This window comes from Desulfitobacterium dichloroeliminans LMG P-21439 (genome assembly GCF_000243135.2).
GTDB classification, from domain to species: domain Bacteria; phylum Bacillota; class Desulfitobacteriia; order Desulfitobacteriales; family Desulfitobacteriaceae; genus Desulfitobacterium; species Desulfitobacterium dichloroeliminans.
Genome location: NC_019903.1, coordinates 733,405 through 791,075, shown reverse-complemented (window position 1 = coordinate 791,075; position 57,671 = coordinate 733,405). Strand labels below are relative to the sequence as shown.

Below are 57,671 nucleotides of genomic sequence, written 5' to 3'. Positions count from 1 at the left end.
CGTTTCCTTCTCGTCAGCAGAGTTCGGATTTTCATTTACGTATAATCGCGCACTTCACTAAATGTACAGCTTGAGTTATTTACTATGCCTACCGGTATAGAGAACGCATTCTTTCACATGTGTTAACTTTTATACCTTACCCTTTCAGTTTTGATTCTCCCGATTTCCGCCAATTCCTGCTTATCTCAGAATAGGCAGGAATACTGGCGCCTAATCTACTTCCTTGCCAAGTAATTCACCACCCCACATACATAAATAAAATCTGACCCGCCCAAAGGCAAATCAGACCTTACTACATTTCTCACTGCCCGCTCGCTTACTAACTCATCTCCGGCACATATTCCCCAGGGGTAGACGAAGTCGGCTTATCCTTCGCCTTCCAATTCAACAGCAGGGCAGAATTGATTATAACCAGCACCGATCCCGCATTATGCACTAGGGCACCCATGACTGGGCCTAAGCTGCCATTGGCAGCGAGGATGATGGCGACAAAGTTCAGTATTAAGGAGAAAGCTAAGTTCAGCTTAATCGTGCTCATCATCTTTTGGGAAAGTCCCAGCAAATGAGGCAGCTGACTGATATCATCGCCCACGAGGGCAATATCCGCAGCCTCTACCGCAATATCGCTACCGATACCTCCCATGGCGATGCCCACATGGGCCTTTTTGAGAGCCGGGGCATCGTTAATGCCTTCCCCTACCATGCACACCAGCTCACCTTTTTCCTGATAACCTTCAATGGCCTTTAGCTTATCCTCCGGCAGACAATCTGCATGGACATTGTGGGCGGGGATCTGTACCTGGGCTGCGATATGATGAGCCGCTTCCTTGTGATCCCCGGTCAAGAGCACCGCGTGGATGCCCCTCGTTTTTAAGCGCGCAATCATGGTTGAGGAGGTTTCCCGCAGGCTGTCGGATAAAGCGGCCATGCCCACCACCTGGTTATCCATCCCTATATAAATGACGGTGCTGCCTTCTTTGGTGTAGGCTTTTGCCTCTGCATGAATCTCCGAAGACAGGTCAATGCTATGTTCTTGCAGGAGTTCGGCATTTCCCGCGTAGATTTGTTTTCCGTCAATCAGGGCAGAGACCCCGCGCCCGGGAATCATCTGAAAGCTCTGGGGCTCACGGACTTGCTGACTCGTGGCCTTATAGCTGCTGACGATGGCCTTGCCAAGGGGATGTTCTGAATTTAATTCGGCGGATGCTAAGTAACCAAAGAGCTGCTCTTGGGTCAGTCCCTCGGCAAAACTTTGCACTGCCATAACCTTGGGTTTGCCATACGTCAGAGTACCGGTCTTATCAAAGGTTATCCGCTTCACTTGGGCTAGGCGTTCCAGAGCATCCCCTTCGCGAACGAGTATCCCATATTTTGTGGCGTTACCGATGGCGGCCATAATAGCGGTGGGGGTGGCGAGTACTAAAGCGCAAGGGCAAAAGACAACTAAGATGGTGACGGCGCGGATGATTTCACCGGTGAAGTACCAGGTCAGGGAGGAAGAAAGCAGAGCTATGACGACGATCCAGGTCGCCCAGCGATCGGCAATGCCGACAATCTTGGCTTTATCCGCATCCGCTGATTGGACTAAACGAATCATCCGTTGGAGTGAGCTATTCTCCCCGACTACGGTGGCTTGCATATCAAAGGCTCCGAATTGATTCACTGTCCCGGTGGCGACGTCATCCCCTTCCTGCTTGTCGACCGGTAGGGATTCCCCTGTCATCACGGACTGATCCACCGAGGTCTTGCCTTTGATGATCAATCCGTCGGCGGGGACTGTCTCTCCGGGAAGAACCCGCAGCACATCACCGACTTGAACCTCTTCCGCAGGGATCAGCTCTTCCTGATCCTGATTTAGCCGGCGCGCGATGCGAGGAGTGATATGAATCAATCTCTCAATGCCTGCTTGTGCTTTCGCTACGGTCAAGGTTTCCAGCAAGGCCCCAATCTGCATAATGAAGGCCACTTCCCCTGCCGCAAAAATCTCCCCGATGGAAACTGCGGCGATTAAGGCCAAGGAAACCAAAACGTCCGCCTTGATATCAAAGCGAGTGAACAGTCCGATGGCCCCTTCTTTGATGATGGGAAGACCACAGAGGATAATGGCCACCCAAGCGGGATCAATCGGGAATCCGCTGGCATAAAAGAAGCTCAGAATCAATGACATCCCAGCCAGACTTATGAAAAGGATGTTTCGTTTGGTCTCATCCGTAAAAACTTCTGTCCAACCCTTAAAACTCATCTCTACTCTCCTTTAGCTATTGTCATTCCTATAGCTGTTTTTGCATGATTACAATATACCTATAGGGGTATAGGTTTGTCAAGAGGGCGGTACCGATCTTATGCCTTACTCAAGAAGATATGGAAGTCCTTCGCGATGAAATGGCACATCGCTCAGAAAACATGGAGAATCCTTTAAGACGGCCAAAAAAAGAGTATTGCCATACGCTTATGAAGCTACAGCAATACTCACCCTAAACAAAATATTAAGTTCATCATCGACCGCTCGTTAGGCTAACCTGCCCTAACTCATGCGCGAAAAATGCTCGATAGCTTTGGTGAAGTCCTTGATGGTCCTCTCAGCATCACCATGCTCGATGCCATCCTTGACGCAATGGTTGATATGCCCTTCAAGGACGATCTGTCCGACCTTATGCAGGGCACCCTTGGCTGCGTTAATTTGAATGAGGAGGTCCTCGCAGGGGACATCACTATCCACCATCTTATCGATCGCCTTGAGTTGTCCCATAATCTTATTGATTCGACGATGAATATTCTCCGAATCCATACATTGCTTCACTTAGACACCGCCTCTATTGCATCCTGATAATCAGATTAACACCCTGATATTCCTTATTGTATTGGCCTTTGATTTCATCGCCAATTTTCAGGAAGGGTAATTTCTCTGATACGGTAATATTGGCTCTAAAGACATCCTTTTGACCTTCGAGAAGTAGATAGAAATAGGTATTGCCACCAATAACGACACTTTGGATATCGGTGATTTTTCCTTGAATCTCAAATTCCTCTCGCGGTGCCTCAGGTTCTGTTTCCGTGATGGGAGTTGTGCGATTGGTGAATTTATTGACGGTCTCTTCTACGGTATTGCCGGTGACGACCTTTTGGTAGTCTTGGGCATCCACCAAGGCATACATCTTGATTAACCCGGCGGCATCCTTAAGGGACATGAAGTAGGTGGGTTTCCCGTCAACATTGAGCAAGATGGGGAAGGTCGAGAGATAGCGTTTTTCCTGCACCGCCCCTTGGGCACTTTCCATGGCTGAATACTCTTCAGCGGAGGAAATGCTATAGAAGGTTGTTTCCTTGGTCCGCATATTGACCAGGATAAAGCCGATGTTGGATTCGTCTCTAACCACGGAGGTGATCCCGGTATATAGGTAAACATCATCGTTGAGTGCAAGATAATTGTATCCTTCGGTGGTGGCAAGCACGCCCTGCTGGCCAAAGATGGAGTTAATAAAGCCATTGGTGAAACGACCATTATAGTTCACTTGATTGACGACCAGTCCGGCATCATAGACCCGGTCCACCCACTCGGGAACCTCGCCAATTTTGATTTTTTGATGTTCACCCGTGCTGGCATTGAGCATAATGACTTCTTTGATATCGGTACCACCGAAAAGCCCAATTCTATTCACACGTACGGAGACAATCCAATAAGGTACCCCTTGTTCATCGACTTCAAAACTAAAATCGCCAAAGATGGCGGTCGGATAGTTCATTCTCAGGTAACGGCGGACATTCTCGAAAAACAGCTCGCTCTCCGAGTATTTGATACTTTGTTCCGGGGTGACCAAATCGACTTCTCCATTGACCATGTCCACCATCATATAACTGGGAAGGCCTTCTTTGGTGTTGTTCAGCCATTTAAAGAAACCAGCATACTCTAAGGGTGAAACCCGGACGGGCTTCCCTTGGTAGTTGATTTGCGTATAGTCAGGAGCCACATTGAATTGGGAGACCAGCTCGATGATTTCTCCCATTTTCCGATCCCCTAAGCGCACAGCCGTATCACGGTCCACTGTAGGGATGCGATTGATGGGTAACTCAGCGACATCGGTGGCAAAATTACCTTCTTGCTTTTCCACAAGGCTAGCGTAGGACCGAGCATGGAAGACCGGCAGGGAGTACACCCATATGATTCCTCCCAGGATAGCCACTAGTAGGGTGGCTGCAATCAGGTAAGTGGGTAGGCTCTTGGTTATCGTGAGCTTTCTTTCCACGAACACTTGATGAAGTAGGAATAACCCTGCTCCCAAGGCCAAGCTATAAAATATTAAAGCCCAAAAGCTAGGGGACTGCAGATTGAGCGGGATGAGCAGAAAATAGTAAGAAATTATTATTAGCGCTACCCAGATTATTGAGAGCAATACTTTTCCGTTTTTCATGTATCTTTCCTTTCTTTTCAAAAAACTTTTTGTCCAAAAAATAGCAACCATGAGCGTAGCTTAACATACAGGAGAGAGCGATTTGCGTGGAAGGATTATTCATTCATCAGGGCTGTAGTCTAATCTACATGGGAGTCAAAAGTATAAAATAGCAATTCGCTTCTAATTAATAAGTTTACCATGATTTAAGACAAAACTCCAATAGCGTTCCCCTAGAAAACAGCGAGGCACTATCTCGATTGAGATAATGCCTCGCTTCCCTATCCCGGCTTTTCAGCTTCTCTAGGATTGCCTTGAGAATACTAGATTTGCGATTGGGATAATCAATCTATGCTTTCTTAGAACCAGGGATATTGACCCATGACCGAGGAATAGAAGAGAATTCTTCCGGCTACTTCGCCAAGGATTACCCCGACGAGGGTGACTCCGGCAATTGCAGGATAGGATTTTTTCTTGCTACCGGTGATAAATACGGCGGCGAAGGCGACCGGTAATAAGATACCCAGAACCATTCTGGCGATAAAGAAGCCTGATGAGAAGGTCGCTGCTACCGCTGCAGATTGTTCAACGGAGGTGCCGTAGGTTCCGGCGAAGAAGGCTAAGACGGCCACAATCAGCACAACTGATCCAATAATGGACCAACCCATGACCTTTTTGGCCTTTTGACTTGCTTCATCTTCCACTTTATTGAGCAAGAAGGCTACGGAAACAGCTCCTAGGAGAATGGCTGTTAGGATAAATGCTGCTGTAGTTTGCCAAGAATCCCAGGCCATTCTTGCAGGTAAGGTATAGACCTTGCTGGTGACGACGATGGCTGCGAGGCCTACGACACTAAGCACAGCTCCGACTGCTTTGCGCAAAGGATTCTCTGGGGTTTTCCACCACATAATGCTATAGATTAGAGCTAATACCCCGACGATGGAGAAGAAAAGGATCTCCATGCTTAGCATCGAAGTGCCGAGATTCATGAGGGCTTTGACGGCACTTAAGGGTTGACCTAAGTGGAATACGGAGAAGATTAATCCCAAGGCGACCAGAGGCAAGACTGCCATGCCACCTATTCTTAGTTGCTTTAAGCTTGCTTGATTGCCCTTAGCTGGGGAGATATATTCGATGAGGGTGATCATCAGGGCGAGTCCAATCGCCCACTGTCCCAATACTGTAAATAATACTAACGGAAATTCCCATGTGTCCATGCCAAATCCTCCTCTCTATTTCTTAAATGTTTTTGCTGGATTGATAATAATTGACGGATTGGTTATGCTGGCAACAGGCATGCCCGGAAGCTCCTGAACCCCTTTGTATTTTGCTTTTAATTCTTCCAAATCCCCGGCGATGATATTACCACCAGGACAGGACTCAGCACAGGCTGGCTGTAGACCTTGCTCGATGCGCTCTTTGCAATAACTGCATTTGCTGACTTTCCCTTCTTCGGGGTCATATTGGGGGACACCATAGGGGCAAGCCATGGTACACATTCTACAACCGATACATTGACTATGATCTTGATAGACGATGCCGTTTTCCAGCTTTGTATAAGCACCGGTTGGGCAGTTCTTCAAGCATTCAGGGTTTTCACAGTGGTTACAGCCCATGGATAATGTGGCATGAGTCGCCGGATGGTCTGTGTCAAAATCCCGTACCCGACGCCAGCTAACAGCCGGTGCGGTCTTTTGCTCTGATTTACAGGCTACCTGACAGGTTTTACAGCCGTAGCAGTTTTGCATATCATAATAAAATCCTACTTTTGCCATGGTTTACGCCTCCTTCCTGATTTGTACCAAGGTATTATTGTTACTATGACCGCCGCTCAAGGGCTCCACGAAATCATTGGTAACATAGCTACTGCTTCCGCCTTGTTGCTCCCACCAACCATTTTCCAGAGCGACGATACCTTTTTTAATATGAGCCTGGACATTAGCTATACAATGGTGCTCACCACGATCATTGTAAGCGACGACCTTATCTCCGCTCTTGATTCCGCGTGCTGAAGCATCATCGGGATGGATTAACACCTGAGCCTTTGACCTTGTGGATTCACTGATCCAAGGCAGATTGCCAAAGGTCGAATGGATGGTGCGGTTTGTCTTCCGCTGTACAGCCATCAAGGGATATTTTTCAGCTAGAGCCTGATCCCCGTTGATAAACTCATTAGGGCGAATATAGGTTACTACAGGATTAAAGCCTTTGGATTTCCATGCAGGCATAAATAATTCTGCCTTTTCCGTGGGAGTTCGGAACTTCCCGTCGGGATACGGAATATAGGGTTGGGGCATCGGAGATACAGGTCCCTGCTTTAATTGCTCGAGGGTAATTCCTGTTCCCTCTAGACATATTTCAATGAATTCTTCAGGACTCTTGTCAAAAGCTTCGCCGAAACCTAGCTTCTTGGCTAGCATTGTGAAAATCTCCAGGTCAGATTTGGCTTCACCGGGCGGCTCAACAGCCTTTTCCATCAACTGCACTAAGTGAGAACGGTTATGGGCTAGTAGATTGGTATCTTCAAAAATAGTCGTGCAGGGTAGTACGAGATCCGCATACAAGGCTGTGGAGGTCATCAAACTGTCAACGACCACTACGAAAGGTATCTTTTTCAGAGCTTCTTTAACTGCAGCTGTATTAGGGAATTGGGTCATCAGACTGGTGGTCAAAACCCACATAAAACCTATCTTGTTTGGTTTATCGGCCAAAATATACTCACCTAATTTTGGTGAAGGAATTTGCCCAAATTCACCTTGAGGTTTGGGTGAAGGAATCGCCGTCTTCACTTTAATCGTGGTTCCGACTCCACCCGCATCACATACTCCACCGCCGGCTTTACCAAAGTTACCAGTGAAAGCAGCCAGATAGAACTGAACACCCACGGCATAGGAACCATATTCAGTCCTTTGGAAACTACCCATATTCTGAACAATCATGGCTGGTTTGGCTGTCGCGTACTCATGGGCCAAGAGAACCACTTTCCCTGCGGGTACATCCGTTTCCTCTTGGACTTTTTCTGGTGTCCAAATCTTGGCTTCATTATAAATGAGCTCAAAAACTGTGTTGTATTGCTCGGCAATAGGGGTTCCGTCCAACCTTAAAGCGGGAGAAATACCCTCTTGATCATGGGGGACGATGCTTTTGCTAATCTGGTCATAGACCATGTAGCTAGTGTCGTTGTCCTCAGCTTTCACTTGGTCGCCGGTAGCCTTATCCACTAAGAAGGGCACTCCGGTATGCTTGAGTAAGAACCCTTGATCATACAATTTTTCTTCAATAATGATTTTGAGCATGCCTAGGCCAAGGGCTGTATCTGTACCAGGCAAAATGGTTATCCATTCATCGGACTTGGCGGCCGTCTCACTTAAGCGCGGATCTATGGTGATCAATCTGGCACCTTTACTCATGGCTTCTTGATATTTGGAGAAGTAGGATTGCATGGTGACAGCTGGGTTGGTTCCCCAAACGATAATATAGTTGCTATCTTGGATCGTATCTCGAGTATCCTCGTAACGTGTTCCCAGCATAGGCGTCATCGTCGATGTCACAGCTTGACAACATAAGGAACCGACAATGGGGGTATAGCCACCTAGATAATTAAAAAATGCACCAGCCACGCCACCAGTTAAGGCGCCGAAGTTACCGGAACCACCTTTATACGTGATCCCTTGATTGCCCAGCTCACTTTGGGTTTCTTTGATTTTAGTAACGATTAAATCGGTTGCTTCATCCCAGCTGATTTCTTTCCACTTGCCTTCACCTTTTTCCCCGGTTCTCAGCATGGGCATTTTAGGGCGATCGGGATTATTGACCCACTGGGTACGGCTGATCCCCCGTAAGCAAGCTTTGGTCGTATCATCACCGGTTTCCACTTTAACTAATTTGCCATCCACCACGTAGCCTTTTAAATTATGGTGCAGACATTCCATCGCACAGCTGGAGGTGAAGGTCTTGGCATTGGAGAGATCCACTGGGGCACCTTCAACAACATCCGGCATCCCTGCGGTAATCCCGATTCCGCCAACAGCAGCAGCCGCCGCTACGGCACCGGTACCTTTGATAAAGGTACGTCTTGACACACCTGATGGCTTTTTCTTTGTCATATTCTCATTTGTCATGATTTTTCCCCTTCCTACTTAGGATTCCTTAGAACTGTTCTTTTGTTTTTTGAAGCATGCTAGAATACCAAGTAAAATGGTCAGCACACCTCCACCGCGTATCCAGAAAGCAGTTTGGTGGCAAGCCATGGTTTCTTTCATGCAGATACCAATACCCAAAAACGACTGATAGGTAATAACGATGAGCAGGATACCGATGGCAATGATTATAGGGGCATGCGTCTGCTTGGTTATAAGGGCAGATATGGCTGCGACCAATACCAGTACAGCCAACACAGATGTTGCCTGACTGGTATAGAAGCATTTCATGTGTACTAGGTTGCCATTAGCCAGCTCCAGTAACCCATCGCAAACAGGTACCCAGATGTATAATGCACCTAAGACAAGCAACGCTACTGCCATCAAACCCCACATCAGGATGCTTTGGATATGGTCTTTCATCCTTTTCCACCTCTTCCTTGAAACACTGTATTATTCATCATTCAAAATATAGACAAGTGATTTTGGGGTTACGCCGGTCTCGATGCTTTTAATGACGGTGTAATTTGTTAAATCTATAATAAGAACATTGCCATCCAAAAGATTCGTAATATAAGCTCGCTGGCCATCTTCGGAAAGTGCGATATCCCCCGGCTCTCCTGCTAAAGAACACTGTCCAATGATCTCTCCATCAGCAGTGCGTAAGCTTATGAGCTTTGCCCCGTCGCTGGCTTGGGTTATCACATGGATGATTTGCCCATCTGGGGATAGTGCCATGCCCACCGGCTTCTTACCGATCTGCAACTTGCCTATTTTCTCACCCCCTTTCAAAGTCAGCTTGAGAATAAAATCATTGATTTCTTCTTCGTTACCTGCTGCCGAAATATATAAGCTACCTGCCGAGCTATCGAGAATTAGGTCATTGATGCCAAAGGTTGCATCAAAGGCTTGAACTTCTTTTTCTGCCTTGAGGTCGATGACAGCCACATCCCAAGTGCCCATATTCCCCACATAGATCTTGCCATTAGCCTCATCTAAGACAAGGGCTGAAGGCTTGCGACCTGCACCGAGGGGATCGCCAAAAATATCAGTGCAGCAATCGGGGGGCTCGATCCTCTCTTCAAAGCCGAAGGTATTTAGCGGTATGAAGCCGACCATGGAGCGTAACTTGATGTCAATAATGCTGACCCGATTTAAGTAGTAGTCCAGCACATACAAGGTATCCCCTGCTGCATTGATTGTCATGGCAACCGGCTGATTGCCCATGGAGATCTTTGCTTCGATCCCCCCGGTGGAGGAGTTGATTTGATACACGTCACCTGAACCACTATTGGCCACAAAAACCTTTGCTTGGTCGGGGGATTTGATGATGGCTAACGGCTTGGCACCTACCGGGATTTTCTCAACGATATCGCCGGTTGCCAAATCGATTACCGCGACTTGATTCGTCGTAAACTGGGCAACGAACAAGGCCTCCGGAGGCAGCCCGCTCTGCTGCAATGGTGTTTTTTGCACTATGCTCTGTTCTGGAGGAGCTTGTATTATGGTCTGATCTTTGGCTGAGTTAGCAGCTTGACCACAACCTGTTAAAAAAATCCCTAACATCACGATGATCGTGACGAGCACCAAACTTCTTACACGCATAGCGTCAGCCTTCCTTCTTGCAGACCATAGCGATGATGGGCTTGTCGGGCCCAATGGGAATTATGAGTAACCATAACGACTGCCCCACCTCCTTCGACAACTCCCGCGAGCAATTCCATCACTTTACCGGCCCATAGATCATCTAAATCATTAGTAGGTTCATCGGCTAAAATTAAAGGAGCATCGTTGATCAAAGCCCTCGCTACCACTAACCTCCGTCGTTGTCCTACGCTTAATTGATGAGGCAAGTGTAGCCGCCTTTCGCTTAAGCCCAATTCTTCGAGGTAGTGAGCGATCTTTTTTAGATTAGGCTTATTTTTCCCTAGGCTTTGCACAAAGCGCAGATTACCTTCTACGGTCAGGGCTTGAAAAAGATTTGTCTCTTGAAAGATGAATCCGACCATTTGCCTGCGCAGCTCTGTGGCAACCGGGTCGGGCAGTGTGCTCAAGTTCTGGTTTTGAATGAAGACATCCCCTTGGGTAGGACGCAAGAGACCGCTCATCAGATAAAGCAAGGTGCTTTTTCCTGTCCCCGATGGCCCCTCAATGGCCATAAATTCTCCTGCATTGACCGTCAGGGAAAGCTCATGGACGGGGCAAACCGCGTCACCTACTTCATAGGTTTTGCTTACTTTTTCTAAACGGCAAAGCTCCATATCAATCCAACTCCCCTCTAGTCATTGCCACTTGGGGATCCAGCCGCGAACTCTGCCAAGCTGGGTATACAGAGGCTATGAAACCCAGGACTAAGGCGACTGCAATTCCCAAGCCACCGCTGAGCACAGCCTGCCCCACTGCCCATTGTCCCATGGCCAAATCAAGTGAGCTTCGCAAGGAAGTCAAGACGGACTGAACACCCATCACCCCTAATACACTGCCAAGAACTCCTCCTGCCCCCGCCATGATCCAAGCTTCTAGAACAATCAGCTTAAATACATCGGCCCTCTGTACCCCGATGGCGCGCATGAGGCCGATTTCCTTCTTGCGTTCGCGGGCCAAGGCACTAAAGCGTCCGATTAGCGCGAGGCTGGCGACGAGAAATACTGCTAACCATAAACCCAGAACCAATTGGCCAATGATATTCATTTGGGTACGCATAGAAGAGACAAGCTCGCTGGTCGCAACCGCTTCCACCGTAAAATCTAGATCGTTGATCTGGGCAGCGACTTCCGTGGAGAGGTACCCTTCGTCCACCTTAATCAGGATTGCTGAAATCAAATGATCCGGGCTTTCCTTGCTCCAAAGGCTTTGCAAATAGGGGCTATCCTTGGCCAGCCTTCTCGCCACATCCAGATTCATAAAGATGGTCTCATCCATACCACTGCCGGTAGGGTATAGACTACCGACCACGGTAAAGACTTCTCCCAACACCGAGGCTTGGTTGCCCAGAAATGCCGGGACTTCGCCGCCGATGATGATCTGATCGTTTCGCAGCTGTTCGATGTTTTGCTCATCCAGCCAAGGTTGCAGAATAAAATCCGTGTCCTGATCATAGCCCACCAAACGAGAGGCGCCCCCGATGGAGCAGCAGCTCTCATCTAAGGATTGGGTAAAAAATTGAGGGGTCAATCTGCCCACCCCTTCGACCTGACTGATCTGATCTGTGAGCTGTTCTGACATATAGATATTGACCGGTTCAGCTGTAAAGATTGTCTGAAAGGCATCGGCATTACTCTTATTGGGGAGAACAATAATATCCGCACCCAAGCGAGCATCGCTCAATTCCAGCCCTTCCTGCAACGTCGTCAGTACGGAAAAAGCCAACACAAATGTGAAAACTGTTAATGCAGTTATCAACACTGTAAGTAGCGATTGCCCTTTGCGCCTTATTACATTTTCCAAGGCCATGAACCACATAGCACAACCTCCCTTACATCTTGTGATCTAAATAGCAATCCCCCTTGTGGAAATATACGCATTTTTAGTGCAAACACCCCAAACCCTTGGAATGTTTTATTTAAGAGCACTATATAATTGAGTGAAATAATTTAGTGCAAATATTAGAGTTCCTAAAAAGATACAGTTTAGTTCGAAAGCAGAATCAGTTTTGTTAAAGGCAATTTCGCTTCGTGAAAGTAAATCTTTTCCTTATCGTTGTGAGAATCCTTTGTTTTGTACCTTCACTAACTTAAACGTAGGTTTTCAAAATTCCATTCGCCGTTTTCTTCAAAAATACAAATAAATTATTATTTCTACTATTTTCAACATAAATATTGTTATTCACTTATAATAATCTGTACTTAGATAAACAATTTGGCATATAATATCCTATATGCCAAGCAACTCATTGCGGGAGAATTTGCTAATGGAGGTGTTACATAAATGACTGATATTTGTACGAAAGACGATTGTGAGTTGGTTTTATTTTGTGGGAAAACAAGTAGTAACGGTAATGCCCCTGATGATGATAGCATTTTCCAAGTTTTATATAAGCTTTATAAGCAGCCCATCTATGCCTTTTTTTATAAAAAACTTAATAATGATTACTCTGCCGCTGAAGATCTAACTCAAGAAACTTTCACTAAGGTTTATCAAAATGTGGCTAAGGTCAATGACTTTTGCGGGATAAAAAGTTGGATTTATGCCATCGCTAATAATACTTATATCGATTATTGGCGCAAGCATCAAAAAAACTTCAGCCGTGATGTTCCTTTAGAACTTGATTCGGCAGCCATGCCTACGGATAATAACTCCCCCCTACATGATTTGCTCGATAGCGAAATAAATCTTGATCTTAATGAAATCTACCAAGCTCTTCCCCCCAAATATCTTCAGGCTATTTTCCTCCATGAGCAAAATTACTCCTACGGTCAAGCTGCCAAAGTTATGGATATAAGCCTCTCTGCCTATACCTCCTTATTAAATAGGGCTCGCCTGAAGACAAAAGAAGTGATGATTTATAATCTATTTCGTGTTAGCAAGGATACCCTTACCAAAAAGGAGTATGACACTCTGAGTCAATGGCTTGGACCCATTCAACTATTTTATGGAGTGACGGGGCCGATCAAGCAAGGAATGCTGGAGCATTTTAACACTTCTGCAGATAGTTACAACGAGCTTAATTTTCATCATTATCATAGCCTTATCGATGACTTTATCATTCGGAAATATCCATTAAATAAAAAGCATGTAGTCGCTGACTTTGGTATGGGTACAGGCATCTTTGCGAGCAAGCTTTCCCGCTATGTGGCTAGGGTTGATGGTTATGATTTTTCTAAAGAAATGTGCGATCTCGCGGAAAAGACTTTCCGCGACAATCAAGTGGATAATGTGGTCTGCAAAAACGTTGATTTCTTAAAAAGAAATGCCTCTGCCGATAAATATGATTATGCCTATTGTATGACTGTACTCCACCACCTCACTTACCCCCATAATGCTGTTAAGAAAATGGTACGCATGCTGAAAGACGGTGGCGGGCTGATTATCTCGGATTTTGCGAAACATAATTGCGCCGAGCTTGTCGAAGTCAGAAGCGACTTGTGGTATGGTTTTACAAAAGAACAATTCACGAAGTATTTAACAGATGCCGGTCTCAAAAACGTTTGGGTTGAGATCCATAAGAAAGCCCCGATAACTTTTATATCTGAATCCGGCAAAACCATTAAAATTCCCACTATTATTGGTGGGGGCGAAAAGTAACGAGCTAAGGGTTCTGATCCCTTAGCTCGTTACTTTTACGGGGAAAGTTTATACCTGTCACCCTGAAATCTTGCCGACAATCTCCTCGATGGTTACCTTATACACCAAGACAGGTCGAATCTCTTCAGCCGTGAATGGATACTGCTCTCCACTGACTTGATAATGTTCAGCTATTTGCCCTAAGCCATATTTCTTGTCAACGAACTCTTCCACTAATTCCGCCCTTCCATGAACGACGACCGTCAAGTAGCGCGCACTCCAATCACACGGCTTCTCACCTTCGATGATGCTGATATCTTGCTCAAATTCAAGGCAGACATGATTATTCACCTTCAGTATTTCCACTTTTTCACCACTTCTAGCTGAATGGAAATAGATATTGCTGCCGTCGAAACCAAAACTTAGGGGAATGACATAAGGGCGATCCTCTTTAACTAAGCCAATTCTGCAAACGGTTGCTTGATTTATTACGCTATGGAGTACTTCACTGTCCAATATCTCTTTGTCTTTTCTTCTCATATCTTACCTTCCTCACCCTCAGTTATTACGATTATTTCTCCTCATTCTTAATAACTTTCCTATCCCTATTTCTCCATCTCTGTTTTCTGTAATTCTTTATAATCAAATAGTACTTCATTATCTTTATCACTGACAATAACATTGATCAATTCTTCCGGAAAGGGAATAATAAAGGCCTTATTATTGATCTTGTATGAAATCCTCAACACAAAAATATACCTGATCAGCCACCGGACTGAGAAGGATTAAATGACCGCCCTCATGAAAATATTTAATCCTTTTCTTTTCTGAAGACACGTGTTCATAGATATAATCCACGCTCTTTCTTCTTACGGTGTCATCATCTTCTGCCTGTATGATTAGGATAGGACAGCTTATCTTTTCTAATTTTGACTTTGTTTGGCGTAATAGTAGCAGGAACTGTATCATTGCAAGAAAAGGCGAGTTACTTTTGGCTTGTAAATATCTGCGGATATGGTTGCACTTCTTGCATTTTATGTCATCCACGAGATTAAGAAACACTCGCAATAAATTCCAATAGAAGATGGGCGTATTGATGGTTACGATGGCCTTGATGTTATATTTATAAGCGAGACTAAATGCAATCAGGCCTCCCATGGAGAACCCTATTAGCAAAATCTCATCCCCTGTTTCCTTCAATCTTAAAAATTCACGTTCTGCAGAATCTATCCAGTCCGAATACGTTGCTTTATTCATATCTTTTCTGGTCCCTGAATGACCTTGTAATGTAGGGCAAAACACCTCATAATTGAGACCAATCAGATATTCGGCCAAAGGCTTGACTTCGTGTACCCCACCACCAAACCCATGAATTATTAAACATTTTGTTTTCTTACTACCCATGGAGTTCACCTACTGACCCCTACTCTCATCTTGTGAATTAAATAGATGCTTAATCAAGCCTACCCTATTGAATATTTATCTCTAAGTTTGGAGTATTAAGAATAAAAAAGCAAGACGATACGATACTTATTGTGCTAATAAAGTCGAGTATCAGACAAGTAGCTTTGGTATTATGTAGCTATGAAAGGAGGGGAAAACAATGTTAAACGAGTTAAATCATGTCCTTGACTATATTGAGGATCATTTAACAGATGATCTCTCTCTAGAAGTTATCTCTGAATATGCGGGAGTTTCCGACTATCACTTCAGAAAGATATTCTTTTATCTTGCTGGGTTGACGCTGAGTGAATATATAAAAAACAGAAGATTGTCAGAAGCAAGCATGGATTTATTACAAGGCGAAAAAGTCACAGATGTTGCCTTTAAATATGGCTATCAGTCAATGGACGGTTTCACTCGAGCATTTAAAAAATGGAGTGGGTTATTACCATCCGATGTAACAAAAAAAGGCATAAGTAAATCGTTTCCCAAACTTGCATTTGTCATAACCGTCAAAGGAGGAATTACTATGGAATTTAGAATTGAAGAAAAACCAGCGTTTAATTTAGTTGGTGTAAGTAAGCGTGTCCCTATGCAATTTGAAGGTGTTAATAACGAGATTGTAAAGCTTGCCCAAAGCATAACGAAGGAACAAAGAGAAGAGATGCATTCTCTTCAAAATATCGAACCTTATGAAATTGTCAATGCTTCTTATGAGGCTGAGGCTAATTTCTTAAAAGAAGAAGGAGATTTAACACACTTAATCGGTGTTTTAACAACTGAAAATCAAGTAAGTGATCAATTAGAAAAAGTGCCGGTCGAAGCTCATACTTGGGCTATATTCCCTAATGAAGGACCGTTTCCTTCTACGTTACAAGAAACAATGGCAAAGATATATTCAGAATGGCTTCCTTCTTCCAATTACGAAGTAATCAATGCTCCTACTTTCTCTTTTACTAAAATGGATGCACAAAAAATTGGTTACGCCTATAGTGAAGTCTGGACCCCTGTTCGCAAAAAATAAAATTAAAAGCGTTTCGCGATTTTGCGACGTAATGCTTAACTGCGTTTAAGCGATTGATGTAGGGGCAGGGCTCAGCTCTCCCTACATCAGAGGCGTATCAGACGCGGCTAGAGCCAGAGCCTCGTTTACCGGCACTCCCTCAGTGTGCTATACTATTAGGGTAGAACCGCTACTTTGCGAAGGTAAAAACGAACATAGTTAAAACGAGGTGATGAATCGTGCAAAAGGTTTCGGGGATTTGGCAAGGCGGAAAAAAGGTCGAAGTTACCCTTGATCCGGATTTAAAAATCGTTTTTGATGAGAACGGGCCGAAAGCGACAGATTTAGTGTTAGCGGGCTTAGTCCGCTGCTGCATGGGGGTTTTTCAGGAGATCCTCGAGAAAATGAGGCTCGAGGTCAAAGGGCTTGAAATCGATGTCCAGGCAGAACGAGACACAGAACCTCCCAAGCTCTTTAGCAAAATTACTCTGAATTATCATATCGAAGCCGAAGAAGGACTGGAACAAAAACTGGTCAAAGCGGCACAGCTCGGAGAGAAGTATTGCACTGTCTACAATATTTTAAAGGAAAGCACCCAGTTTGAAGTGTTCTTCTTTATTAACGGGGTTAAACTTTTAAACTTTAAAACTTTATAACATTAAGACTTTAGACTTTATAACTTTAGGCTTACCCCAAAGGGGGCACAACCATTCAGGCATACTATTGAAATACCAAACGCCACACTAGCAGTCAATTTGACCCACTAGTCTGGCGCTTTTTTGTTTAATCGTATATTACATTTTTTCCTTCATCACTTAACTTTTTTAAAGATGAAAGCATATGGTTTATCTCTTCATGGGAATGTCTTTCCCATGAACCTAATTCAGCGATAATTTTCAAAGGAGATTTCGACCTGTAAGAACGAGTTGGATTTCCAGGAAATCTTTTGTCAGTTAAGTTCGGGTCATTTTCAAATTCACCTAATGGTTCTACAATATAAATTCTTTCTTTTGATTGAGATGTCGCTAACTCAGCACCCCATTTAGCAGCATTTAATGTTGCAGTAAAATAAATATAGTTGGATTTTTTATCTTGGTAATTTGACAAGTGTTGTGGCTCGAGCAGATCTCCAATTTTTAGTTCTGCTTTCGTACCATGAAAAAAAGGACCATTATCTAAAACATCTTTTTTATCATCCATGCTGATACCCCTCTTTGTTGCTGCTATTGTATTTACACTGGTTAATTATTGGTGGGTTGGGGACAAATCCTCCGACACCTCTGAATTGCAATCCTAATCAACTATTTCATAGCAGGTCAGGTTGTAGGCTATATGCTCTTATTCATTATGAGAAAACTTGAAGTTGTTAGCACAGCAAATATTTGGGTAATTGGGAGCATTACTGGAATTGTAGCCTGGTTAGTTCTATTATCAGTTAATTCTGCACTTGGAAAAGTTAGGGCACCTTGGACTCAAGGTTTTCCGACAGTTCTATCAAGCTTAATTGCCTTCATGGTATTCGGCATTATAGCAACCTATACAATCAAAAGAAATGGTTACATAGAAGCTTGAACATGAGTTCCGTATTCCCCTGAGACTTGCTTGATTATCTATTGGCTTTGAAGACCGCAATCTCCGATTGATCAAGATATTCCCATTGCCCCCTCACCCCTTCATGACTAGCACCTATCTCAATGTGTATCATCGCTATTCCACAATCCAGACGCTTGGAAATGTGATATGAATCCTTAAGATCATCAACGGTAATCTTAATAGAATTGGTATCAACTGAAAATCGCCATGGTTGTCTATTCACCGCCGAGGGTGCTAATCGACTTAATTCTAAGGCTGATTTTACCCAAGCAGGCCAATCTGCTTTGAATCCCTGAATACATAGATCTTCTATGTCTTTGCGCTTATGTCCAGATGCAAAACCGGACATAATTTTCTCCTCCAAACTGTATTGTTCAGAAGCATAACCTAGTGGAGAAACAGCGATTACTCGTTCATTCTGAGATATTTCAATTTGTTGTTTCACTACTTCCTGCTTGAAAAAGCCGCCAACCCAGCAGGTTGCTAAACCCATCGAGGTAGCCTCTAAAATGAAGCATTCCCCAATATAACCCACTTTTTCTTGGACATGTGAATCTTCAACATTACCAATAAAAGCGACGTATGCTGGAGAACCTTTAATTTTTCCGTAAGAACCTATGGCACCTTTGAACACTTCGTCTGGACTTTGGTTAACTATTTGTACCCTAGCACCACTGTACTCCTTATTAAGGACATGTGTAAAATCCATGAGCTGGGTTAATACCTCCGGAGCTAAGGGTTTAGCGTTAAATTTTCGCCTAGATCGGCGCTGAAAAACAGCAGTATACCATTTCTCATTCGGAATTTGCATAAAATCTTTCTCCTTGATTTATTTCTTTTTCTTTTTAAAGGTTACTGCACCCCAACCAATGGCTATCGTAATGCAAATAACCAGAGTTATAACGCTTCCCGTTGACCATCCACCAAAAGTCACCTTTTACGTCCATCGTTACCCAATTACTTGGTTAATGAAAAGGAATACGCTTGTTTTATCCATTCCATTAGCTGTTGATCAATTTCACTATCGCTCTGAATAATGACATGATGTGTCCAGCGTTTTGGATAAGGTTCAGTTACTTCTTCGATTCTTGAATCTTTTACTTGATAGTCTAAGCCAAAAGAAACCACAATATAGATATCGGGACGGCCTTTAACCTTCCTTATAGGAAGCCAAACAAATGCAAAATCATGAGTGTTGGAGAAGGATATCTGAGTTTTTTGCACCTTAATAGTAACATCATCAAATTCGGAACAAAGTTTATTCACAAACGCTTCATACAACGGAAGTGCTTTTGGCATTTTATCAAAGAACCTTAACACATCGGCATCCAAGATTGCATTACCCCCTAAAAAACATAGTAGATGAGGAGCTATTTGACTTCGTCTGATGAATCAATGAACTCTAACCGAAACTGAAACCCTTCATAAGTCATTAACATCCGTCCTAACTCATCCAACGAAAAACTTTTCCCGTCTATCACTATCGACTGACCATCACTAGCGTGATCGTGGCCGATTCGACCCCTAACGATATGCGCTAGATTATATGACTTATTTATTTCGTTTTTCTCAAGATGCTTTTGTTTTAGAGCCCTTCGAATTCTTTGTATCAGCATTAATTGAAGCAATCCCTGATCACAGTCAAAATCGCCTAGGATACTAAATTCGTATCCTTCATTATCCACTTTTAATCGTTCATCGGCCTCAATGGCCATTCCTGATGGAACCAACACAGTTTCAAAATGGAAGGTATGCTTCTTTCCGTAGGCATCCTTTATTTTCAGTGGTTTGAACTCTATTTTCTCAAAATCATAGCCAAGGTATTCCGACACAATACGATTATGACAATCGGCACAGTATGTTCCCCCCACTTCTGGATCAACTAAGTGAATCACTTGTCCTGTAATCTCTAGTTTGCAACTATAACATAGTATGATCCTAAATTCCTTTCTAAATTCAACATTGCCAAATTGTCCTGCGCCCCCTTGTTACAATCGGAACTTGCTGTTATGTGCAGTAACGGCAGATGAATTTATTCTCATATGATGATTATCTATTTACTATTTCAAATTACTTAACTGTAGAAATTTTATCGATACTAATATTGCAAAAACTGCCCATGGAATAAGTGAAGCAAGTGAGAAAACAAGACCAATAGTTCCTGCTGTCGAAGGAATCATCATAAGAACTCCCGAAAGCAATCCGATTACAGCAATCTTATTACTATAAATAGAATTCTTAAACATTACGCAAGAAATAATAATTAAGGTAATGCCGTTAAGAACGTAATAAATATCAAACGCTGTCCCTCTCCAAGATGAAAGCATGGTTTGACCTGAAGCAAGCAATATAGTTTTCGCCGTTTCCGAATCGGCAGCGTAATAAAGATTACTTATGGATAACATCTCAAACGCTTTATTAGATGATAGATAAGCTGATATTCCCAGAAGTCCTAGTACAAGCGCAATTATCATTAGACTTTCATTCTTTTTCTTAAGTGAAAAGTAGAAAGCAAGGTACATGATTGCTACAATAACATTGTTAATTATGTAGAGTAAATCAAGATGAATTAAACCTAAAAGCCAATTCTTATTGAATAACTCGAACCAACTTTCAATGGAATCCGGGAATGGAAAAATTGTAAAAATTGCAATCTGTATCGGAATAATGATAAGCATAATTATTGTTGCATAACCTGCAATTTTGTAAAGGCATCCCCATTTCTCTGGATTGGCTTCATCGAACAGGCTTCTATTAACATTCATAAGATATACCCTCCCCTAAATCTCTTTTACCATTACAAGACCTAGTTATTGCACATAACCGAAATCAATCATGATCCAGACTTCAGCGGATTTCACAATTCAAATATCTAAAAACTGCCGCTCTATCACTGTGTTAGTACCGTAAATCCTAACCATCCCATTATTCCGACATATGGTAATGTTAGAAGCCATGCTAATCTATCTTTATGAAACTTAACAGCTAAAGCAGAGCCGATAAAGAATATAGGAAGGCCATACATAATGTATCTAAATTTCGGAGTTCCACCTAAGTACCATGAAATTGGAATCGCAAAAACCGCTCCTAAAATTATTAACCAAGTCTTCTTTGTGTATATTCCGATACTGACTAAAACGATAGCAGTAATAATACCGAACCACCCAATAAGCAAGACTGCTAATACATTAATCAACGCCAAATCCTTCACCTCTTTTCTAATTAGTAATTGTTCATTATCTCATCATACTATGAACAAGTAATTCGCCCAATCCATTAACCCATGAAAAATTGTAGATGCATAAATTGTATTGTATTTACGGTACAAGAAATCAAAGACAACATGCCATATAAAAGTAAACATCAAAGTTATATAATTCACTTGAATATAGGCAAATAACCCCATTTTTGCATAACCTATTTGAAACGGAATATGCATTAACATGAACAAGATACCACCTAATATAATTGCAAAGAGTGGTCTTTTTATAAGCCCGTATAGTCTTGTTTGAATGTATCCTCTAAAAATGATCTCCTCCACTAGAGAGATTACCAACATATAGTACCTAGATTCTACGTCAGTACTTCAAAAAGCATAATCAAAGCCTTGATAAATATGCGTTCCTTCGAAATTCAGCTTTCACCCATTGGGTGAAAGAAAAGTGCTCAAAAATATGTTAAATTATCAGCTTTTATGACTCGATATATGGTAAAATAATAGTAAGAAAAGTAGTAAAAAGGGGTTCTAATTATGATTAATAAAATTGATTTCAAAGCTAAGAATCTAACATCAAATGCAGGTCTTTTTCTGCTCCTTGAGAATGCAAAAAGCAATGGGATTTTTGATTTTATTGAAAATGACCTCGTATTTGATAATGACTCAACAAATAAAATCAAGATGAATCATATAAAGACCATGCTCTGCGGTCACTTCATTGGCATTGATAAGTTAGAACGTCTAAAGCTACTTCAAAATGATCCCCTCGTCAACGAGTTTGATATTTCCGTAAAAGAACCTGAAACAGTGTCACGGTTTCTAGGAAACTTCAACTTCAAGACAACCCAAATGTTTAGAGACATTAATTTTAAAGTCTTTAAAAAACTGCTCACTAAAAGTAAATTGACATCCATTACGATTGATATTGATAGTAGTGTAATTAACGTAGAAGGTCATCAAGAAGGTGCGTCAAAAGGATATAATCCTAAGAAACTGGGAAACCGATGCTACAATATCCAATTTGCATTTTGCGACGAATTAAAAGCATATGTTACCGGATTTGTAAGAAGTGGCAATACTTACACTGCAAACGGTGCTGCGGAAATGATCAAAGAAATTGTTGCTAACATCAAATCAGACGATTTAGAAATTTTATTTCGAATGGATAGTGGCTACTTTGATGAAAAAATTATCGAAACGATAGAATCTCTTGGATGCAAATATTTAATTAAAGCCAAAAGTTATTCTACACTCACCTCACAAGCAACGAATTCATCAATTGTATTCGTTAAAGGAGAAGAAGGTAGAGAAACTACAGAACTGTATACAAAATTAGTTAAATGGGAAAAAGACAGAAGATTTGTCGTATCTCGCGTACTGAAACCAGAAAAAGAAAGAGCACAATTATCACTTTTAGAAGGTTCCGAATACGACTACTTTTTCTTTGTAACAAATACTACCTTGCTTTCTGAAAAAGTAGTTATATACTATGAAAAGCGTGGTAATGCTGAAAACTATATCAAAGAAGCCAAATACGACATGGCGGTGGGTCATCTCTTGCTAAAGTCATTTTGGGCGAATGAAGCCGTGTTTCAAATGATGATGCTTTCATATAACCTATTTTTGTTGTTCAAGTTTGATTCCTTGGACTCTTCAGAATACAGACAGCAAATAAAGACCTTTCGTTTGAAGTATGTATTTCTTGCAGCAAAAATAATCAAAACCGCAAGATATGTAATCATGAAGTTGTCGGAAAACTATCCGTACAAGGGAGTGTATGAAAAATGTCTGGTATAATAAGAATATCATCAATAAAATTGAGTGTTGCTCTGTGGATAACTTGCAGAGTTTATTAAGTATCATTGCAGCAAAGATGAAATCAATGATTTATCAAAAATGATTGAAAGGTGGTTGTAAATAATGTTACAATGTGTGAGAAGCAGTCTAAATTCTTCGTGAAATAGTGATTTTTGAAGCTAATAAAAAACACACGTGGAATTTAGGTAGTAAATAAAATTTGTTAAAATACCCTGAATCTGAGCTAATTGACTGCCCCAAATGATATTCATAACGCTATTTGCAATAACTAATACTAATCCTAAACTACAGCCCAGAACGATAGATTTAAAAGCATTTTTTCTAGTAAAACCAATGGTCGTCATTTTTTCTTTTCTTAGCAACACTAAAGCTATACATAAGCTTGCCAGCACTAAGTTAACCGGTATCCCTAGATATACACCATTATTGGCATATAGTTGTCCCATTAAATAATATATACCCATTACTACTGCCCAGACAACTATCGCCGTAAAGGCATCTTTTCTTTTGTACTCTGCGACTTGTATCTTATAGGATTCATCCGTTTTAAAAAAATCTCTAATCAAAATCTTTTCCCTCAGCTCACATTATACACGTTATTATTTACGCACTATCACACGAATACGAAATATATCACAGGTCATAAAGTTTACATTATCTTTACTTGACCTCTAGCTTGATTTAAAATAGGAACACTTAGACTCCCTACATCCATGAGGATGACGCGAACTGTGAGTACACACGATTGCTTCGCTAGACGAAAGCAAGCATACATCAAGGCGCTCTTTAACTGATGTAATCGCCTTGCTCAATGCAGTTCTCACAAAGTTCTTACAGCAACATGGACCAGTTTGTTCAGCGATAGCGTAAACTATCTTTCCTACGATCTTCATTGTCGTCGCTGTTTCTTGATCTTTAGGACAAGACGCACCAAGAATAACACTAAAGCAAGCACCCATCGCGGGGGCGATTCCACATACCCCTGTTAGTCCACAATATCCTCCGATAGCTTGTCTCTTGGTCCTATTAAGAACTTCAACAATCTGTTCATCGCTAACATTAATCGTTCCTTCATTTTTAAGTGCTGCCATCAAAGCTCCAGATGCTATCCAGGCATTTTCACAACCGAGCATAGGGATGTTATCTTGATTCATTAGATCCTCGGCAATTTCGAAGGGATTCGTTGATTGACTGGCTAACATGTATTCTTTAACCGTGTCGAAAAGACCTTTCCCATGACATTCATCACATACGTAGTGTCCGTTTGGGCAAGAGATGTTGCCAATCTCGCTTTTTCCACATTGAACACAAGTTAATTCTCGTCCTGAATTGAAGTATTGTAGTTGCCCTCCACAGATTTGACAGTTCTCAGTATTGTGCTGACCAGCACTAGAAGCTGGCACTCAACAACTAGACGTGGTGGTGAGATTAATATGATTCTGATTTAAGTCTATCACCCTCATACCTCCCCCATTTTGTTAAAATACTTTATCAGAGTACGAATTAAAATACTCAAATACGCTATAACCAAATATTCTCCAACATAAAACCACTCATTCATCCCATAAATAAAATAAGCACTTATGAAAAAGATTGCAACACAGATAATTGGTATCAACCATTTTATTTTATTCTCAAATGCTATTTTCCAACCTACTGTTGCAAAAAAAATAGGATTTAAAACGAGCAAGGCAATTACGATAATGCCCATGTCTAGATGATTAAATTGTTGTCCGCCAATCAACTCTAAGACCATAATTGGTAATAGGCAAAACAACAGAATCGCCAAGATAAATATTCTGATTGTTTGTCTCAAGCTATCGTCTCCCTACCATAATAACATCTTACGGTAAACAGTTAGTCATATTCCTATTTGCTGATAAGCCTTGATAACCAAACATAGTTCGTAGTTTTTTACAACTACCTGTAATTCTAATCCGCGCATGCACGCGCGGCCTTTGCATACGGTTTCGGATAACGTCCTGCGGATTGCCGAAGTCTGGTTACTATATTCATATTATAACAGACTTTGGGGACTCTCTGTTATACAAAAGCATACACTCGCTGTGCCCTAATCGCATTCATTATCCTCTCCTTTTGGTGCTTATTAAGCTGCTTATTAAGGCTACCCCACTACAGATAAATGGCAAAGCAAAGAACCCCCAATTTGCAATAATATAACCTCCTAGCATGGAGCCAAGCGTGATCCCTATATATAAAGCTGTGTTATTTAAGGCAAGTGCCATACCACGAGTTTCTGGAAATTCTTCTGCTAAACGGGCTTGATATGAAGTAAAGGAGGTATATCCAATAAGTGCCCATAAAAACAACAAAAAATAAACCAAAGTTCCCGATGAAAAGAAAAAACCTAATAAGACAAGTATGCCAATAAGCATGGCTGTACTAAATATTGACACGATTCTTGCACCAATTTTATCAGTAACTCTCCCACTGGATAAACTACCTATTACAGCTCCTATACCATAGGCAGTAATAGAGGCTGCAAGTTCACTTGAAGAAAAATCGTTATATAAAACCAATCCCGTTCCAAGAAATACATAGAGAGCGTACATGGCAATTGCCCAAAAAGTAGTTACACTCACTGCAGAAATAATTTTGATTGTATTTCCTTTTCTCTGTGCTTCTCCTGGATGTACTTTATTTATGGATGCCCAAACCCTAAAGTTTATGATTGATAGTATCGCAGCAATTATAGCTAAACTAATAAAAACAGATCGCCATCCAAGAAATTGCTCTAACAAAGTTCCCACAGGTGCTCCTGCCCATAAAGCCATGAGATGTCCTGATACTACAGTGGAAAGCCATACCCCCCTACGTTCAGGTAATGCTGTATCACCAATAATTGCATAGACTATAGGGGTTATTGACGCAACTGATAAACCAGCCAAAATACGACTGGTTATTAACATTGCAAATGAAGGAGAAACGGCTGTCAAAAAATTGGATAAAGAAAACGAAAATAAACCCAAAACAATGAAAAGACGGCGACCTTTGCGGTCTGAAAGCCATCCAAAAAGTGGTGCACTAATGGCATACATTAGCGAAAATGCAGTAACTAGCCACCCTGCAACTGCAGGAGTTATTTCATATTCTTCAGCAATAAACGGTAACAAAGGAGACATAACAAACAAATCCGTACCAATAACAAATAAGGTCAACCACCCTGTAAGAAGATATACGGTGTCTTTAAAGTTTATACGAATATTAATCACCCATAAACAATGTATCTGCTTATTAGATTGTTTATGAATGATATTACTATAAATCAACTAACTTCTAACTACACTCTCCTACAACTGCGAAGCAATACCCCAAACTTTGTTCAATTATTTGAGATAATTAAACAAAGGGTAAGAGTTCCTCTCGTAAGTGTCCTTATGGATACATTCAAATTCAGTGCAAGATAAAAAAACAGCAGGCCATTTCGACTTGCTGTTGATTCAATGTACCCTCTCTTAACTTTTCCTTAGTCCTGCTGCCAGGCCAAGGCTTCTTTTCGCAGCCAATCCGCCCACTGATCAAAGCCCTCTCCTGTTTTGGCCGAAGTTTCAAATATCTCGATATTTGGATTAAGCTTCTTAACGCTCTCCTTCACTGCTCTGACATCAAAGTCAAAATAAGGAAGGCAATCTATTTTACTGATGATGAGCACATCTACCATGGAGAACATCAGAGGGTATTTGAGAGGCTTATCATGGCCCTCCGGCACACTGAGGATCATGGCACTTTTCGAGGCCCCTGTATCAAATTCTGCCGGACAGACAAGATTACCAACGTTTTCGAGAATAATCAAGTCGAGATTGTCTACATCTAAAGCTTCTAATCCGGTTTCTGTCATAGTGGCATCAATATGGCACATACCGCCTGTGTGCAGCTGTACTGCTGGTACGCCTGCCTCTATTATTTTTTCCGCATCCACAGTGGAGTCAATATCTGCTTCAATAACCCCTATCTTAAGATCTTTATCAAGCTTCTCAATAGTCCTCATTACCAGGCTTGTTTTGCCGGAGCCAGGTGACGACATTAAATTGAGCAAAAATGTGTGTTTCTTGTGCAAAATACTACGCAGTTCATCAGCTTGCAAGTTGTTGCTCTCATGGATGCTCTTTTTAATTTCTATGACTCTTATTTCGTTCATATCTAACCCCTCAGCTTTCAAGCATTATAAAATTCCAATACTTTCAATGCGTAGATCTCTGCCGGAAAGAATACTCACCTCGTCTGAACCGCAAGCACTGCAGACAAAAACCGGTGGATTCGTTTGAATATCGCTTTCCTGAAAGCAGTCTCGGCAATTCACTCTGATTGGGGAGATTGCAAATTCAAGAATGGCGTCCTGGGCTATGGTGTCCCGAGAGATCATCTTGAAAAATATAGTCGCCCATTTAGGAATGATACCTGACAGTGCACTGGCTCGAAGGTTGATTTTTACGATTTTATTTGCGTTGTTACGCAGGCCAAAATCAACTACGATATTGAGGACATCTTCCATAATCGGCAGTTCATGCATAGGTGTTCTCCTCTAAACATTACTTCTGATCTACTCCTTGGGTGTATACTTCGGAATGAGTACATCTAGATCAAGGGGTTCAGAGATCAAGGGGTCGTCTCTGCGCATTGTAATCGCACCATTAGGACATATCGACTCACAAACACCGCATCCGTAGCATTTTTCAGGTTGATAGGAAAGTGTGCCGTCCTTGATTTCCAAAGCAAAGAAGTTGCAATGTTCGGTACAGGCTCCGCAGGATATACATTGTTTTATATCCACCTCGCACTTGTATCCGGAGCTGGCCATCATTGGAGAATGAACATAGTTATGGCCTTGCAAGGCTGTACAACAACAGGCACAGCAATTGCACATGGCATATGTCCGATCATTTTGCGAGCTCTTCCAGAAGATGGAGTGCACATTACCAGCCTCATGCTGTAGATGCACAATGCGTAGGGCTTCCTCTTGAGTGATTCTGCGCGCATTGCTCTCTTCACCGTATTCCAAGGCAAAACTGACCCACGGCTCACCTAAAACTAGACAAACATCGCGAGGATAACATCCTTCTTCACCACGAGCTTCCCGACAAGGACAATCGATTACGCAAAGGCTTTCCGGATTTTTGATAATTGTTTTACGCGCAACCTCAAAGGGAATAATCGTCTTGGGGAGGTCTGGCAAGTTCAGGTCTTGTTCCAGCTTGAAAAACTTGGCGGCGTCTTCCACCCGTAAAACCTTGGCGTGATAATCACTGGTTTCAATGCTCATGGATTTTCTGCCAGTATGGCTTGCAAACATACTGACAGCTTCCATGGCTTCCTTGTTATGCTCTCCTGGAGGCATCACCAGTTTGTGAGGCTTCGGCAGCATCTTATTCAAGCCCATTTTCATAAGATAAACATATAGCTTGTTATACCTTAAGTAAAAATAACCGTGTACCTTCTTATGAAAACCATCATCTGTTCGTTTATATTCTTGTGAGAACTGTTTAAGTACTTTGTTTCTTTGGTCTGACATTGCACAGATCTCCTTTACTGTTAAATGGGTGACTCGGAAAGGTCAAATCCTTTTCATTCATCTGCACAATTGCCATACATTTTCACTACTGCTTTGATATCAACCTTTCCTACAGGGTTTCTGGGCAGCTCTTTGAGAAATCCTAGATATTTAGGTATTTTTATACTCGCACTATTTTCTCCTACATAAGCCTGCAATTCTTCTTTCGTTACAGAACATCCCGGTTTTAACACGATCAGTGCTTTACCGACTTCGCCCCACTTTTCATCCGGAACGCCGAACACACAAGCGCATTCTACCGCTGGATGTCCCACGAGCACATGCTCAATCTCAATGGGGTAGATATTCTCACCACCGGAGACATACATAGATTTTTTACGTCCACAGATAAAGAAATAGCCGTCCTCATCTTTATAAGCAATATCGCCGGTATACAGCCACTTATCTCGGACCGTACTCTGAGTTTTCTCTTCATCCCTCCAGTATCCTGAAAAGGTGAGATTTCCGTTAAATAGCAACTCCCCATTTTCTCCGTCTGGCACATCAACTCCATCTTCATTGACAAGGCGGATATTGTTAAAAAACATAGGCCTTCCCACAGAGCTCCATTTACTGCTGATTTCCTCAGTGGTCATGTCGTTGACGCCGGGGCATAGGTTATTCGGACCGGCTTCTGTCATCCCATAGGCATTAACCACCCGAACACCCTTGCTCAAATAGATTTCCATCGTTCCCCGGGAAATAGGTGCCGCACCATTAAGCATCCAACGATAACAAGAGAAATCCGTTTTGGCAAAATTGGGATGTCTGGCAATTGCCTTATACATAGGTTCGATGCCAATACAGACCGTTGGACGCTCACTTTCGATGATTTGTAATACCGTTTCAGGGCAAAATTCTGCTGTGAGAATCACGCTGCCGCCGGCAATCAGTACTGGCAACATCAAAACATTCCACCCTGCAGTGTGAAAGAAGGGTAAAAGCACATTGGCACAATCTTGACGATTGAGGCTTGCAGTAAGGATTTGACTAATAGCATTGAAAAATATAGCCCAATAGCTCATCATCGCGGCTTTGGGACCGCCTGTTGTGCCTCCGGTATGAATAAGCATATTAACATCATCAAAACATGGAGGTTCGTAAACAGCGGTACCCTTGGCTTCATAGGCCATGATGTCTTCATAGGAATATTTGTCCCTTTTGTCAGGTTCGCCAATGATGCAGATGTATTCGCGATTGCTACCATCCTGGCGAAAATGCTCTATGAGTTTTTTTTGCTTTTCTGAATAGAAAATTACACGAGGGGTTTCTTGTTCAAGCAAGACACTGATCTCGTTTTTGCCCATTTTATAGTTATACGAGGTCATAATAATGCCTGTTTTATAGCTCATGAAAAATGTATCGATATAAGCAATGGAGTTTTCTGAACAAAATGCTACACGGTCACCTTTTTTTAAATCCAGTTTCTCCAGGAGAAAGGCCGCGAGTTTGCTGGCTCGCTGTTCAATCTGGGCATAGGTATAGCGACGTTTGCTATCATAATCAACTACTGCTTCCTTACGTCCGGTGATACGTGCTCTGTAATATGCAAGGTCTGGTACCGTTTTATTTGATATCACTTCACCACTTCCTTCCACTGCACGTACTTAAGTTTACAGCAGTTCTATTACTGCCGCAGCGCCCATACCTCCTCCGATACACATGCTTACAAGACCATACTTATTCTCACGCACAGCCATCTCGCTAATCAGCTTAGTCAGCAAGAAGGATCCTGTACAGCCAAGGGGGTGTCCGAGAGCAATCGCCCCACCGTTAACATTGATAATCTCAGGGTTTAGGGAAAGCTCACGAATACAAGCTAGAGACTGGGAAGCGAAGGCTTCGTTGAGTTCGATAAGTTCGATGTCCGCCAGGGTTTTGTCTGCAATCTTCAAAGCCTTTGGGATAGCCTTGATAGGGCCAATTCCCATGTAAGCCGGGTCCACGCCCTCGGCCGCAAAGCTGAGAAGTTTGGCGATGGGCTTAATGCCTAATGACTGCGCTTTTTCTTTGGACATCAAGATCACCATGGCCGCGCCATCACTAGTCTGGGATGAGTTGCCCGCTGTGACAGTTCCGCCCATCTTAAATACCGGTTTCAACTTGGCAAGGCCCTCCAGCGAGGTATCTTTGCGTATCCCCTCATCATTGTCAAAAATGACCATTTTGCTTGACGGGCGCCCTTTTTCATCTCGTGTCGGGCACACACTTTCAATCGAGATAATTTGCTCATCGAATTTCCCGGTTGCCTGTGCCTTGGCAGCCTTTTTATGGCTTTCCAGGGAAAACTCATCTTGCTCTTGACGTGAGATTCCATATTTCTCAGCGACATTTTCTGCTGTCAGCCCCATTGAAATGTAGGCTGCAGGTAAATAATCCATTAAATAGGGATTAGGCGCTGGGTTATTGCCGCTCATGGGTACCATGCTCATGGATTCCATGCCACCAGCGACAACGATCTCAGCCATACCGCTCATAATCGTGGCGTTAGCACTTGCCACTGACTGTAACCCTGAAGCGCAAAAACGGTTGACCGTCTGACCTGGTACATTCTCCGGCAGACCGGCACGGAAAACCACACTTCTCGCCACATTGACTCCCTGTTCAGCCTCAGGGAATGCGCAACCTAAAATAAAATCTTCTATTAAAGCCGGATCGAGCTCAGGCACCTTTGCCAGCGTCCCTTGCAACACCTGAGCGGCCAGATCATCAGGTCTAGTATACTTCAGGGCCCCACGGGGAGCTTTTCCGATCGGTGATCTACCGCAGGCTACAATTACTGCCTCTCTCATTTTCTTGCCTCCTTTAATTTCTAAGCGGCTTGCCATTGTTAAGCATGTACTCAATTCTTTCCTGGGTTTTCTCTTCCCCGCAGAGGCTGACAAAGGCTTCTCTCTCTAAATCCAAGATGTATTGCTCATCAGCTAAAGTTCCATTTACCGCGTTTCCGCCAGTGAGAATGAATGCTATCTTTTTGGCGATATGCATGTCGTACTCCGACATATAACCGCCCCCACGCATACCCTCAATTTCACTAAAGAAAACAGCTCTTCCATAGTCCCCAAGCAGCAGCACCTTGGATGGCTTAGGTGGCAGATAACCTTTACTTGCGAGCTCAATTACGCTTTTCTTTGCTTCGTCAATCAACGCATCAGGGTTCAAAATAATTCTGGTTTCTTGGCGCAAAAATCCCTTATCCACTGCGTCAAAAGCGTTAGCGGATACAGAGCCGGTCACAATACCGCGCCATGCACTCCTAAGTACCGGGAGTAGGGATTTGCTAGTTGCTCCTCCGGCTCGTTCAGCAGAGCGTAAAAGACATTCCTTACAACCCCCTCCGCTCGGTACCAAACCTACCCCGACTTCGACAAGGCCCATGTAAAGCTCGGCATGGGGAACAGCATATGAAGAATGAAGCACGCATTCCGCTCCGCCGCCAACAGTCATTCCGTAGGGGGCTGCGACCACTGGTTTTGGTGCGTATTTCAAAGCCATATTAACGGACTGCAACACCTTAACATGTTCGGAAATCGAATCCCATTTTCTCTCTTTAGCCAGTGTGGCAATCCCAACTAGATTGGCGCCTGCGGAAAAATTCTTACTCCTGTTGCCAATAACCAGTCCAATCCAGTCTTTCTTCAATTCTTCGGTGGCAGTGCGCAGCATCTCCATTGTCTTATCCGAAATCGAATTGCCCTTGGAGTGGAATTCCAGGCAAAGCACGCCATCGCCAATATCGCGTAAGGTTGCATCTTCGTTGGCGGCTACAGGGGGAGCGCCTTGATTACTAAGATTAATGTAAGCGAAATCTATGCCGGTATCCTTGTTATAAAAACACCCGCCATTGTCCTTTAGATGCTGCTCCACCCAAGCAGGGACACTCTCCCCCTCATCCTTCATACGCGCAATAGAACGTTGCGGGTCAATGGCATCCCAAATCTGGAAGGGACCTTTTTCCCAGTTATATCCCCACTTCATTGCCTTATCAATCATCTTAAAGTCTTCTGTGATTTCAGGCACCTTTGCAGAGCTGTACAGAAGGAGGGCTTTAGTATGATCCCATATGAATTTGTTTTCGGGTGCCTCTCCATAAACTATGGCCGCGAATTTGTTATCACTGGCCAGTGCTTTCTTAACGGCCTCGGGAACGGTAGGAAGATAGGGCTTATATTCCTTTTCCTTATAGTCCCAATACATGGATTCCTTTTTAGAAATTCGTTTATAAAAGCCATGTTTTGTCTTATTTCCAAGTGCTCCGGCCTTGACCAGCTCATGCACAAACCCCGGATGGGTAAAGAGCTCCTTTTCTTTGGGGTCGTCCATGCTATTAATGACATTTCCTGCTACATTTGTGAAAACATCAATGCCGACTAGGTCAGCTGTTCCGAAAGTAGCGCTTTTAGCTTTTCCCATAACCTCTCCGGTCAGCTGATCAACCAAGGGAATTGTAAAATCATAGCGTATCATCAGGCGCAGAACTTCTGCACTGGACATACTGGCAATACGGTTACCAATAAAGTTCGGGGTGTCTTTGGCAAAGACTACACCTTTACCCAGGGTATTTCTGGCTAGGTTCACAATGCATTCCTTAACTTCAGGCAGGGTATCCTCAAGGACAATCATCTCAAACAGCCGCATAAAACGGGGGGGATTAAAGAAGTGGGTACCGAGGAAATGCTGGCGGAATTCCTTAGGCATATCCTTGGTGATTTCTCTGATAGAGACGCCTGAAGTGTTAGTTGAGACGATACTTCCAGGTCTGCGGTGTTTTTCGACCTCTTTCATAACCTGTTTCTTAATATCCAGACGCTCTACAACCACTTCGATGATCCAGTCGCAATCGGAAATCATGTCCATATTGTCGGTCATGTTTCCAGTATTAATTAGAGCCGCGCTTTCCTTTTTGTAAAGCATCATGGTCTTCGGGTTCAAAATTCGTTCCAAGGCAGCAATTGCGAATTTGTTGCGGAATTGGGGGCTTTCCTTTGTGAGACCTTTCCCTTTTTCTTCTTCAGTTAGCTCATTAGGAACCACGTCAAGCAGCACAACCCTTATGCCGACACTGGCCAGCAAGCCGGCGATGCCGCTGCCCATGACGCCTGCGCCCAAAACTGCAGCCTTTTGCACATAGTATGACATATATTTCCATCCTTTCGCCTTCTGTTTTTTTACAGGATATATTTTGCTGCTTTAGCCTGCGCAGTCAGTTCTTCCCTGAAATCCGGGTGAGCAATTGCTATAAGGCGTTTTGCACGTTCTCTGACACTCTGGGTATAGAGATCAGCTATACCGTATTCCGTAACGATATTCATTACGTCCGACCTTTGAACCGTAACCGGTGTAGCAGGCGGAAAGGAGAAGACGATATTGGATGTAAGCTTACCATCCACTTCGCTTGTAGATGGCAGACAGATAAAGCTTTGACCGCCTTTTGCTTGAGTTGCACCTCTGACATAAACTGACGAACCGCCCATTCCGGCAACAACTCTTGTCCCTACGGCTTCAGATGCGACCTGACCGGTCAAATCAACCATTAAGCAGGTATTGATCGACACAAAGTCATCATTTTTTGCAATCTCGTTAACTTGAGCGGTCTTATTGGTTTGACGGAGATAAATCTGTTCATTATTAGCGCACCAATCATATAGTTCATTACTTCCGTAAACAAATCCGGCTATGGCTTTACTGTTCGGGTCAACAGCACCTACCTCTATGAGGCGCCTCATGGATTCTGAGATCATTTCCGTATAGATTCTAAGGTTTTTCCTTTTCTGTAAGCCATAACTTACAGCATTGGCCAAACCGCCAATACCCACTTGGATTGTTGAGCCGTCCCTTACCAGAGGGATGATGTAGTCAGCGATTTTTTGATCAAGCTCGGTTATTTCTGACTCCGGGACTGAGAAAATGGGATAATCGGCTTCAATGATGCAATCCACTTGACTTACATGTATTTTTACGTCTTCCCCTTTGATCTTAGGCATATTTCTGTTGACCTGAACAATGATTTGCTCGGCACCATCTGCTACGGCGCCATTGACGCTGGAGGCATGGGGGCCAAAGTACATATACCCTTCCTCGTCCATTGTAGATACTCCGGCAATTAGTTTCTTAACTTTGCGAACTTTTTTGAGAAAATGAAGGGTTTTAGAGAAATCCACAGATGAATGTTCCATGAGTCCATAAGGTGCTACAGCCCTTTCTACCGGCGGCATTACAAAGTAAGTACAATATTCCAGGTGGCCGAGATATTTAGGGTCTGTGAGAAAGGGCATAGGCTTGGTCATGAAGATTCCGGTTAGGCGAACATTATCCAATTCCTCGTATCGATCGACTATAGCGTTGAGGATATCAATAGGGATTCCTGTGAAAGGCGCAACGTAGACACGATCACCGGATTTAATCAATTTTGCTGCTTCAGCAGCGGTGGTGAGTTTAGATTGGTATACACTTTTAACGTCCACTTTTATATCCCCTTTCAAAATTAAATATTAATTCAGATTGGATTAATACCATCTGATTAACACCACGGACTTAACCCCTTTAATAAAGTAGGATGTTAGGCACTTTGGTTTTCAATCAGGGTATCCATGTATTCTCCGATTACCGATTCAATTTCTTCGGTACTCTTATAGCGGCTATCGATGGCATCCACATCTAAAGTCAGAGTAGGTATTCCGTATTTATCCATAACCATATCTTTGATAATTTTTCCAGCAGCCCAGGTATGCTTACAGCCCACATGTCCTACATACATAGCCACATTGATGTCATAGTCTGCCATGCACTGATCCACAAGATTCATATAGTCTTCAACAGGCCCGGATGACCCGTGGATCATGGGCAAAGCAAGTGCCTTTTTTGCCAAAGTCATAAACACATGGTCAGGATCCTTAAAATCCTTAAACAAGGGAGTCTCTTGATATCCGAAGGCTTCCATTACAATAGCCGCTCCGTATTTTTTCTCCAGCCAAGCTAGGACTTTGATATTGGACCACAGCATGTTCTGCATCCACAGAACTCGGAATTTCTCTTCCTTAGTGGAGCCTAGACCCTTATCCACAATGTATTTCCCAACCTTATATTGGGCTTCCAAGCACTTCAGCATATCTGGGCTCCCTGCCATGGCCGGAATGAGTTGATTTAAGAATAAGAGGGACCCTGGGAGCGGACAAGGTTTATTTTTACGCAAGTCGGCAATTTTCTTCATTAAAATATTGGTCTTATTAGAGATCTCCATGACTTCTTCGAGCTTATCCCAATCTAGTTTATTCCCAGTCACATGTTCTAAAAAACTAACGATTTCCTTGTTTTGTTCGGCTATATACCGATAACCCTGTTCGTCCTTGCGGTAAGGGATATCCATACAATAACTGGGAACACCGATATATTGATCAATATACGGATAAGAAACCCTAGATGAATCGCAGGGTACCGTTGAATATATAAAGGCATCCGGCTTATCCGCTATATCGCCGCTAATGACTGCACCAAGGGCAACTTTGTCAATCCCGCACATGCTGGAAGTTACATGCTTTTCGGCTATGTCAACATATTTGGCGGCAAGGTCCGATTCAGTGGCACAGCGAGTTGAAATGATATCGAGAATTAAAGGTACTCCGTCAAAGGCATAAATCAATTCCATGGGAGCGCAAGCACCCATATAAATCAGTTTCTTTCCTTCGTCATGGGCCGTATTGACTGCATTCCAATAGGCCTTTTGCACATCAAACATCCACAGGTTTTGTGGGTATTTCTCTCCAACATGCTTAACTGCCGTATCCGCAGAGTCAGAAATATTCTTTATGAGGTCAACTTTTTCAGCCATTTACATTTTCCCTCCCTCAATCATCTCAATAAATGCCTCCGCTCTAACAGCCAACTGTCCTGCGTTAGTCAAGATTTCCTCACGTTCTACGGTGAGCAATGGAATATTTGCTTCTTTAATCTTCTCTTCAAAGAAGACATTTTCCCCACCCCAGATCTCGCAATACTTCATTCTCGTATACACAATCCCATCAATGCGGAAATCTTTTGCCATTTGGAACATGAAATCATGAATCTCATTATGCAAATTGCACATCCGCGGGCAGGTCGGCCGGCTCAGATATGCTTTGGCTAGGGATGTCAGGGCATCGCCATCCATCTCGACGGGCTCCCAAAGATATCTGCTCCCGTAGCATGTGGTATCAGCCACGATCAGCCCACCCTTGTCTTCAATGACCTTCAGGTATTCCGGATCATCCAGAGCACTGCCTATGATCATTAGGCGGGCACGGGACTCTTTAAGAGGTTCCCTCTTTCCTGCCTCCGCAAGAAAATCTTTCAACATTCGATTGTAATCTTCTTTGGGCATGGACATGGCGGCTAGGGTTATGTTTAGAGCTTCTCTGCCGCTGATGACCGGGTTATCACTCTTGCGCAGGTCATATAGTTCTCTAATCAGCCGGCGAGTTTCATTGTACAAGGCAATGGATTCCAGCAGTTTTTCGTCGGTAATAACCGTGCCTGCAAATTCTTCAATTCCTTTTTTGAGTTCAGTGAGTTCTTCAATATAAAAAGGCAGGGTAATATCTTTAATCAATCGTGGGGCGCCGATCATTCTTAGAAAATAATCCTTCCCACTCATCTTTTCCTTGCCTGCGTATTTCCAGTTGTCATAAATCCGTCCGGCCATCAGACACCCGTCGGTAGCTACTAAACCGTCGAGATAATCATAGGTGCCATTCATCAGAAACTCTAAACAGGAGCGGGCATAGCTGCAACTGAAAGGAGACATCCAGGCTTCTGCGTTACTGTTATCGGTACAGCCTGTGGCCCGGACACGAATCGGAAGTAGGCCAGCAGCGTGGAGGATCTCCTCCGGCACATAACAGCAGATTGTGCCTATGACTTTTTTCCCTTCCTGCTTCCAGGCTTCAATGTAAGGATTATTTATGCCAATTCCATCGATTAATGAATTTCCTTTACTCATGCTCATCATCTTCTCCTTTGACTCATTATTTAAACACTTGGTCACTTGCCCTTCTTACTTCGTCATCCATGGGGTCGTTATCACTTTCATTTGTATAGACTATAGCCATAGAGACTTCATCTCTCGACATGACATTCCCGCATTAGCAATTGTGGTCTCAAATGATGCAGATGATTGTGAGACTTTTGTCTAATTCTTTACATGCTTTCTGAAAGAATCTTCTCAAGGATCGTGCGAACAGCTCTGGGACAGGGGGAATCTGGAGCGAGTTCCAGCAAAGACCTTCCCGCGCGGTCAAATTCGTTAATGGATTTATCTTCAGGAAGCCAGCCAAAAACTTCTAACCCGATCTTATCAAGCATTTCCTGTGCCGGTTTGTCTTCCCGAACCCGATTGAGAACAAGACCCGCTTTTTTGACACGAACTTCACTGTCGTAGCCCTCGGCTACCTTGATGATACTTGCGGCGGTTTCAAGACTTCTCAGGGACATATCGGCAACAACCAGCAAGACATCGATACTTTTGAGCACTCTACGGTTCAATTGTTCCGGTCCGGCCTCGCCATCTATAACCGCGATATCATAATCAGAAATTAGTGTATCTATTCCGTAACGCAACAGGTCATTGACCGCGCAAAAGCACCCAGGTTCTTCGGGCCGTCCCATTGCCAGCAAATCAAACCCTTCTCCATGGGACAGAATTTTGCGCATAACTGTTTTCGTAGGGCCGCTTTCCAAGAGCATTTTTTTTGCTTGTTGAGAGCCAATGAGTTCCTTGCGGATATCACTAACTGTTTTTTCGACTTTGATTCCTAAGGTATAAGGAAGGCTCATGGCGGAATCCGCATCAATAGCGAGAACTTTATCAAACCGTTCTGCTAGTTGCTTTATTAAAAGGGTGGCGATCGCCGTTTTCCCTGTACCTCCTTTGCCGGTAATGGCAATAGTTTTTATCGCTTGCATTAGGATCATCTCACTTTCCATTGGCTCAAGCCAGTCGTTAGATTATAGTATCGGGGCATCCTCGTTCGTGTTAGTTGCCTTTTTTTCCTTGGTTTTCAATAAGAGTATCCATGTATTCTTCAATGATAGCTTTGATCTCTTCGGTCTTCTTATAGCGGCCATCTATGGCATCCACATCCAAGTTCAAGGTCGGCATTCCATATTTCTCCTGAACCATATCAGCGATGATCTTCCCTGCCGCCCAAGTATGCTTACAGCCAACATGCCCGACAAACATTGACACATTTATGTTATACTCCTCTATAATGTTGTCGACCATGTTAACATAGTCTTCGACGGGTCCAGCGGCGCCATGGATCATCGGCAAAGCCAAGCCTTTCTTAGCTAGGGTTATGAACACATCTTCTTGATCATAGTAATCCTTGAACAATGCCGTCTCTTGATAGCCGAAACCGTCCATGACTAGAACAGCGCCATATTTCTTCTCCATCCAGTCCAAAATACCAGTATTAGACCAGAGCATGTTTTGCAGCCAGGTAACCCTGAACTTCTCTTCTTTAACCGCGCCCAGTCCTTTAGCAACCATGTATTTGCCCAGGGCATATTGAGCCTCTAAGTACTTAAGCATGTCAGGGGATCCAACCATTGTCGGAATCATTTCGTTTAAGACAAGCAGTTTACCTGGGAGAGGACAGGGGGTATTTTTGCGTAAATCGGCGATTTTCTTCATTAAGATATTGGTTTTGTTGGAGATCTCCATGACTTCAGCAAACTTATCCCAATCCAGCTTTTTCCCAGTTATGCGCTCTAAAAAGACCACGATTTCTTTGTATTGCTCGGCCATATACCGATAGCTTCTCTCATCTTTGCGATATGGAACATCCATGCAATAGCTGGGAACCCCAAGATGTTCAGCGATGTAAGGATAGGCCACCCTTGATGAGTCACAGGGTACAGAAGTATAGACAAAAGCATCTGGCTTCTCGGGCATATCACCGGATAGAATCGCGCCGAGATCAACTTTATCAATGGCACACATACTGGAACATACATGCTTCTCAGCAATATCGATGTATTTTCCAGCCAGTTCGGGCTGGGAAGCAATACGTGTGGGAATCATATCCAAGAGAAAGGGTACAGTGTCGAAGGCATAGAACAATTCTACAGGCGCACAGGCTCCGCCATAAATAACTTTTTTGCCATTCGCTTTAGCTTCAGCCACACTTTTCCAGTAAGCTTGCTGAATATCAACTGTCCACATCATATTAGGAGCCTTTTGTTGCATATAATTAGAAATTGAATCCACAGTATCTGCAATATTTTGTATAAGATTGAAATTTTCCTTATTTTCGCTCATTACATTTTCCCTCCCTCAATCATCTCAATAAATGCCTCCGCTCTAACAGCCAACTGTCCTGCGTTAGTCAAGATTTCCTCACGTTCTACGGTGAGCAATGGAATATTTGCTTCTTTAATCTTCTCTTCAAAGAAGACATTTTCCCCACCCCAAATCTCGCAATACTTCATTCTCGTATACACAATCCCGTCAATGCGGAAGTCTTTTGCCATTTGCAACATGAAATCATGAATCTCATTATGCAAATTGCACATCCGCGGGCAGGTCGGCCGGCTCAGATATGCTTTGGCTAGGGATGTCAGGGCATCGCCATCCATCTCGACGGGCTCCCAAAGATATCTGCTCCCGTAGCATGTGGTATCAGCCACGATCAGCCCACCCTTGTCTTCAATGACCTTCAGGTATTCCGGATCATCCAGAGCACTGCCTATGATCATTAGGCGGGCACGGGACTCTTTAAGAGGTTCCCTCTTCCCTGCCTCCGCAAGAAAATCTTTCAACATTGGATTGTAATCTTCTTTGGGCATGGACATGGCGGCTAGGGTTATGTTTAGCGCTTCTCTGCCGCTGATGACCGGGTTATCACTCTTGCGCAGGTCATATAGTTCTCTAATCAGCCGGCGAGTTTCATTGTACAAGGCAATGGATTCCTGCAGTTTTTCGTCGGTAATAACCGTGCCTGTAAATTCTTCAATTCCTTTTTTAAGTTCAGTGAGTTCCTCAATATAAAAAGGCAGGGTAATATCTTTAATCAACCGTGGGGCGCCGATCATTCTTAGAAAATAATCCTTCCCACTCATCTTTTCCTTGCCAGCGTATTTCCAGTTGTCATAAATCCGTCCGGCCATCAGACACCCGTCGGTAGCTACTAAACCGTCGAGATAATCATAGGTGCCATTCATCAGAAACTCTAAACAGGAGCGGGCATAGCTGCAACTGAAAGGAGACATCCAGGCTTCTGCGTTACTGTTATCGGTACAGCCTGTGGCCCGGACACGAATCGGAAGCAGGCCAGCAGCGTGGAGGATCTCCTCCGGCACATAACAGCAGATTGTGCCTATGACTTTTTTCCCTTCCTGCTTCCAGGCCTCAATGTATGGATTATTTATGCCAATTCCATCGACTAATGTATTTTCTTTGCTCATCTTCTTCTCCTTTGTTATTATTTAAAATTAGGTTTACGTTTGTTCATAAAAGCACTTATACCTTCTTTACAGTCCTCTGATTGCATACATACTCCCTGTGTCATACCTTCGATTTCAATGAGTTCATCCACGCCCATATCAAGGCTTTGATGCAGCAACGCTTTACTTGAGGCCATGGAAAGTGCAGGCTTACTCGCCAAAAGTTGACCCATCTTATTCACAGCTTCTTCAAATTTGTCCTGCTCGACAACTTTGTTGACCAAACCCATCTCGTAAGCCTCTTGAGCGTCAATGTTTCGGCCGGTAAAGACAAGCTCTTTGGCTTTTTGCATTCCAATCAGCCGCGGGAGAAAATAGAGTTGGCCAACATCAGGAATAAGCCCAATATTAACAAAAGCTGCACCAAAGTAAGCTTTCTCAGAAGATATGACGATATCACTTAGCAAAGCCAAGGACAACCCAGCACCAACCGCATAGCCATTCACGGCAGCGATAATTGGTTTTGGCAATTTTGTAAAAGCTGCAACTAAAGAACGTCCTTCTTCCCGGACAGCATGGATGCTTTGCTCCAAGGTCAGCTTCGGGAAGATGGTAACATCGCCACCTGCGCAAAATGCTTTGCCGACACCGGTCAAAATAACTGCCTTGACATTATCGTCATGTTCTATTACGTCCATAATGGCTACCAATTCCTCGGACATCCGAGCATCCAGCGCATTCATTTTTTCCGGAACATTCATTGTGATTTTGGCGACACGATTATCGACCTCACATTGAATGCATTTGTATTCCATTTCCATACACATAATAAGCCCCTACCTTTCGACAAATAATCTATTACCAGAAATGTCTAATGGCCCTTAAATCACAGACCTTTTCACAGGGAAGCAAATCCGAATAGTTACGTAAGGGCTTGCACTCGGTACAGATGGATTTAAGCCGATTGCATGTATCCCTCTTAACTACCGCAACTTCATCGTCCCAATCATCGATCTCCATTTCGAATACTTTAGCATGGCACCCATCAATGCATCCTCTTACTTGGCAAGTTTTGCATTTGGCCGTATCAATCGTAAGGTAATATTCTCCGGAACCGTCATTAAAACCATAATTGGCTATCATGACGTCCTCTCCAAACGAATCATCTCATTTAACTTCTTTTTCTCCTGGAGTTCTTTTGCGATGAGCGCTCCACCCAGTGCACCGGCAATCTGAGTATCGAATGAGGGCCTAAGGGCCTCCAATCCCAACAGTCTTTCGATCCTGCGAGTGACTCCGATATTTTTGGCAATGCCGCCGGTAATAGCAAACTCTTTTTCAACTCCATTGTGTTCCAGCAGCCGCACTACCCGCAAGGCCATAGCATGGCAGTAGGCAGCCAGAACCTTTTCTCTCGTCCAGCCTGCACGCATAAGATTTGTGGCCTCTGTCTTGGCAAAAATCACACATACACTGGAAACTGGCGCCGGTTCTTCATCAATCATGAAGGACATCTCGCCGATATCCTCCACGTGTACAGAGAGTAAATTAGCAATGACCTCCATGCCCCGCCCCGTTCCAGCCGCGCATTTGTCGTTCATCATAAAGGAAGTGACCATACCCTTTTCGTCACAATGAATAGCCTTGCAGTCCTGTCCACCCATATCCAACAGAGTGCGGAGAGTGGGGCCGTATATATAATTAGCCCCCCGGGCATGACAGGTTATCTCCGTGACGGTTTTGGTGGCAAAGGGAACGTTTACTCGCCCATACCCGGTACCTACGGTATAATGCAGGTCCTCCAAGGTCAATCCTGTTCCCTCCATAGCCCAATCAATGGCCTGAATCGCAGAGTCCGGACTATTTGACCCGGTACGGATATTTGAGTATGCATACATCTGACCGTCGGCCATGATGACCGCCTGAGTACTGGTGGAGCCGATATCCACCCCGGCGGTAATCAAACAACCATGCCAGTCGGGAATTTCAGGGTTTTTCCAGCTAGATTCTTGCCACCTCCAATAATCGCTGTTTTTTACCTTGTTCATTACTACACCTCCTTTTGTTCATACTCAGTCGCGTAGGATGCAGCACCAATGCTACTTATATAGTCTGTTTCTTCGGAGACAAAAACCTCCTTACCCAACTCCCTCTGCATGCAATATACCAAGCCTTCATTGTGCCCCGGGCCACCAATCAATTGGATGCCCTCGACGACTCCCACACGACGAATCAAGGAAACCACACGACTGGCGATACCGACGTGAATGCCATAAGCGATATCTTCTATAGTCTCCTGTTGATGAATAAGCGATATGACCTCCGACTCAGCAAAGACCACGCACTGGGCGTTCATAGGTACTTCTTTACTATGACGCAGGGAGTAGGCCCCCATCTCTTCGATGTTAATTTGTAGGGTACGGGCCATAGCCTCGATAAAGGTGCCAGCTCCTGAGGCGCATTTATCATTAACCTCATAATTTTTGACCTTTCCGTCCGGGGTCAGCCGAATAGCTCGGCAACCTTCCGCTCCTAAATCGATGACTAGATTCGCATCAGGATTTAAGAAGCGTGCACCTCTGGCTGCTGACCCCACCTCATTGATCCTTCCATCGGCGAAAACCACCATGTTTCTCCCCGCTCCGGTTGCCCATACTGCACTTATCTCCTCCCTTTGTACACCTGCACTGGCAAGCGCAATACCAAATATTTTCTCAGCTGCCAATTTGGCATCAAATTCTGTCATACCTGATGCTCTCCCAATAATTTTTCCATCTTTTAAGACAACTGCCCTAGTATTTTGGTTTCCACTGTCTAAACCAACGGTAATCATATGTCCACCTCCTGTTGCTCTTATTTCCAAGCAATAAGCAAGTCTACAACATATATAAAGCAATTTTCATGCCAAGTCCTTGTTGGCTCAAGACAACAAAACCTCATTGGAATATCCCCATGGTAATAGCAATCAAAAAAGCCACTCTTCACAGTGTTCTGAGTCGTTACTCATACTGGGAAGAATGGCCTTTTGGGTCTTATTATTAATCTTTTTATTTATTTCATATATGCTAATGCCCTAAAGCAAAATCAATCTATTCCTATCATATTGCGTCATACCGCGCCATGTCACGCCATACCACTTCATATCATGTCATATCATGTCAAAGCAAACCATTGAGAATATTTCCCTAGCAAAACATTCCATATTTTTTTAATCTCCGGTAAAAAGTACTAAGTGGCATGTTCAAATAAGAGGCTGCCTTTGTTTTATTGTTATTGCATAGTTTCAGGGCATAGGAAAACTCTCTGCGCTCATCATAGATATACTCGTCTTCGCTCTGCATGCGTTCCTTTGCTATAGTATAATCTTCTCTATTTCGGGCTTGCTGCTCAAAATCACCAAGATAGCGGCGGATTTCGGAGTCATCGATTACCGACGTGGCCGTTGTATTGATGATTCCTTCTAAGAGATTTCTAAGCTCGCGCACATTACCTGGCCACGGGTATTGGTTCAAAAACTCCAATGCGTTTTTAGAGAGAGTGACCGTTGGTTTATTCAGCCGCGCACATATTTGTTTAATAAAAAAATTTATAAACAATCGCATATCACTACCGCGATGCCGCAAGGGGGGAATTAGTATGCGTACGACACCGAGACGATAAAACAAATCTCCCCGAAATTGACCATTGGCGACTTTTTCCTTAAGATTCTTATTGGACGCTGCAATAATTCGCACATTCACATTGACAATCGTGTTGCCACCCACCTTGCGGAAACAACCTTCCTCAAGTACCCGGAGCAAAACAGCTTGCAGATCCATTGGCATGTCCCCAATTTCATCAAGGAACAGCGTACCTTGGTTGGCGAGTTCAAATTTCCCCATTTGCCCTTCTTTTCTTGACCCTGTGAAAGCACCAGCTTCATAACCAAACAATTCGCTGGAAATCAGTTCTTTTGAAAATGCAGCACAGTTAATCGCAACAAAAGGTTTGCCTTTACGCCTGCTACTGTTGTGGATTGCTTGAGCCAAAACATCTTTACCGACCCCGCTTTCGCCTAAAAGCAGGATATTGCTGTCTGTGAGCGAAGCGTTTTTGGCTTGGTGGACTACATCCAGCATAGGTTTACTTTCGCCGATAATATCCTCGAATCCATATCGGGCTATGTTACCGCCATATTGGGCAACTAGCTTTTTGATGTGTTTGATGGAATGCATATACAGAAATATGCCGTTCATATGGAATATGGTTTCCTTATAGGCCGATGTGCTGAGACTAACTTCGGTCTTCCTGCCCTTAACCATTAAGGAAATCCTCATATCTCGGACTTTTGTCTTATTATTGACTATGGACCAAAATTGTTCATTTTCCTCAGTCATATCAATAATTGTCTCGAGCTTATCATAAAAATAATCCTTTTGGACAAGGCCAAGAAGTTTAATTGTTTCATCATTAGTAATTAAAACACGATTTTGGCCAGTGGACTGGTCAAGGCATATTATACCAATGTTTTCTGTTACATTGCTGTATAGGCCAATCATATTAAACCAAAACATTTGCAGCTCAACTTCTCGTGCGACCATAAAGGAGAGGGGGCGAAGATAGGTGACTTGAGTACGTAGGGGTGCGGCCAAGACTACACTTCCCAATAGTTCACCGTTTTCGAGTTTAATAGGCGAATAAGCAAAGATTCCATTGGTCAAAAAACGAGAGTAATTTTCTGAGCCAATCAATGTTACAGTGCCTTCAAGGCGCATACCCAATGAGACAACATTGGCCCCAATGGCCTGTTCCGTCCAACGGGTTCCAATTTTAATCTGATTTACCTCTGCCCAGGCCCGGAACACTTCTTGACCGTAGATCTGTAGTAGGCAGCCTGTATTGTCGAATAACAATACGCCACTTTCAGGGACTTGAATCTTTGTTAGTGGGAAAGAGATGATACTGCTGGTATAGATGCAAATCCGTTTATTTGCCTGTTTGATTCTGGCAAATTCCTTCGGGGGAATTTCTTCTGGAAGTGCATTAATATAATCAACTTTATAGTTTAGGCTCCTCTCCCAGCTCTCTCGAACAAGTGTTTCCAATTCCTTCAGCATAGTTGCATCGGTATGCATTTGCATCCACCTGTCCAGGTCGTTTTTCTGTTTCATTAAAGCATCTTCTCCTCCGAATAATGTTATATTTATCAGCAACGCATTATTCAAATGGCACTTTAATCAAGTTGTTCGAAGTCTAATTTACTCTGATTTCTTAAAATTCTGCAAATTCCTCATAAGCTATTGCTATCTAATTGGGAAATGTATGCTTATCTATTTCTACGTTACCGTACATTTCCCTTTTGTTTGTTTATTCTTGGAGCAAGAAAAACTCTCGTACACGCTTTAACTTCCTTAAAACTCGTCGGGGTCACAATTGTTCACATTCATTCTCTAAGTTGCGAGAATCCTCTACTATCCGGCGCCATACGCCCCAAGTCTCAGAAGCCGCCACGGAAGGCGGCTCCCATAACTCCAAAACCTTACAAGCTTTATTCTCCAATTTCAAATAGCTTTTATACGACTCTGACAGTAAGCGCCTAATAAGGTAGTGTATAGCCCCATCTCGGAAACTATGAGACAATCCTCGTAAATTGAAGTTTTTAGAGTTTTTCAAGTAGACTTGAAAAACTTCAAAGGAGGATTAAAGTGGATACTCAGAAAGTCACACAAAACTATCGATTGAAGAAATGGACTCGACTTATTAGTGAATGTCGCAGCAGTGGGCAAACAGTCTCCGCATGGTGTGCTGAACATAATATTCATCCAAGTAGTTACTTCTATTGGTTGAGACGAGTCCGCACTGCCGCCTGTGAGGCTCTTCCGGCACTTCAAAACGAAAACAATTCTATCGTACCCGTATCCTTTTCACTTCCCCAGGTCAGTTCTCCGGCGACAGATTCCTTGTCACCAGCGATCGTGGTTCGCTTAGATTCCGCAAGTCTAGAAATTCATAACACTGCCTCGTTGAACTTAATCGAGAATACTCTTAGAGCACTTCAACATGTTCGGTGACATCTCTAAGGCCGAGAAAATCTACCTCGCCTGCGGGTATACCGACATGCGTAAGTCCATAGACGGACTGGCAGCCCTAGTTCAGCAAAACTTTCAGCTCAACCCCTTTCAAAATAGTTTGTTTCTCTTTTGTGGCCGTCGGCATGATCGACTGAAGGCACTCTATTGGGAAGGGGATGGCTTTGTTCTTCTGTATAAGCGACTTGAAAAGAGCAAATTCCAATGGCCCAAGAATGCTGAAGCAGTTCGCGGGATTACCCGCCAGGAATTCCGCTGGCTTATGGAAGGGCTGTCTATTGATCAGCCTAAGGCCGTGAAAAAGTGGGATTCCACAGGCTGCTTTTCGGTATAAAGAAATGGCCCAAACCTGCATGGTTACTGGACTTTATGGCGTTTTCATGCTATACTAAATGCAGTGAGAAACGCAAAGGATTTAGGGCTGATGAGTGAAGTAAAATCGGTAAAAACTCTTGAAAACCGCATCACCGAACTAGAGAAGGAAAACAAACTTCTTCATGAAACCGTTCATCATCTGACCCGTAAACTCTTTGGTCGAAGCTCTGAGAAGACATCCGTCCTTTCTGTGGGACAGATGTCTCTTTTTGATGAAGCAGAAACGGAATCTAATCCTAAGGCTGTGGAACCGGACCTTAAGCAAGTCGAGGGGTACCAGAGAAAGAAATTCGACGGTCAGCGTAAGGAACTTTTGAAAGACCTTCCCCATGAAAAGCGGTTCTGTACTCTCTTAGAAGATGACCGGTCCTGCGAAGAGTGTCAGACGACACTGGTCTCTGTGGGAGAAGAGTTCGTGAGAACCGAAATTGAATTCATCCCTGCAAAAGTAAGAGTAATCGATATTTACCGCGAAACCTTCGAGTGCCGTAGCTGCCGTAAGAATAACTTGCCCTATATGGAGAAAGCACCTGTACCTTCGCCAGTCATTCAACACTCCATGGCATCTCCCTCCACAGTAGCTTGGGTGATGCATCAGAAGTTTGTCAACGCGCTTCCTCTGTACCGTCAGGAAAAGGAGTGGAAGACGCTGGGCGTTGAATTAAGCCGTGCCACCATGGCCAATTGGATCATGGTCGCAGCCCGAGATTGGCTGACCCCGCTTTTGCAACGGATGCATCAGAAGCTCTTGGAGGAAAACTTCCTGCATGCTGACGAAACTCCGGTTCAAGTCCTCAACGAAGAGGGCCGAAAGAATACCACGGATTCTTACATGTGGGTTTACAGTACGAGCAAACACTGTAAGCATCCCATCCGGATCTTCGAGTACCAACCAGGCAGAAGTGGTAAATATCCTCAGAAATTCCTGAAAGGATTTAAGGGATACCTCCACTCGGATGCCTACTCAGGCTACCAAAAGGTGGAGGGAATCACGCGATGCCTGTGCTGGGCTCATGTTCGAAGGAATTTCGTTGATGCCCTGCCGAAGGATATCCATAGCCCGGAAGCCACTTTGGTAAGCGATGGAGTTCGATTCTGTAATGAGCTCTTTGAGATAGAGAAGACTCTTGAAGGGTGTTCAAGGGAAGAGCGACAATCCGAGCGTCTGAAACAGGAGCAACCTGTTTTGGAGGCCTTTTGGGCATGGGTAGATTACAATAAGAAAAAGGTTCTCCCTAAATCTAAACTGGGGCAAGCTCTTAATTACGCCATAAACCATAAACAGGAATTGATCAATTATCTGTTGGATGGAAACTGCTCCATCTCGAACAACTTAGCTGAAAACAGCATCCGCCCCTTTACGATCGGACGAAAGAACTGGCTGTTTAGTGGAAGCCCGAAAGGAGCAACTGCTAGCGCTGCCGTTTACAGCATGATTGAAGCGGCTAAGGCCAATGGCCTGAATCCCTATAAATATCTTTGTTTCATCTTTAAAGAGTTGCCCGGGGTGCAGTTCGGTCAATACCCAGAATTTCTTGAAGATTATCTGCCGTGGAGTCCAGATGTACAGGCTGTCTGCAAATAGGGTAAAAACTTAGTTTATACTGGTTTTTACCCTTTTTCTATACACCGACTTGTTTGACGCTTACCTCTGACACGCCTATTTTGTATAACGTCATATCATAATAAACTACGCAATAACCTTATTAGCTAGATTCTCAACCTTATAAGAGCTTCGGTATGAAAACCATAATGATATATGTCACTAGGGCAATAGAAATAGAAATATACTGCCGTTTAGTTATTACCTTCTGGTACCCTTTGAAAAACTCGCTTCCTTGTTGTTTGTGCAGCATAAAGTTACCATAGTCCCCGACACGTCATACTACATTCATCTATTCTCGGTTTTGGGAAATGCCTGTTATCCGTCGTTCGCCGTTCCCTTGAATATCTACTTTAAGTCTAAAAGGCCATAACCCCAGGGTTTACCATACAATTCCGTACTGTACTTTGTGTTAAGAACCTTAACCTTGGACTTATCTAGGAGAAACTCTCCATAATCATCCCATGAATTACTGATATCCATACTTAATTGAACACCATCTGAATCAGGTAGCTTATCGGTTATTACTTTAGAAAATTGACCTTTCATTCTACTAATTGTCATTGCCTGAGCAGATTTATCTATTCGTTGATTTAGATAATCTTCTTCTGATTCAAATCCATATTGCTTATAAATATCAGTAATAGATTTAGTTATTTCATTTTGTTTCCTTAATACTTCTTCATCATCGTTTAATACTTCATTGGACACCTTATTACTTTCTACTAATATCTGTTTGGCCTCATCAACGGAAACCTCGTACCCTTGTTTCACTGCCTCTTGGTAATAAATCTCTTCCCTTAGCAGAATATTAAACGCTTCATTACTACTAAGCAATTTTGATGTTGCTCTTTCCGTTGACTCTATATATCTTATTTGTTCCGAATTGAATTCATCTTCCGTGATATTTAACGATTGAATCAAGGCTTCTTTTGGTGTTAAACTATTTGCTTCAAGCGATCTAATCTTTTCCCCAATCGCTATGACCATCTTTCTTTCAGCTATTTCTTTTTCGATTTCTTGTTCATTTATGATTACTCCATTAACTAATGCAACAGCATCTTCTGGATATTTCTTCTCAGCACATCCTACTAAACCAGATAGGGCTAGTATTAAAACAATAACCGTAATCATTTTTACCTTCATATCCTTAATCCCTCCAAGACACCAAATCCAAAACCTCAACTCAAAATCAGACCTCAAATTCATCTCCGAAATACGAATGACAGATAACGTCCTGCGGGTTCCCGCCGCACCCTAACCATATTCATCATCCTTCAAGTGACGGGAACTGGCTGTTATATAAAGCCGCGCGCCCCAGACTCAGAGGGCGACAGGACGTCGGCCCCTTGTATTTGCCTATAGTCTTACGAATCATTCAAAGAATTCTTGGGGATATACGACCGTTCCTATAACCTCAGCAAGACTACCGGTTTCGAGTTCCAATGCCATAAACGATTCATCAGGCACATCAAAAGGGGCCTTAATATTCCATCTGCTCGCTGGCCTAAATCCAAATCGAGGATAATACTTTTCATGTCCAAGAACAATGACTGACTTGAAACCCAATTCCTTAGCAATTCTCAGCCCTTCATTGATCATCTTACTTCCAATACCTTTATTCTGATACTCTGGCAAAACAGAGACAGGAGCTAGTGCTAATGTTTCATACTCCCTTTCATCATTCTCGATGATTAGCTTAGTAAGCATGATATGCCCGATAAACTCCCCGTCAACCTCACCTATAAGAGATAGCTCTGGAACGAAAACTTTACTATTTCTCAATCTACTTACCAAGAACTGCTCCTTTTGGTCACTGTATTCAGCATCTTTGAATGCTTTCTTAACGATATCCTCTGTTGTTTGATAATCTCTTTTTGTTTCTTGCCTTATGGTAATCTTCATTCAACGTATCCTTTCCCTATCGATTGACTCCAAACTTTTCGCAAAATAAACGAAGGTAAGCCGGTTAAAGTAGCTACTGCGTAACAGAACCCTATCTGTCCTTCAATTTTTCCTGAATATCCATAAGTTTTTCGTCAATTCTGTTGATCTTTCTAATCATCCATACCACAAATGTGATCAAAGCAGCAGGTACTAAAATAAAGGGTATTAAAACACTAATAGTTGCAACCGTGGGAGAAATAACTGCTGGGAAAATAAGCATTTTATTACCTCCTTCTATAACTATAACGGACATCGTTTCACCTTTATTTCTGTGTTTGCTTCACTTAATTCTGCATGTGCGAAAATACGTTGTTCAAGTTTCTCTCGTCTAAATCCCGCCATGGGCGGCGGCCCCTTGAGCCTCCGTATCTTTTAGTTACGCAATTCAAGAAATTACGAATTAGGTTCAGCATTGATAAGCCAAGCAATAGCAACAAAATAACCGATTATCGGAGAAGTTCCATATCCCATTATTGGAACTGGAAAATTACCAAATAGTGTGGAAATCAAAATAATTGCGAAGTATAATCCAAGACATTTTGCGGGCAACTTAGCATTTTTCGGTGGAAATAAGAAAAATGGCAATGGCAGTATTACAAGAGACGTGATTCCAAAAACAAACCATACAACACCCATATTGGCTACCATTTTAACTATTTCTTCAACATAAGGTACTGGGGGCAGATTATCTAAGTACAGCCACGAAAGGATTATAATTAGAGAAAATAAAAACGAAACACTTAAGCGATAACGACTTTTACTTGCCTTATTAAATAAAATAATGGCCATCGGAATTATAAAAGCAGTAGATTGAGAAGCGTCAGGTTGTAAAGCTAGTAGTAGGGACACTCCCATTGTAATTATAGTCGGAATCCACCAGTTGAACCTTTTTGTAATTTTCCATAACCCAATAATCAAGATAGGTAATACTATGCTTGCTATGTAGAATCTTATGGGGCCAATAGATACCCATCTGTGGACACCTTCTAAACCTAAGTCGAAAAAAGCAAACAATAAGAGCAGTATAACGAATGGGATACTAAAAATACTGCCTATGATTTTAGTTTTTCGTGATATAAGATCCGAAAGTATCACCGCTATCAATGAAGCAAAGATATTTTGACTCCAAATAATCGTTGAAACTCCATTCATATACATTGCTAACGACCCAATAATAATTGCCGGAAGGGGTATAAGATATAATCTTTTCAATTTAAACTCCTTTATATATGGATTCTAATACGCAACAATTTTATAACTCATTTTTGCTCCCCCAACACAAATCATCTGTAGCTCTTTAATCCTACTAATACGAAATAGACATAAAGATATTCCCGAAGAAAACCCGCGCAAGAATGCGAGGTCTTTTGCTTACGCAGCGTCTTATTACATTGCATCTATTCTAAGTTGTGGGACTCGCTCAATGCCTTCATTAACAATGGCGAAGCTATATAGAGTGCTTTAATATTATTGCTTAGCATCGTATGCTGCCAAGTACCTTGCGCTAATTTTTCGTTTGCCTTTTCAGATTTGCTAATCAGAGAAGCTATTGGTGCAAGCGCGTTTTCTAAATCCTCTTTTGTATAATAATCCATAACATCACTCTCTGCTAATTCTTTTGATATCAATGACGAAGCTATATTTAGCGCTTTTAGCCTGTTCTTCTGTAAAGTATGCTGAGAAGTGCCTTGTACAAATTTTTCTTTTGTATTCTTAGTCTTGCTTATCATTAAAGTTATGGCTCGAAGTGCTTCCTCCATATCTTTCTTTGTAAAATCATCCATAAACTCACCCCCTCACAAACATGAATAATCCGCGCCAAGGACGGCGGCCCTTGAGCCTCCGCATATTTTTAGTACTCAATATAAGAATCATGTGTCTTAACACTATTTGCTAATCAACTTGTTTATGCTAGATTTTTGTAGTTTTTTGCCTAGTAATATTCTGATATTAAATCCTGATTTCCCATAGCTTAACCTATACCAATAATAGTTTATATACTCAACTATTCCGAATAGAAATAATCCAATACCAATTAATAAATCATTATCTTTGCTACTAATAATAGACATTAAGATAGTTATCACTACTATCAAAATCATGTTTAAATGCCTTAAAACCCTAAGAATTTTTATAGCATAAAGACTAGTACTCTCTTTTCTAATCAACAATATATATCTATAAGACCAATACAAACTTCCTTGTAACAATATAATTATGAGATATGAAAATCCTATTAAACTAGCCATTCCTAGATTTAGTGTTCTAAATACAAAAATAAATGCACATAGGGCTGCAAATTCACCTATTGCTAGGTTTAATAACCGTTTTTCTATCTTATTCAATTTATCACCTCTACAAACCTTATTACATAGTGCGCACCAGCAACCACACTCCGTAATACGCGCATAGACGCGCTGCGTCCCAACACATGCATCATTCTCTAATTGCGGGACTCCTCCGTTAGCTGAAGTGGCCGGTTCGCCTTACTCAAATATCATATTTATAACTAATTCCCCTGTTTCCTGCTGAACTTCCTCCCCTAGATATGTGAATCCGCTTTTGATATAAAATCTTTTCGCATCAATATTCTTATTGTATACACCAACGTTTAAATGTTCCTTTTCTTGTTTTGCCAGTTCGGTTAGTTTTGTACCGACTCCTTTTCCTTGCTTTGTTGGTATAACGAATAATGCTCCAATAAAATTTTCAAGTAATGATATAAAGCCAATCAAATTACCACTTTCCTCGGCAACCCATGTCTCAGCTGCTGGTAGATACTTATTTCTTAACTCACTCTTGTATGAATCCCACACTTCCTTGGAAATAAACGAGTGGGCTAGTACACTTACGTTGTACCAGATCTCAATTATTTCTTCAGTATCAAGATACTCGAATTTCCTAATTATCATCCCTGTCCTCCCAATAGACATATTAGAAACAGATGCAAGCCATTTCATATAACGTCTCGAGGAGTCCCGCAGCGTCCCAACAGGGCTGGCGCAAGACTTGCTTCTTTCATGCCACCTAAATTGCAAGTCTTGTGACAGAGGATATATAGTGCGGCTTACCCCATATACCCTTTTATCCGCACCCTCGCGGGAATCCTCGTGTTATGTGTAGTGGCAACTCCCTTAAATGCTTCTAATTAAACAAGTCACCGCCTGACTGTCCAAAATGATTTGAATCTTTCACTTCGTTGATATAACCCTCTATTTCATATTGAAGTCGATTTTGGTCCACTTTTTCACTATCGAAAACATTAGGAATAAATACACTCAAAGCAATTTCTTCACCAGGACGAATATCTAACTTATTCCCTTCCGCTTGAACTTTGGCTTGATTAGCCATATACCCACTGCTTCCATTATTCACCGGGTAACTAATATACACGGTATTTTGTTTAATTGTAAACGAGCTGCCATTTTTCAGTTTAATCGCATAGTTGATTCCCTCTGGCAGTTCACTTTTGGAGACAACCTCTAATTTTATCTTATCCATTTCTTCTGGAAGTTGGTTACTATTAATATTTGAACAACCAATTATCACTGTACTCAAACCAATAATTAAAGTCATAAGGACTAAGGTTATTTTTCTCTTCCTCATGATAGACCTCCTTACAAATGCACTCCAAATACAACCTCACTCATCTTTGGTTATTCGATTAAGACCATTTATAGTACGAGGACTTACTTAATAGAATAATGTTTTTGTACAGATGGCAGCATTGTTACACCTTGAATCATTAATCCTAGAAAAATATACCCCACGTGAACTAAGGCTATTCCTTTTATAAAGAAGAGTTCTACTGTTATCCAGACGATCAATGCAAATCCTATATAAAGGGAATAAGCCCACGACCAATGCATTTTGGTAAAGATGTTTAATCTATTTGCTAAATTCCAATCCCACCTTTTCACAAGGGCAAACGATATAATCAAAGGGAAAACTCCTAAAATGATAAATAGTATCATGCCTGGGATCAGGAAATTATCAAAAGGCGAATGCTCAAGTATACTAATTGGCATTTTGATGATACCCCCACTGGGATCAAGGATTAGTACAAATCCTCCGAAAACTGCACCCATGCCTAATATTAAGTGCAAAAGAATAAGAAACTTGCAACTTAAGGGTCTCTTATTTGAAAGACTCCCCATAATCATACCTCTTTCTGTCGTTTCGTTAAAACTATCTAATTATACTCACGAAACATTCTCCGCACTGTCATATAACGTTTCGCAGGTTCACGCTGCGTCCCCTCGATTTCACTGCTAAACTTTACTTTCCTTGATCCGGCATGGACACGTGGCATTCTGTGGCATTTCATATGATGTTCTGCATCTCACCTAACGTTTAGGAATTTCCGCGGCGTCCCAACCACATATCATTTTTTCGATAAAATCCTTTCGTGACTTGAAATAAAAAAGCTGCAGAAAATCCTATACCGATTAAAGAAGCAACTATGTCATAATCATCCCATTTCCCTAATTTGAAAACGACATGTAAATATTCAATTAATATAAAAAAGACAATATTAAGTACATTAATTAAATATATAAATATCGATTTATTGATTGCTTCGATACCTTTGTAAAAAGGCACTATATAGAATATACCTATTAAGGTAAAAAGGAAACTGGGTATAAGATTTGGTGCAGTACCAGCAAATAGAGTAATATACTGACTATCTAATTTATACAATTTCTCTCTAGAGAAAAATACCAGTATGAACAAAATATATACTACAATTATAAATCTGTTTAAGTTTTTATATGGCTTACGACTAAAAAGTTTATTTGTCTTATTTAATTTTAAACTATTAATTGCCCATCACCTCATATATTTAATTCGTCTTTTTCTACATATGAAAAGCAATATCCCAGGAACTTTTACCACGCCAAGGATGGCGCTACCTTAAAAAATGACCTTGAATACATATTATCACTCAGGTATTTCCCAATACTGAAGAATGTTAAATCCTAGGAAAATCTAAAAATAGTATAACGACCACCTACTTGCAAACTACTCATAGACTACCTTTTGGACCAACTCATTAATTAGTGATGATCAGCACTGTCTTCTTTCTTCCTAAACCCTTGACATACTATTTTACCGACATCAATTAATATTATAGTAATCGTTACTGCAAATGCATTTCGTATTAATGAATCTCCATAGAACCAATTCCACAATTCATCAAATAGGTAGATAAGTCCTAAAAATACCAAGAAGAACAATAAGTACTCCTTAACTTTAACTAATAAACTCCCCATAAAACATTCCCCCTTATTTGCTCCAGGGATTTAAAATGAATAAAGTCCTAGTCTTTTAGTATTGTACAACCAATTCTTCATACTCAATTCACATTATATTCTACTTTCGTGAAACTACTATTAACCCTTCCCCTATAAAATCCGCGCATGGACGCGCGGCACTGCACGATATGTCGTATAACGTTCTGTGGAGTCCCGCAGCGTCCCAACCACATTCATCTTCCCCTAGTTGCGGGACTCCTCTGTTATCGGACGGTCTGTCGCTTGCATCTATCTATCATAATTATGATATAATATTATTATCTATAATGATAGGATGGTGTTATCTATGCCCATAATCAAACCAATATCTGATTTAAGAAATAACTTTAACGAGATATCCGAAATCTGTCATAAGGAAAGCGAACCTGTTTTCATTACCAAGAATGGTCAAGGCGACCTAGTAGTAATGAGTATGGCTCTTTATGAAAAACAACAGGCTTTACTGAATCTCTATCAAAAACTAGGCGAAGCAGAAGCACAAAGTACTGCAGGTATGCCACGGGTCTCTCATATAGAACTTATGACCAAGTTGAGGAATCGGGTTAATGAATAATAAGTTTCGAATTGAGTATCTACCAATTGCTGAAAAAGATCTAACAGAAATCCTTGAGTATATCCAAATTGACAACCCGACCGCCGCACTAAATTTATTGAATGAAATTGATGAGGCTATATCTAAATTGTCCCATTTTCCGTATATAGGGAGTATTCCTAAGGACCAAAGACTTATCCTTCTTAATTATAGAATGCTGATAGTGGCAAACTATTTAGTATTTTACGTTGTTCTTGATGAGGAAAATGTTGTTGAAATCCGAAGAGTTTTACACGGAAAAAGAAAATACGACTTCTTAGTCTAACTCCGAAAGACAGATGTCACCTAACGTTCCCTGAATTCTCGAAGCGTCTTTCTACATGCATCTTTGCAAAGTTTTGGGAATTCAGGGTTATCTGATGCCGCGTCAGAAACAAGATCAGATTGGCTAAAGATATGAGACTTTAACTTCACCACGGCAAGTCTTGCGCCAGCCATGAGGCGACGGACACGTCGGGAATCCCGGAGACGTTATTCGATGTCGCGGTTAAGACCCTCTAAATCAACCGTAACTTTTTAACCCCATTTTCTTCAAATTCACTCGAGTATTTCTCTCTTAAATCCTCGAATTCGTTATTGATTTTTTCATCTTCAAAGACTAGCCTCATAGCATCAGATCCATGCTTCTCTATAAGATCTCTTGTTGAAAGCTGATCAATTAGCTCGTCCCAAAACGACTCTTTCTCAAACTCCTCAATGAAATCCATTGCTAAAGATTCATCTTCAAACTTTCTTGTTGGTGAATATAATTCTTCATCGTTTTCTTTTTCGACTAAATCATCTACCCCATACTCCTTTGCCAGAGAAAGAAACTTCTGTTCTAAATCTCGATACACTTTTGTTTCTAATTTATCCTCCGAATAAAATGCATGCATTATCCAATCCGCTATATAGAAAACATCAAGTAACTTTATATATTCCTTCTTAGTAATATTAATCTTCATTAATAGCCCTCCTTCTT

The 57,671-nt window shown here is 42.4% G+C and carries 62 protein-coding genes; 10 read left to right on the top strand and 52 right to left on the bottom strand.

Going from position 1 to position 57,671, the window contains the following annotated elements; genetic code table 11:
• Positions 1-319 precede the first annotated feature (319 nt).
• The 10 genes from DESDI_RS03665 to DESDI_RS03620 form a co-directional block, all read right to left on the bottom strand.
• On the bottom strand, positions 320-2,242 hold the full coding sequence (locus DESDI_RS03665) for a heavy metal translocating P-type ATPase (RefSeq protein WP_015261289.1): 1,923 nt from the start codon (positions 2,240-2,242) through the stop codon (positions 320-322).
• A gap of 282 nt (positions 2,243-2,524) precedes the next feature.
• Positions 2,525-2,800 carry a metal-sensing transcriptional repressor gene (locus tag DESDI_RS03660; RefSeq protein WP_015261288.1) on the bottom strand — a complete coding sequence of 92 codons (276 nt, stop codon included), beginning with the start codon at positions 2,798-2,800 and terminating at the stop codon, positions 2,525-2,527.
• 13 nt (positions 2,801-2,813) lie between these two features.
• Positions 2,814-4,409: a hypothetical protein gene (locus DESDI_RS03655; protein ID WP_015261287.1), complete on the bottom strand. Its 1,596-nt coding sequence runs from the start codon at positions 4,407-4,409 to the stop codon at positions 2,814-2,816.
• 338 nt (positions 4,410-4,747) lie between these two features.
• The gene (locus tag DESDI_RS03650) at positions 4,748-5,605 is read right to left on the bottom strand and encodes a dimethyl sulfoxide reductase anchor subunit family protein (protein WP_015261286.1); all 858 of its coding nucleotides are present in this window, start codon (positions 5,603-5,605) and stop codon (positions 4,748-4,750) included.
• Between the two features lie 15 nt (positions 5,606-5,620).
• A complete protein-coding gene (locus DESDI_RS03645) occupies positions 5,621-6,163 on the bottom strand; it encodes a 4Fe-4S dicluster domain-containing protein (RefSeq protein ID WP_015261285.1) in 543 nt (180 codons plus the stop codon).
• 3 nt (positions 6,164-6,166) lie between these two features.
• Positions 6,167-8,509, bottom strand: a complete 2,343-nt coding sequence (locus DESDI_RS03640) for a molybdopterin-containing oxidoreductase family protein (protein ID WP_015261284.1) — start codon at positions 8,507-8,509, stop codon at positions 6,167-6,169.
• An 18-nt stretch (positions 8,510-8,527) separates the two neighbouring features.
• Positions 8,528-8,950 carry a DUF4418 family protein gene (locus tag DESDI_RS03635; protein ID WP_015261283.1) on the bottom strand — a complete coding sequence of 141 codons (423 nt, stop codon included), beginning with the start codon at positions 8,948-8,950 and terminating at the stop codon, positions 8,528-8,530.
• A 30-nt stretch (positions 8,951-8,980) separates the two neighbouring features.
• Positions 8,981-10,132 (bottom strand): YncE family protein, encoded by a 1,152-nt coding sequence (locus DESDI_RS03630; RefSeq protein WP_015261282.1) that lies wholly within the window; start codon positions 10,130-10,132, stop codon positions 8,981-8,983.
• Positions 10,123-10,788: an ABC transporter ATP-binding protein gene (locus tag DESDI_RS03625; protein ID WP_015261281.1), complete on the bottom strand. Its 666-nt coding sequence runs from the start codon at positions 10,786-10,788 to the stop codon at positions 10,123-10,125. Before DESDI_RS03625 ends, DESDI_RS03630 begins: the two co-directional genes overlap by 10 nt.
• A gap of 1 nt (position 10,789) precedes the next feature.
• Positions 10,790-11,989: an ABC transporter permease gene (locus DESDI_RS03620; RefSeq protein WP_015261280.1), complete on the bottom strand. Its 1,200-nt coding sequence runs from the start codon at positions 11,987-11,989 to the stop codon at positions 10,790-10,792.
• A 465-nt stretch (positions 11,990-12,454) separates the two neighbouring features.
• On the opposite strand from DESDI_RS03620, the gene DESDI_RS17225 reads away from it, so the two are divergent.
• Positions 12,455-13,771 (top strand): sigma-70 family RNA polymerase sigma factor, encoded by a 1,317-nt coding sequence (locus DESDI_RS17225; protein ID WP_015261279.1) that lies wholly within the window; start codon positions 12,455-12,457, stop codon positions 13,769-13,771.
• Positions 13,772-13,828: 57 nt separating this feature from the next.
• On the opposite strand, the gene DESDI_RS03610 is transcribed toward DESDI_RS17225, so the two are convergent.
• Together DESDI_RS03610 and DESDI_RS03605 are read right to left on the bottom strand one after the other, a co-directional pair.
• Entirely contained in the window at positions 13,829-14,290 is a 462-nt protein-coding gene (locus DESDI_RS03610) for a pyridoxamine 5'-phosphate oxidase family protein (RefSeq protein WP_015261278.1), read from the bottom strand.
• A gap of 180 nt (positions 14,291-14,470) precedes the next feature.
• Positions 14,471-15,154: an alpha/beta hydrolase gene (locus DESDI_RS03605; protein ID WP_015261277.1), complete on the bottom strand. Its 684-nt coding sequence runs from the start codon at positions 15,152-15,154 to the stop codon at positions 14,471-14,473.
• Between the two features lie 199 nt (positions 15,155-15,353).
• Here DESDI_RS03605 and DESDI_RS03600 point away from each other — a divergent pair, with 199 nt between their 5' ends.
• Positions 15,354-16,217, top strand: coding sequence for an AraC family transcriptional regulator (locus tag DESDI_RS03600; protein WP_015261276.1), 864 nt, complete (start codon positions 15,354-15,356; stop codon positions 16,215-16,217).
• Between the two features lie 218 nt (positions 16,218-16,435).
• Entirely contained in the window at positions 16,436-16,852 is a 417-nt protein-coding gene (locus tag DESDI_RS03595; protein ID WP_015261275.1) for an OsmC family protein, read from the top strand.
• 127 nt (positions 16,853-16,979) lie between these two features.
• Here the strand turns inward: DESDI_RS03595 and arr are convergent, their stop codons facing one another.
• The gene (gene arr / locus DESDI_RS03590) at positions 16,980-17,396 is read right to left on the bottom strand and encodes an NAD(+)--rifampin ADP-ribosyltransferase (RefSeq protein WP_015261274.1); all 417 of its coding nucleotides are present in this window, start codon (positions 17,394-17,396) and stop codon (positions 16,980-16,982) included.
• Between the two features lie 147 nt (positions 17,397-17,543).
• Here arr and DESDI_RS03585 point away from each other — a divergent pair, with 147 nt between their 5' ends.
• Positions 17,544-17,768 (top strand): hypothetical protein, encoded by a 225-nt coding sequence (locus DESDI_RS03585; RefSeq protein ID WP_156801104.1) that lies wholly within the window; start codon positions 17,544-17,546, stop codon positions 17,766-17,768.
• A 34-nt stretch (positions 17,769-17,802) separates the two neighbouring features.
• Here the strand turns inward: DESDI_RS03585 and DESDI_RS03580 are convergent, their stop codons facing one another.
• The 6 genes from DESDI_RS03580 to DESDI_RS18530 form a co-directional block, all read right to left on the bottom strand.
• Positions 17,803-18,600, bottom strand: coding sequence for a nitroreductase family protein (locus DESDI_RS03580; protein ID WP_015261273.1), 798 nt, complete (start codon positions 18,598-18,600; stop codon positions 17,803-17,805).
• Positions 18,601-18,746: 146 nt separating this feature from the next.
• Positions 18,747-19,121, bottom strand: coding sequence for a DUF5655 domain-containing protein (locus DESDI_RS03575; RefSeq protein ID WP_015261272.1), 375 nt, complete (start codon positions 19,119-19,121; stop codon positions 18,747-18,749).
• 38 nt (positions 19,122-19,159) lie between these two features.
• Positions 19,160-19,684 (bottom strand): DUF7686 domain-containing protein, encoded by a 525-nt coding sequence (locus DESDI_RS03570; RefSeq protein ID WP_015261271.1) that lies wholly within the window; start codon positions 19,682-19,684, stop codon positions 19,160-19,162.
• A gap of 165 nt (positions 19,685-19,849) precedes the next feature.
• Entirely contained in the window at positions 19,850-20,554 is a 705-nt protein-coding gene (locus tag DESDI_RS03565) for a DUF4386 family protein (RefSeq protein WP_015261270.1), read from the bottom strand.
• A 125-nt stretch (positions 20,555-20,679) separates the two neighbouring features.
• Entirely contained in the window at positions 20,680-21,000 is a 321-nt protein-coding gene (locus DESDI_RS03560; protein ID WP_242825436.1) for a hypothetical protein, read from the bottom strand.
• 33 nt (positions 21,001-21,033) lie between these two features.
• Complete coding sequence (locus DESDI_RS18530; protein WP_083879838.1) at positions 21,034-21,348, bottom strand: CPBP family intramembrane glutamic endopeptidase; 315 nt, start codon at positions 21,346-21,348, stop codon at positions 21,034-21,036.
• Positions 21,349-21,540: 192 nt separating this feature from the next.
• Here DESDI_RS18530 and DESDI_RS03550 point away from each other — a divergent pair, with 192 nt between their 5' ends.
• Positions 21,541-22,803, top strand: a complete 1,263-nt coding sequence (locus DESDI_RS03550) for an IS1380-like element ISEcp1 family transposase (RefSeq protein WP_000608644.1) — start codon at positions 21,541-21,543, stop codon at positions 22,801-22,803.
• Positions 22,804-22,982: 179 nt separating this feature from the next.
• On the opposite strand, the gene DESDI_RS03545 is transcribed toward DESDI_RS03550, so the two are convergent.
• The 21 genes from DESDI_RS03545 to DESDI_RS17220 form a co-directional block, all read right to left on the bottom strand.
• The gene (locus DESDI_RS03545) at positions 22,983-23,390 is read right to left on the bottom strand and encodes a hypothetical protein (RefSeq protein ID WP_015261267.1); all 408 of its coding nucleotides are present in this window, start codon (positions 23,388-23,390) and stop codon (positions 22,983-22,985) included.
• Between the two features lie 105 nt (positions 23,391-23,495).
• Positions 23,496-24,287, bottom strand: coding sequence for a DUF5714 domain-containing protein (locus tag DESDI_RS03540; RefSeq protein ID WP_427846159.1), 792 nt, complete (start codon positions 24,285-24,287; stop codon positions 23,496-23,498).
• Complete coding sequence (locus DESDI_RS03535; protein ID WP_015261265.1) at positions 24,284-24,640, bottom strand: hypothetical protein; 357 nt, start codon at positions 24,638-24,640, stop codon at positions 24,284-24,286. Before DESDI_RS03535 ends, DESDI_RS03540 begins: the two co-directional genes overlap by 4 nt.
• 268 nt (positions 24,641-24,908) lie before the next feature.
• Complete coding sequence (locus DESDI_RS03530; RefSeq protein ID WP_015261264.1) at positions 24,909-26,114, bottom strand: MFS transporter; 1,206 nt, start codon at positions 26,112-26,114, stop codon at positions 24,909-24,911.
• Positions 26,115-26,311: 197 nt separating this feature from the next.
• Positions 26,312-26,983 (bottom strand): hydrogenase nickel incorporation protein HypB, encoded by a 672-nt coding sequence (gene hypB / locus DESDI_RS03525; protein WP_015261263.1) that lies wholly within the window; start codon positions 26,981-26,983, stop codon positions 26,312-26,314.
• 24 nt (positions 26,984-27,007) lie between these two features.
• Positions 27,008-27,355: a hydrogenase maturation nickel metallochaperone HypA gene (locus DESDI_RS03520; RefSeq protein ID WP_015261262.1), complete on the bottom strand. Its 348-nt coding sequence runs from the start codon at positions 27,353-27,355 to the stop codon at positions 27,008-27,010.
• A 30-nt stretch (positions 27,356-27,385) separates the two neighbouring features.
• Entirely contained in the window at positions 27,386-28,354 is a 969-nt protein-coding gene (locus DESDI_RS03515; RefSeq protein ID WP_015261261.1) for an ATP-binding protein, read from the bottom strand.
• Positions 28,355-28,407: 53 nt separating this feature from the next.
• Positions 28,408-29,973, bottom strand: coding sequence for an AMP-binding protein (locus tag DESDI_RS03510; protein WP_015261260.1), 1,566 nt, complete (start codon positions 29,971-29,973; stop codon positions 28,408-28,410).
• A gap of 33 nt (positions 29,974-30,006) precedes the next feature.
• The gene (locus DESDI_RS03505) at positions 30,007-31,185 is read right to left on the bottom strand and encodes a thiolase family protein (protein ID WP_015261259.1); all 1,179 of its coding nucleotides are present in this window, start codon (positions 31,183-31,185) and stop codon (positions 30,007-30,009) included.
• A gap of 13 nt (positions 31,186-31,198) precedes the next feature.
• A complete protein-coding gene (locus DESDI_RS03500) occupies positions 31,199-33,532 on the bottom strand; it encodes a 3-hydroxyacyl-CoA dehydrogenase/enoyl-CoA hydratase family protein (RefSeq protein WP_015261258.1) in 2,334 nt (777 codons plus the stop codon).
• A gap of 29 nt (positions 33,533-33,561) precedes the next feature.
• Positions 33,562-34,857, bottom strand: a complete 1,296-nt coding sequence (locus DESDI_RS03495; RefSeq protein ID WP_015261257.1) for an acetyl-CoA hydrolase/transferase family protein — start codon at positions 34,855-34,857, stop codon at positions 33,562-33,564.
• A gap of 95 nt (positions 34,858-34,952) precedes the next feature.
• Positions 34,953-36,221, bottom strand: a complete 1,269-nt coding sequence (locus DESDI_RS03490) for a 2-hydroxyacyl-CoA dehydratase family protein (RefSeq protein ID WP_015261256.1) — start codon at positions 36,219-36,221, stop codon at positions 34,953-34,955.
• Positions 36,222-37,367: a 2-hydroxyacyl-CoA dehydratase subunit D gene (locus DESDI_RS03485; protein ID WP_156801103.1), complete on the bottom strand. Its 1,146-nt coding sequence runs from the start codon at positions 37,365-37,367 to the stop codon at positions 36,222-36,224.
• Positions 37,368-37,564: 197 nt separating this feature from the next.
• Complete coding sequence (locus DESDI_RS03480; RefSeq protein ID WP_015261254.1) at positions 37,565-38,329, bottom strand: ATP-binding protein; 765 nt, start codon at positions 38,327-38,329, stop codon at positions 37,565-37,567.
• 70 nt (positions 38,330-38,399) lie between these two features.
• Positions 38,400-39,686: a 2-hydroxyacyl-CoA dehydratase family protein gene (locus DESDI_RS03475; RefSeq protein WP_015261253.1), complete on the bottom strand. Its 1,287-nt coding sequence runs from the start codon at positions 39,684-39,686 to the stop codon at positions 38,400-38,402.
• Positions 39,686-40,831 (bottom strand): 2-hydroxyacyl-CoA dehydratase subunit D, encoded by a 1,146-nt coding sequence (locus tag DESDI_RS03470; protein WP_015261252.1) that lies wholly within the window; start codon positions 40,829-40,831, stop codon positions 39,686-39,688. The genes DESDI_RS03475 and DESDI_RS03470 overlap by 1 nt, the downstream gene beginning before the upstream one ends.
• Positions 40,832-40,848: 17 nt before the next feature.
• Entirely contained in the window at positions 40,849-41,631 is a 783-nt protein-coding gene (locus DESDI_RS03465; protein ID WP_051015654.1) for an enoyl-CoA hydratase/isomerase family protein, read from the bottom strand.
• Positions 41,632-41,668: 37 nt separating this feature from the next.
• The gene (locus tag DESDI_RS03460; protein ID WP_015261250.1) at positions 41,669-41,953 is read right to left on the bottom strand and encodes a hypothetical protein; all 285 of its coding nucleotides are present in this window, start codon (positions 41,951-41,953) and stop codon (positions 41,669-41,671) included.
• Positions 41,950-42,858, bottom strand: a complete 909-nt coding sequence (gene bzdQ / locus DESDI_RS03455; protein ID WP_015261249.1) for a benzoyl-CoA reductase, bzd-type, subunit Q — start codon at positions 42,856-42,858, stop codon at positions 41,950-41,952. Before bzdQ ends, DESDI_RS03460 begins: the two co-directional genes overlap by 4 nt.
• Positions 42,859-42,860: 2 nt before the next feature.
• Positions 42,861-43,643, bottom strand: coding sequence for an acyl-CoA dehydratase activase (locus DESDI_RS03450; protein ID WP_015261248.1), 783 nt, complete (start codon positions 43,641-43,643; stop codon positions 42,861-42,863).
• 352 nt (positions 43,644-43,995) lie between these two features.
• On the bottom strand, positions 43,996-45,960 hold the full coding sequence (locus DESDI_RS17220) for a sigma-54 interaction domain-containing protein (RefSeq protein ID WP_015261247.1): 1,965 nt from the start codon (positions 45,958-45,960) through the stop codon (positions 43,996-43,998).
• A gap of 534 nt (positions 45,961-46,494) precedes the next feature.
• On the opposite strand from DESDI_RS17220, the gene tnpA reads away from it, so the two are divergent.
• From tnpA to tnpC, 3 genes are all read left to right on the top strand, one after another.
• Positions 46,495-46,860, top strand: coding sequence for an IS66 family insertion sequence element accessory protein TnpA (gene tnpA / locus DESDI_RS03440; RefSeq protein WP_015261246.1), 366 nt, complete (start codon positions 46,495-46,497; stop codon positions 46,858-46,860).
• Entirely contained in the window at positions 46,850-47,212 is a 363-nt protein-coding gene (gene tnpB, locus DESDI_RS03435; RefSeq protein ID WP_015261245.1) for an IS66 family insertion sequence element accessory protein TnpB, read from the top strand. The genes tnpA and tnpB overlap by 11 nt, the downstream gene beginning before the upstream one ends.
• A 90-nt stretch (positions 47,213-47,302) precedes the next feature.
• On the top strand, positions 47,303-48,838 hold the full coding sequence (gene tnpC, locus DESDI_RS03430; protein ID WP_015261244.1) for an IS66 family transposase: 1,536 nt from the start codon (positions 47,303-47,305) through the stop codon (positions 48,836-48,838).
• A gap of 366 nt (positions 48,839-49,204) precedes the next feature.
• On the opposite strand, the gene DESDI_RS03425 is transcribed toward tnpC, so the two are convergent.
• The 11 genes from DESDI_RS03425 to DESDI_RS03380 all read right to left on the bottom strand — a co-directional run bounded on the left by DESDI_RS03425 (position 49,205) and on the right by DESDI_RS03380 (position 56,076).
• The gene (locus DESDI_RS03425) at positions 49,205-50,002 is read right to left on the bottom strand and encodes a hypothetical protein (protein ID WP_015261243.1); all 798 of its coding nucleotides are present in this window, start codon (positions 50,000-50,002) and stop codon (positions 49,205-49,207) included.
• Between the two features lie 228 nt (positions 50,003-50,230).
• On the bottom strand, positions 50,231-50,761 hold the full coding sequence (locus DESDI_RS03420; protein WP_015261242.1) for a GNAT family N-acetyltransferase: 531 nt from the start codon (positions 50,759-50,761) through the stop codon (positions 50,231-50,233).
• 91 nt (positions 50,762-50,852) lie between these two features.
• Positions 50,853-51,023: a hypothetical protein gene (locus tag DESDI_RS17795; protein WP_015261241.1), complete on the bottom strand. Its 171-nt coding sequence runs from the start codon at positions 51,021-51,023 to the stop codon at positions 50,853-50,855.
• Between the two features lie 173 nt (positions 51,024-51,196).
• Positions 51,197-52,015: a cell division protein gene (locus tag DESDI_RS03415; RefSeq protein WP_015261240.1), complete on the bottom strand. Its 819-nt coding sequence runs from the start codon at positions 52,013-52,015 to the stop codon at positions 51,197-51,199.
• A gap of 185 nt (positions 52,016-52,200) precedes the next feature.
• Positions 52,201-52,587, bottom strand: coding sequence for a hypothetical protein (locus DESDI_RS03410; protein WP_015261239.1), 387 nt, complete (start codon positions 52,585-52,587; stop codon positions 52,201-52,203).
• Between the two features lie 102 nt (positions 52,588-52,689).
• The gene (locus DESDI_RS03405) at positions 52,690-53,148 is read right to left on the bottom strand and encodes a hypothetical protein (RefSeq protein WP_015261238.1); all 459 of its coding nucleotides are present in this window, start codon (positions 53,146-53,148) and stop codon (positions 52,690-52,692) included.
• 141 nt (positions 53,149-53,289) lie between these two features.
• Entirely contained in the window at positions 53,290-53,763 is a 474-nt protein-coding gene (locus tag DESDI_RS03400; protein WP_242825435.1) for a GNAT family N-acetyltransferase, read from the bottom strand.
• Positions 53,764-53,947: 184 nt separating this feature from the next.
• On the bottom strand, positions 53,948-54,409 hold the full coding sequence (locus DESDI_RS03395) for a hypothetical protein (protein ID WP_015261236.1): 462 nt from the start codon (positions 54,407-54,409) through the stop codon (positions 53,948-53,950).
• An 83-nt stretch (positions 54,410-54,492) separates the two neighbouring features.
• The gene (locus DESDI_RS03390; protein WP_015261235.1) at positions 54,493-54,960 is read right to left on the bottom strand and encodes a hypothetical protein; all 468 of its coding nucleotides are present in this window, start codon (positions 54,958-54,960) and stop codon (positions 54,493-54,495) included.
• A gap of 196 nt (positions 54,961-55,156) precedes the next feature.
• Complete coding sequence (locus DESDI_RS03385; protein WP_015261234.1) at positions 55,157-55,504, bottom strand: hypothetical protein; 348 nt, start codon at positions 55,502-55,504, stop codon at positions 55,157-55,159.
• A gap of 356 nt (positions 55,505-55,860) precedes the next feature.
• Positions 55,861-56,076 (bottom strand): hypothetical protein, encoded by a 216-nt coding sequence (locus DESDI_RS03380; protein WP_015261233.1) that lies wholly within the window; start codon positions 56,074-56,076, stop codon positions 55,861-55,863.
• Positions 56,077-56,404: 328 nt separating this feature from the next.
• Here DESDI_RS03380 and DESDI_RS03375 point away from each other — a divergent pair, with 328 nt between their 5' ends.
• Both DESDI_RS03375 and DESDI_RS03370 read left to right on the top strand, forming a co-directional pair.
• Complete coding sequence (locus DESDI_RS03375; RefSeq protein ID WP_015261232.1) at positions 56,405-56,671, top strand: type II toxin-antitoxin system Phd/YefM family antitoxin; 267 nt, start codon at positions 56,405-56,407, stop codon at positions 56,669-56,671.
• Positions 56,664-56,975, top strand: a complete 312-nt coding sequence (locus DESDI_RS03370; protein WP_015261231.1) for a type II toxin-antitoxin system RelE/ParE family toxin — start codon at positions 56,664-56,666, stop codon at positions 56,973-56,975. Before DESDI_RS03375 ends, DESDI_RS03370 begins: the two co-directional genes overlap by 8 nt.
• A gap of 232 nt (positions 56,976-57,207) precedes the next feature.
• On the opposite strand, the gene DESDI_RS03365 is transcribed toward DESDI_RS03370, so the two are convergent.
• A complete protein-coding gene (locus DESDI_RS03365; protein ID WP_015261230.1) occupies positions 57,208-57,654 on the bottom strand; it encodes a hypothetical protein in 447 nt (148 codons plus the stop codon).
• Positions 57,655-57,671: the final 17 nt, after the last annotated feature.

Coding starts and splice junctions, on each gene's coding strand:
- DESDI_RS03665 (WP_015261289.1), bottom strand. CDS start 2,242: ATGAGTTTTAAGGGTTGGACAGAAGTTTTTACGGATGAGACCAAACGA.
- DESDI_RS03655 (WP_015261287.1), bottom strand. CDS start 4,409: ATGAAAAACGGAAAAGTATTGCTCTCAATAATCTGGGTAGCGCTAATA.
- DESDI_RS03650 (WP_015261286.1), bottom strand. CDS start 5,605: ATGGACACATGGGAATTTCCGTTAGTATTATTTACAGTATTGGGACAG.
- DESDI_RS03645 (WP_015261285.1), bottom strand. CDS start 6,163: ATGGCAAAAGTAGGATTTTATTATGATATGCAAAACTGCTACGGCTGT.
- DESDI_RS03640 (WP_015261284.1), bottom strand. CDS start 8,509: ATGACAAATGAGAATATGACAAAGAAAAAGCCATCAGGTGTGTCAAGA.
- DESDI_RS03635 (WP_015261283.1), bottom strand. CDS start 8,950: ATGAAAGACCATATCCAAAGCATCCTGATGTGGGGTTTGATGGCAGTA.
- DESDI_RS03630 (WP_015261282.1), bottom strand. CDS start 10,132: ATGCGTGTAAGAAGTTTGGTGCTCGTCACGATCATCGTGATGTTAGGG.
- DESDI_RS03625 (WP_015261281.1), bottom strand. CDS start 10,788: ATGGAGCTTTGCCGTTTAGAAAAAGTAAGCAAAACCTATGAAGTAGGT.
- DESDI_RS03620 (WP_015261280.1), bottom strand. CDS start 11,989: ATGTGGTTCATGGCCTTGGAAAATGTAATAAGGCGCAAAGGGCAATCG.
- DESDI_RS17225 (WP_015261279.1), top strand. CDS start 12,455: ATGACTGATATTTGTACGAAAGACGATTGTGAGTTGGTTTTATTTTGT.
- DESDI_RS03610 (WP_015261278.1), bottom strand. CDS start 14,290: ATGAGAAGAAAAGACAAAGAGATATTGGACAGTGAAGTACTCCATAGC.
- DESDI_RS03605 (WP_015261277.1), bottom strand. CDS start 15,154: ATGGGTAGTAAGAAAACAAAATGTTTAATAATTCATGGGTTTGGTGGT.
- DESDI_RS03600 (WP_015261276.1), top strand. CDS start 15,354: ATGTTAAACGAGTTAAATCATGTCCTTGACTATATTGAGGATCATTTA.
- arr (WP_015261274.1), bottom strand. CDS start 17,396: ATGGATGATAAAAAAGATGTTTTAGATAATGGTCCTTTTTTTCATGGT.
- DESDI_RS03585 (WP_156801104.1), top strand. CDS start 17,544: ATGAGAAAACTTGAAGTTGTTAGCACAGCAAATATTTGGGTAATTGGG.
- DESDI_RS03580 (WP_015261273.1), bottom strand. CDS start 18,600: ATGCAAATTCCGAATGAGAAATGGTATACTGCTGTTTTTCAGCGCCGA.
- DESDI_RS03565 (WP_015261270.1), bottom strand. CDS start 20,554: ATGAATGTTAATAGAAGCCTGTTCGATGAAGCCAATCCAGAGAAATGG.
- DESDI_RS18530 (WP_083879838.1), bottom strand. CDS start 21,348: ATGTTGGTAATCTCTCTAGTGGAGGAGATCATTTTTAGAGGATACATT.
- DESDI_RS03550 (WP_000608644.1), top strand. CDS start 21,541: ATGATTAATAAAATTGATTTCAAAGCTAAGAATCTAACATCAAATGCA.
- hypB (WP_015261263.1), bottom strand. CDS start 26,983: ATGAACGAAATAAGAGTCATAGAAATTAAAAAGAGCATCCATGAGAGC.
- DESDI_RS03520 (WP_015261262.1), bottom strand. CDS start 27,355: ATGCATGAACTGCCGATTATGGAAGATGTCCTCAATATCGTAGTTGAT.
- DESDI_RS03515 (WP_015261261.1), bottom strand. CDS start 28,354: ATGTCAGACCAAAGAAACAAAGTACTTAAACAGTTCTCACAAGAATAT.
- DESDI_RS03505 (WP_015261259.1), bottom strand. CDS start 31,185: ATGAGAGAGGCAGTAATTGTAGCCTGCGGTAGATCACCGATCGGAAAA.
- DESDI_RS03500 (WP_015261258.1), bottom strand. CDS start 33,532: ATGTCATACTATGTGCAAAAGGCTGCAGTTTTGGGCGCAGGCGTCATG.
- DESDI_RS03490 (WP_015261256.1), bottom strand. CDS start 36,221: ATGGCTGAAAAAGTTGACCTCATAAAGAATATTTCTGACTCTGCGGAT.
- DESDI_RS03485 (WP_156801103.1), bottom strand. CDS start 37,367: ATGAGTAAAGGAAATTCATTAATCGATGGAATTGGCATAAATAATCCT.
- DESDI_RS03480 (WP_015261254.1), bottom strand. CDS start 38,329: ATGCAAGCGATAAAAACTATTGCCATTACCGGCAAAGGAGGTACAGGG.
- DESDI_RS03475 (WP_015261253.1), bottom strand. CDS start 39,686: ATGAGCGAAAATAAGGAAAATTTCAATCTTATACAAAATATTGCAGAT.
- DESDI_RS03470 (WP_015261252.1), bottom strand. CDS start 40,831: ATGAGCAAAGAAAATACATTAGTCGATGGAATTGGCATAAATAATCCA.
- DESDI_RS03465 (WP_051015654.1), bottom strand. CDS start 41,631: ATGGAAATGGAATACAAATGCATTCAATGTGAGGTCGATAATCGTGTC.
- DESDI_RS03460 (WP_015261250.1), bottom strand. CDS start 41,953: ATGATAGCCAATTATGGTTTTAATGACGGTTCCGGAGAATATTACCTT.
- bzdQ (WP_015261249.1), bottom strand. CDS start 42,858: ATGAACAAGGTAAAAAACAGCGATTATTGGAGGTGGCAAGAATCTAGC.
- DESDI_RS03450 (WP_015261248.1), bottom strand. CDS start 43,643: ATGATTACCGTTGGTTTAGACAGTGGAAACCAAAATACTAGGGCAGTT.
- DESDI_RS17220 (WP_015261247.1), bottom strand. CDS start 45,960: ATGAAACAGAAAAACGACCTGGACAGGTGGATGCAAATGCATACCGAT.
- tnpB (WP_015261245.1), top strand. CDS start 46,850: ATGTTCGGTGACATCTCTAAGGCCGAGAAAATCTACCTCGCCTGCGGG.
- tnpC (WP_015261244.1), top strand. CDS start 47,303: ATGAGTGAAGTAAAATCGGTAAAAACTCTTGAAAACCGCATCACCGAA.
- DESDI_RS03425 (WP_015261243.1), bottom strand. CDS start 50,002: ATGAAGGTAAAAATGATTACGGTTATTGTTTTAATACTAGCCCTATCT.
- DESDI_RS03420 (WP_015261242.1), bottom strand. CDS start 50,761: ATGAAGATTACCATAAGGCAAGAAACAAAAAGAGATTATCAAACAACA.
- DESDI_RS17795 (WP_015261241.1), bottom strand. CDS start 51,023: ATGCTTATTTTCCCAGCAGTTATTTCTCCCACGGTTGCAACTATTAGT.
- DESDI_RS03410 (WP_015261239.1), bottom strand. CDS start 52,587: ATGGATGATTTTACAAAGAAAGATATGGAGGAAGCACTTCGAGCCATA.
- DESDI_RS03400 (WP_242825435.1), bottom strand. CDS start 53,763: ATGAAATGGCTTGCATCTGTTTCTAATATGTCTATTGGGAGGACAGGG.
- DESDI_RS03395 (WP_015261236.1), bottom strand. CDS start 54,409: ATGAGGAAGAGAAAAATAACCTTAGTCCTTATGACTTTAATTATTGGT.
- DESDI_RS03390 (WP_015261235.1), bottom strand. CDS start 54,960: ATGGGGAGTCTTTCAAATAAGAGACCCTTAAGTTGCAAGTTTCTTATT.
- DESDI_RS03380 (WP_015261233.1), bottom strand. CDS start 56,076: ATGGGGAGTTTATTAGTTAAAGTTAAGGAGTACTTATTGTTCTTCTTG.
- DESDI_RS03375 (WP_015261232.1), top strand. CDS start 56,405: ATGCCCATAATCAAACCAATATCTGATTTAAGAAATAACTTTAACGAG.
- DESDI_RS03370 (WP_015261231.1), top strand. CDS start 56,664: ATGAATAATAAGTTTCGAATTGAGTATCTACCAATTGCTGAAAAAGAT.
- DESDI_RS03365 (WP_015261230.1), bottom strand. CDS start 57,654: ATGAAGATTAATATTACTAAGAAGGAATATATAAAGTTACTTGATGTT.